Raw genomic sequence first — 54,993 nt, 5'->3', positions numbered from 1 at the left:
CGGCGCGCAGATAGTGCATCGTCGCCGTGTACACGCCCGCCTGCGGCATGGTCGGCATCCGCCCGCGCGCGGCGAAGAAGCGCTGGGACCAGGCGCGCGCCTCCTCGTTCATGTCCCAGTAGAAGCTCTCGGTGAGCTGAAGGCCCTGGGCGGTCGGGAGGCCGATGGCGTGAATGTCGGTCAGGAAGGCCATGATCGCGGTCGGCGTCATGCGACGGAACAGGCCGAACTCGGCAGCCTGCTTGATGCTGTTCGACAGGTCACCGCCTGCATTGGCGAAGGCCAGGACCCGCGCCCGGCTGGCCTGCGCCTGGAGCAGGTAGGAGGAGAAGTCGGCCGTGTTCAGCGGATGGCGCACCGCACCCGCCACCCGGCCATTCCCCGCCTGCACCACCTGGCCCACGTCACGCTCGAAAGTGTGGCCCAGCGCATAGTCCACGGTGAGGAAGAACCAGGAATCGCCGCCGCGCCTCATCACCGCCGTCGCGGTGGAGCGCGCGAGCGCGTAGCTGTCGAAGGTCCACTGGATGCCGTAGGGCGAGCAGGCACGCCCGGTGAGATCCGACACGGCAGCCGAGGAGAAGATCACGAGACGCTGCTTCTCGCGCGCCACGCCCTGCACCGCCAGCGCCACGCCGCTATTGGGGATGTCCATGATGACGTCCACGCGGTCATTGTCGTACCAGCGCCGAGCCAGGGCCGAGCCGACATCGGCGCGGTTCTGGTGGTCGCCGGCGACCACCTCGATCGGGCGCCCCAGCACCGTGCCGCCGAAATCGGCCACCGCCATGCGTGCAGCCTCGACCGAACCCGGCCCGGCCAGGTCGGCGAACAGGCCGGACTGGTCGTTCATCACGCCAATGCGGACGGCATTGTCGGAGACCTGCGCCTGCGCCGTGCCTGCCAGGCCCAGTGCGCCGCCCAGCAGGGCGGCCAGGATGGAACGCTTCATCGGAACTTCCTCTCTCGAATACTCGCGGTCTTTCGCCGCGTGCTGGCTTCCCACTCGGGACAGGCTCCATAGCCCGCCTCGGAAAATCTGGCCGCAGAGCGGCCAACGTCACCGGATCGGGACGTCCGGCAACCGAAGATGTCAGTGCCCCGCGATCCTGCTGTCAGGCGGGGTCGTAGGTGTGGCTTTCATAGAGAATGCAGCCGCCATCGCTCCGGAAAGGCCCGTGCCAGGCCCCGGGCGGGCGGGACGCGTAGGTCATCGGCGGGAATTTCGTCCCGCCCTTGCCATCGGCGTCATTGCCCACCCAAAGGTCGCCGCTCACCAGGAGGACCTCCTCCCAGTAATCGTGCACGAATGGCGCCGTGGTGAAGGCACCGGGGGCGAAGCGCAGGAGCCGGGTGCGGCAGCCACGCTTGTTGGCCTCGTCGAGCGTGCCGGCAAGGATCTTTTGCTGGATGCCGGCCGGATAGCCCGGCGGCACCTCCCATCCCGATTCCAGATCGAGCGTGTGGAACTCGAGGTGTGCCTTGTTGATGGCCATGCATGCTGTCCTATTCGGCCGCGATCGGCATGGTGGCGGGAACCGGCTCCGGCGTCTCCCCCAAGATGCGGTCCACGGCCGCGGAGGAGCGCGTCCAATCGAAAGTCCGGAAGGAGTGGCCACGCGTGACGAACTGCGCGCCGGCATAGAACTTCTCGTACTGCACGTGGCGCGATGCGAACTCGCTCCCCACCGCGTCCCAGGCCAGCTTGAAGAACTTCACCCGCTCCATCGGCCCGGCCACCGAGGAGCATTGCGTCGCCGCGATGTCGTGCGCGATCTGGGCGTCGCCATAGTCGGCCGCGGAGGAGGGCAGCATGATGAGGCCGCCGCCCGCCAGCTCGCGCAGCGTGTCCACGAAGCGCGGATAGAGCTGCTGCGTCAGCACCTGGGCGGAGTAGAGCAGGGTGCGGTCCGGAACGAAGAAGCCGTTGTGCATCCGCCCCTTCGCCTCCATGCCGCGCAGCAATCCCTCCACCATGCCCACCTCGGCGGCGAGCTGGCCCAGCGTGTCCCGCACCGGGGGCATCCCGATGGTGCCGTTGATCTCGGCAGTGCGACGGGCGATGCCGGCCAGAAAGCGCATCTTCACCAGCAGGCGGATCTGGCACTGGTAGTTCTGCAGGACGTGGGCCGGCGTCTCGTGCCACATGGCCTGCATGATGCGCAGGTCGCGCGTGGCGAAGACGCGCTCCCACGGCACCTTCACCTCATCGAAATAGGCGACGGCGTCGTTCTCGTCGAAGCGGGAGGCGAGCGGCGCATCGAACGGATGACCGGCGGCGGCCTCATAGGACTTGCGCGACAGCAGACGCAGGCCCCTCGTTGCAACAGGAATGGCGAAGCAGACGGCATGGCGCTCATCGCCCGGCGCCATGGGCTGGATGGTGGAAACGAAGATCTCGTTTGCCATGACCGAGGAGGTGGCGAGCATCTTCCCGCCGCGCACCGTGATCCCCTCATGGTCCTCATCCACGATGTGCAGGGCAAGGTCGGGGTTGCTCTGCTGGCTGGCCTGCTTCGAGCGGTCAGCCTGCGGGTTGATGATGACATAGGTGAGGAACAGGTCCTTCGCGCGGGCGAATGCCACGTAGTCGCGCAGCGCGCCCGCGCGCTTCAGGTCATGCGCCTCGAACGGGGCCGGATCCATTTCCATCCCGACCAGGCAGGAGGCGACGTGATCGGGCGAGCGGCCGATGAAGCCGACATGGCCCTCCGCCCATTCCTCCAGCGCCTCGCGACGCGTCACCAATTCGGCATAGCTCCGTGGTGCCTGCCAGGCACGGTTGGCGCGGCGGCCGCCGAGGCCAGGAACCTCATAGGTCAGGCGCTCCACGGCTTCGGGGGCGGATTGTGCGTCATACAGCGCGCAGCCCGAGGCGACGGCGCCGCGAAAGGCAGGATCCTCCGTCACGTCGGCAACGCGGCGGCCCTCGATGCGGATGTCGCGCCCGTCGCGCAGTGACGCGCGGTGCTCCGCGCCGGTCTTCACGTTCATCTCCGTGTCCTCCTTCATCCGGCCTTGCGGCGCGTGGCATGTTCCAGAATGCCCAGTGCATCTTCCGCGCAGCCGACCAGGCCACGCATCGTGCCGGCGAAGCGGCGGAAGCCCTCCGCATCCAGGCAGGCAAAGAGCGCGTCATTCGCCTGTGCCTGCACCGGCGCGAGCTGGCGCAGACGCGCCTCCGCCAAGGGCGTGACGCGGAGCAGCACGCGCCGCCGGTCCTGCGGGTCAGGATGACGCGTCACCAACCCGAGCTTCGACAGGCGGTTCGCCTCGATCGTCACGGCGGAGCCGGATAGATGCAGGTGCGTCGCCGCCTCGCTGACGCTCACGCCGTCCTGCTTCTGGAGGTGACGCACGGTGATCAACAGCGTGTACGAGGAAGCGGACAGGTCGATCAGCTCGCCAAATAGGCGCCGGACCTCCTCGATCCGCGCCGCGAAGGCGAGCGTGTCGTGAACCATGGCGCGGAATGCCGCGTCGGTCCCATCGGGCATCAGAGCTGGGCGCGATACAGTGGGGGCTGGCTCCATGCCTTGGATCATTGCTTGTCGATTTAGCTAAATCAACAAGAAAAATGGCGCCTCACAGGCCGGGCGTCATGATGGCCATGGCGCCGGACAGGCGGCGGATGGAGTGCATGCCCGGCATGGCCCGCGCTTCCGCCTCGTTGTGGATGGCGCCTGGATTTTCAGCCCAGCCTCAGGTCAGCATTGGCAGGCTGAGCGGCGCGATCTCGTCGCCATCGCGTCCACGATAGTCCCGGCCACATGCGTCGCGCAGCATTCGTGCCTGGGACTCCGCAAGGATGCCCGCAGCCTCGGTCACGTCGAGCCGCGTCGGGCAGCCATCGGCCCAGACCGTCTCCCCCGCCACCAGCACGCGCCGCACCGCGCGGTCCGCCGCATGGTAGATCAATGAGCGGAGTGGATCGCGCGGCGGCGCCATCAGCGGATGGTGAAGGTCCACCAGCACCACATCGGCCGCCGCCCCCGCTTGCAGCCGGCCCAGATCGTCCCGCCCCAGCGCCTCCGCGCCACCAATGGTCGCGGCGTGGAAGACGCCCTCCGTCGTCGCCGCCGCGAGGTCGCGCGCCGCGTTGCGCGCCAGGATGAGGGCGGTCCGCATCTCCTCGATCAGGTTGTGCGGGGCGACATCCGTGCCGAAGCCGATCCGTATCCCGCGCGCCCGGTAGGAACCGAATGTCCGCAGATGCTCCCCGTAGCGCGCGAAGGGGGAGGGGCAGTGCGCGACGCTCGCGCCATGCTCTGCCATCAGCCCGACGTCGCGCGAAGTGTGCCAGCGGACGGAGGGATGCTCGTCCACGAAGATCGCATGGCCGAGGATGGTTCGCGGCGTCAGCAGCCCGATATTGGCGGCCCATTGGATAGGGGTGACGCCATGGCGGCGGATCATCTCCTGCACCTCCACGATCGCCTGGGCGATGTGGGTGGTGAAGGGCCGCCCGGTTTCGGCGGCATAGGCGACGCCCTCGCGCAGCATCTCCTCCTCCACCGTGTCGATCTGGGCAGGGAAGACGATGCCGCTCAGCCGGCCCGAAGGATGGGCCTCAGCCTCCCGCATGACCTGCTTTGCCGCTTCGAATTGGCGGGACGCATCCTCGCGGTTCCACATCCAGGTGACGGTCTGCGGCGCGGACATACCCCAGCGCGCCGCCGCATAGCCCGGCCCGGCCCAGCTTCGCAGTCCGCTTTCGGCCATGACCGTGAGCCAGCGGGGGAAGGGGGCTGAGAGGTCCACGACCGAGGTCACCCCCGAGGACATCAGCTCCGCGTAGGCGAGGCGCATCGCCGCTTCCCGCCCTGCCTCATCAAGGCGGAAGGCCTGGGAGCGCTCGAAAAGGCCGCTCATCCCCTGTTCCGGGACGCCGTGGTCCTCGCGTACGCCACGGTAGCCCGGCTCGGTGGTCGGGTGGGTGTGGATGTTCACCAGACCGGGCAGGACAAGCAGGCCGCGCCCATCCACCACCTCCGCTCCCGGCTCGGGCGCGGAGGAAGGATCATGCGGGCTGATGCGCTCAATCCGTCCGTCGCGCAGCAGGATGTCGAGATCTCGGCCGAAGACGTGGCGGCCGGCGGCGTCCCAGACGACAGCCCAAGCCGAGTTGCGGATCAGGAGAGGCGTGATCATGGCGCGCCTCCCGTCAGAGCTTCTCGAGGTTCCAGTAGAACAGGGCTGGGCCCGGCAGCAGGCCGCGCATATTCGATCGGTGCGCGACGACGCTGCGGTACTGGCCCAGCGGGATGTTGGTCGCATTGGCGATGTGCACGCGCTCCAGCTCCTTCAGGATTTCCTGGCGCCGCGCCGGGTCCGTCTCGTAGGTCCAGGAGTCGTTCAGCTGCGGCACGCGCGCGTCGCAGGGCCAGCCGAACCAGCCGCTCTCGCAATTGCCGACGAAGACGTTCAGCAGCGGGTTCTGGACACCGGTGATGGTCGCGTTGGTGACGAAGACGTTCCATCCCCCCTGGTTAGGCGGATTGCGAGAGGAACGGCGCTGGACCAGTCCGCTCCAATCCATCGCGATCAAGTCCACATTCGCGCCGATGCGCTGCAGCGCTTCCGCCGCCAGGAGTGCACCGGGATGGAGCACGGCATTGTCCGCCGGGTCCATCACCACGATCGGCCTTCCGTCGTAGCCTGCGGCCCGGAAGGCGTCGCGCCCTTGCTGGTCGGTCAAACGCGGCCAGCCCAGGGTGTCGAATTGCGGCGTCTCGGAGGGGGCGCAGCCGAAGGGGGCGCCGCATTCGCGCCAGGGCTGGTCCTGCCCGACGGTGGCCACCATGAAGTCCGGCTGCCGGATCACCCCCATCAGTGCCCGCCGCGCCTCGAGATTGTCGAAGGGCGGCTGAAGGTGGTTCATGGCCAGGAACAGCACGTAGCCTAGCGGATCGTTCGATACGACGGTGACGTTGCGCATCCGCGTCAGGCGGGGCACGAGATCAGGCGCTGGGCTCTCCAGCAGGTCGATCTCGCCGGCCGCGAGGCCGTTCGCAGCGGTCGCGGCATCGGGGGTGTAGAGGCTCTCGATGCGGTCCACCTTGACCACCTTGCCGCCCGCCGCCTGGCTGGGCGGCTCCGCGCGCGGCACGTATTCCGCGAAGCGCTCATAGACCACGCGCGCCCCGGGCACCCATTGATCCCGCCGGAAGCGGAAGGGACCGGAGCCAACCGGGTCAGTGATGGCGGTGTTCGGGTCCGTGCGCGCCAGGCGCTCCGGCATCATGAAGGGCACGTTGCTGTCGATCTTGCCCAGGGCCTCCAGCACGAAGCCCACGGGACGCGTGAGGCGCAGCCGGATGGTCCGTGCGTCCGGCGCTTCGAGGCTCTCGGTCACGCGCATCAGGGCGCGGCCCATGCCGTCCCGCACGCCCCAGCGGCGGATGGATGCGACGCAGTCCGCGGCCGTGACCGGTGTGCCGTCGTGCCAGAGCAGGCCGTCGCGCAGGCGGAAGGTCCACTCCTTGCCGTCCCCGCTATTCCCATACTCCCCGACCATCTGCGGCTGGGGCCGGTTCTGGGCGTCCATCGCGAAAAGCGTGTCCCAGACGAGGTAGCCGTGATTCCGCGTGAGATAGGTGGTGGTCCAGATCGGGTCGAGCGCGCGCAGGTCGCCGATCGGAACGGAGCGGATGACGCGACGCGGATCCTGGGCCATGGCCCGCCGCGATTCCACGCTCAGCAGGGCTGGCGCGGCAATCAAACCCAGGTGACGGCGGCGGATGGGCATGCGGAGCTCCTCGGTCGTCAGATCCGCATCGTGGGGCCCGTCTCCGCCTGCCGCAACGAGAATTCGATCGCCTGCGCCATCGCCGACCCATGCCGTGCCCAATTGCGCGGCAATCACGGGGCGTGACGCCGCGTCACCTCTCGCCCAAACTCGGGCGGGTTAGCAGGGGAGGCCGGATTCGTGACCATCCTGATCGAAGGCGCGATCGTCGTGACAGGCGACGACGCGGGCACCATCCACCACGACGGGGCGCTGGCCATCGAGGGCAATCGGATCGCCGCGATCGGCCGGCGCGAAGCGGTTGCCGGCCGCTTTCCGGATGCCGAGCGGGTGGACGGCGCGGGCCGCGTTGTCCTGCCGGGCTTCGCGAACATCCACACGCATCTGGTGATGACGCTCGCTCGCGGCGTCTTCGAGGATCTGTCCCCGCCTCACGAACCACCGTTTCATGGCGGGCTATCGCCCATTCCGCTGCCGCCGATGACCCCGCAGGAGCAGGCGGTGATGTGCCAGCTCGGCGCGCTGGAGGCGATCCGGTCCGGCACCACGGCGCTGCTGGAAGACGGGGTGGATATCGCCAACTATGCGGACGAGATGGTGGGCACCGGGCTGCGGATGCTGCTGGCCGAGCGCTGCTGGGACCGCGCCGGCGCCTCGATCGGCGATCCCTCCGAGTTCCGCCGCGACGAAGCGGTTGGCCGTGCGGGGCTGGAGCGCATCGAGCGGCTGCACGCGCGATGGGATGGAGCCGGAGAAGGGCGCATCCACGTCGGCGTCGCCGCCTGGGCGCCCGACATGTGCTCCCCCGAGCTGCTGCGAGACGCGCGGGCGCTGCAGGACCGGCTCGGCACCATCGCCACCATCCATCTCAACCAGATCTGGGGCGAGGTCGCGGCGGTGCAGGCGCATCACAACATGCTGCCTTCCGAGTTCCTGGAGAGCATCGGCTTCCTGAGCGAGCGTCTGGTTGCGGCGCATTGCCGCTGCATGGAGCCGCTGGAGGAGAAGATCCTCGGAAAGCACCGGGTGAACGTCGCCTTCAATTCCGCGATCGCCGCGCGGCGGGGGCTGAGCCCGCGTGTCTGCGAGATGGAGATGGCGGGCTGCAACGTCGGCATGGGCACCGACAACATGGCCGAGGATATGGTGGAGGTGATGCGCACCGGCCTCTTCATGGAGCGGGTGCGGCGGCGCGATGGGCGCAACCCAACCCCGGAGGAGGCGCTGCGCTGGGCCACGCGCAACGGGTATCGCGCGATGGGCGTGCCGGATGGCGGCTGGCTGGCGGAGGGGAACCTCGCCGATCTCATCATGCTGCGGGTGGATCGCGCGCATCTCGCGCCCTTCCTCCGCCCCGTCTCGGTCTTCGTGCACCAGGGCCAGGCGCGGGACGTCGAGGATGTGATGGTGGATGGGCGCTGGGTCATGCGCGACGGGGTGGTACTGACGATGGATGAGGCGCGCATCATCCGCGAGGCAGAGGCGGTGGCGGACCGCGCCTGGTCGCGCCTCTTCGCCCGCAACCCGCAGATCGAGGTGCCCGCGGGCTTCCGGCCCCTTCCCGACGCACCCGCCGAGCCGCTTCCGGCGGAGAATCAGGCCCTCGCGCCACCCCGATCCTCATAAGGCCCTGCCGCCGGCGCGCAGTGCCATTCCGGCACCGCCTTCCTGATCCGCGCGGCCTAAGCGTGCGCTCAGTTCGGTCGCACCTAGGTGAAGCGCTGTCGAGGACTGCATTGGAGTGGCGAAGAGCACAGGAAGGCAGATATGTTCCTCGGACAGCTCGCGCTCATCGTCGCCGCAGTCTTCTCCGGCGCTGCCCTCTACATCAACCTCGTGGAGCAGCCCGCACGCATGCAGTTGGACGATGGGCCGCTGCTGACCGAGTGGAAGCTTGCCTATAAGCGCGGCACGGCCTTGCAGGCCCCGCTTGCCGTCATTGGCTTCGTGCTCGGCCTCGTGACGTGGTGGCGAACGGGCCACGCCGGATGGGCCATCGGAGGGCTGCTGATGCTGGCCAATTGGCCTGTCACCTTCCTCGCCATCATGCCCACCAACCGCAAGCTGATGGCAACCGAGCCAAGGAATGCTGGCCCGGAAACCCGCTCTATGGTCGGGCGCTGGGGCGCGCTCCATGCGGCTCGAACGTCGCTCGGCTTCGCCGCGGTGCTGGTCTTCCTTTGGGCCTCCATCTCGTAATCACTCAAGGCAACGGAACCAGCCCCACCACCTGCGGTCAGTCCACGATGAAGAGCTTGGCTCCGGTTTCGGTCGAGGAGCGGTGCGAGGCGTCGCCGTGGTCAGAGACCTGGTAGCTCATGCCAGGCGAGAGCCTGAAGCGCCGTCCATCTCGAAGCTCGGTGACCAGTTCGCCTTCCAGCACGTAGAGGACGTGACCTCGGTCGCACCAGTGATCCGCAAGGTAGCCCGGGGAGTACTCGACGTGTCTCACCCGCAGGTCGCCGACCGTAAATGTCCGCCATGTGGCGTGACCCGTTTCCCCGGGATGCTTCGTCTCCGGAACTTTCGACCAGTCCGTCACGGTGAACGGAAGCGCAGGGATGATCATGGGTTCGTGCTCGCAGGTTTGAGGGATGAGGTTTGGCTGCGTAGTCTTGAGGAGGATTTTCTCTTCGAGCAGGCCGATTGCTTCAAGCGCAGTTCCGGGAACCATCCTCGGGGAATAGACGGCGAACGATGATCTTCCAGCCACGGCTCTCCGTCACCTCGTGTTAGTCCATGCAAGGGGAGGGCGCCTGCCGGACGATGCATGCGGTGGTGGCGCCTTAACTGAAGGAAAACATTTTCAATCGCATGCAAAGGCAGCAAATTGACTCGCTGCCACGCCGCCATCCTGTGCCCCCGCGCGTTGTGGGAGCCTGTCGAGGCCCGCAGTGGCAAGACCACCGCGCCTGGAGGGGTGCGGACTATGTGACATGTCCGGGAGATGCGAACCAATGGCCAACAAGCAGCACAAGAATGGAGCTGGCCCCGCGCGCGGAGCCCCGCCTGCTCCCACCATCGCTGCGGCACCCGTCAGCCGGGCGGGCGCCTTCGGCATCTCCTGGCCTCTCCTTGCCATAGCGGCCGGCTTCCTGATCCTGCTCATTCTCGGCTGGTCGCTCGCCATGTCGCGTGGCGGCCGGCTGCAGAACGCCGAGGCCACCAACCAAGCCAGCGCCACCCGGCTGGCGGAGCTGGAGGGCACGCTAACACGGGAGCGCAGTGTTGCCGGAGATCTCGCTGCTCTGAACCAGCGCGCTGAGGCGGCCCGCGCCGCCATCGCCGCGGCCGAAACCCGCAACCGGGAAACCGAGGCCAGCGTCGCCCAGGCCCAGGCCCGCCTCTCCGAGCTCGGCCAGCAGGTGACAGCAAGCGAAGCGCGGCTTGCGGAACTGACCGCTGCCATCACCGCCAGCGAGGCGCGCCTCGCCGAGCTGCGCCAAGGCATCGAGGCCGCCAGTTCCGAACTCGCCACCGCCCGCACCGACACGACGACGGCCGTGGCAGCGCTGGCTGAGCGCCGTGCCGAACTGGAGCGGCTCACTGCTCAGCAGGAGGCAGCGGGGAATGCTTTGCGTCAGGCGGAGGCACAGGCCGCCGACTTTGCGGCCCGCTCCGAGGCGGCCCAGGCGCGCGTCGCCGCGCTGGTGGCCGAGGCCGGGCAGGCCCAGGAGGCGCTGACGGAACGGCAGGCCGCCATCGCCGGGGCCGAAGGTCAGATCCAGACGCTCCGCAGGTCGATTTCCGACGCGGAGGCGAACCTGGCGGCCCGCCAGGCAGCCCAGGCCGGGGCGGAGGCGCGGCTGGCCGAGATCACCCGTGCGAGCGAGGGATCGACCGAACAAATCCGCGCCGCCGAGGCCCGCATTGCCGAACTGGCGAACGCAACGACAGCGGCCGAGGCCCGCCTCGCGGAGTTGCGCCGCACCTCCGAGGCCGCAGGTGCTGCCCTCACGGAACGGCAAGCCGCCGCGGCAGCCCTTGAGGCGCGGCTAGGTGAGTTGAACACGCAGCTTGCCACCGCCGAGCAAAGCGTGACAGAGGCGATGCGCCGCGCCAGCGGCCTGGAAGAGCGCGCCGCCTCCCTGCGCGCGCAGGCCAGCGAGGCGGAAGCCGCATTGGCCGGCCGTCAGCAGGCACTGGCCGAGGCGGAGCAGCGCCTCGCCTCGCTTCGCGACGCCGCTGCCCAGATCGAAACCGAGCTGACGGCCCGGCGATCGGAGGCAGAGGCTGCCGCGGCACGGGTTGCAGAAGCGGGCCGGGGTGTCGAGGAAGCCACGACCCGCCTCCGCTCCCTGGAAGGCCGCGCCACTGCCCTGGAGGCGGAGGTGGCTTCGGCCACCGCGGGGCTGGAGCGCCTGCGCAACGAAACCGACCAACTCGAACGTCTGGCTGCCGAGCGGCGTCAGGAGGTGAGCGCCCTCGAAGAAGCTGCGGCCCGCCTGCGCGCGGCCCCGGAAGGCGAGCAAAGCCCCGCCACGCCGCCGAGGTGACGGGAGTTTAGTGGGCGGTGGGGGACCGCTGGGGCAATGCCAGCGGGGTTAGCCAGTTGGCACGACAGCGAAGCTCTTCTCCGCCTCTGCTGGCCGAGCGGCACATGATGTCACGGACAAGCCACGGAGATCATCCGGGGCTGCGTCAGAGCCCAGTCAGGCTGTCCTGCCCATGAGCCGAAGGGCCTCTGCCTCAGAGAGGCGCGACCGTCGCTACGGCCGCCGGGGCCTTGATCTGTCCAAGGATGTGGCTGGCCACCTTGCTCATCTGGGCCGGCTTTTCGAACCACTGCACGTCGCGGAAGGCCGCGGGGGCGCTTGCACGCTTCTTTGCCGACAGGAACACGAAGGGAAGACCTTTCTCCTGCAGGATCGCAGCCACAGGGAACACGACTTCGCCCCGGAGCTCCACATCGAGCACCGCTCCGGCGATGTCCCCATCACGTGCGAGAAGATCCAGGGCTGCGTCGAGGGTGCCCACCGGGCCGACAACCTTCGCGCCGAGCCCCTCCAGCGATCGCGCCAGATCCCAGGCGATGACGTACTCGTCTTCGACCACCAAAACCCTGGGCCCCTGGAAAGCCTCGACTGACGCCATTCTCGCCTCCCCGGCGCCCTCGCGCCGGAAAAATGCATCGATCTGTGGCGATCTAAAGCCGAGGATTTGGTGAGGGAGTAGCTGGGGAAAGTCCCGATACGATGGCTGGAAGCTTTGCCCTGGCGGCCGAGCAGGCTGCTTCTTCTCTATTCCTGAAAGAGTCAGAAGGCTTGGCGGCGGCGCTATGCGGCTTCGAGAAGGCTCGCCTCGCGGAAAGCGCTTTCGAGGATGGCGGCCGGGAGGTTGAGCTCGCTCCCATCGAGCGGCCAGAACTCAGGCGAGGTGAGGTGGCGCAGGAGTGCCCAAAGAGGCGGAAAGGCGGCACCGCGCCGCACTGTCAGGACAAGCTTGGGATCGGCGTCCAGGAAGCGAATGAGGCGCCCATCCACCGTCACCTCGATGGTGTTCTCGCAGGCCACGATCACCAGACTGGGCGCGTAGGAGAAACCGTCCTGCAAGAGTTGACCTTCCGAATGGGGTGGCAGGGAGCGGCCTCCACCATGAGGGCCATAGACCAAGCCAGCGTTCCGAACTTAACCATAGCTGAACAAAAATGGTTTGATCTACAACAAATAAGTTCAGCTTTCCTCTTATTCATCTTCCTGTTGTCGCATGGTCTGAAACCGTTGCCGGAAAACGGCTTGCAAGTGAGACAAGTTCCGTCAGCGGGACGTAGCTTCGCCCGTTAGGCTGCTTCGATCAGGCGTGCGCCGCAGAAGACGCCTTCCAAGACAGAAGCCGGAAGGGTGAGTTCGCTCTCATGGAGCGGCCAGACCCCGGAATAGGTCAGGTAGCGGAGGTAGTTGCGAAGAGGCGAGAAGGCAGCGCCGCGTCGCACGGTCTCCATGAGGAGGGGGCTCGCATCTTGGAAGCGGACAACGCGGCCGTCCATCGTCACCTCGATGGAGTTCTCGCATGCGATGATCACCAGGTTAGGCGCGTAGGAGGAGCGGTACGGCACGGGTTGGGGCTTCCGAAGGGGATGCGGGATGGGAAGCCCTCACTTTGAGGGACGTGGACCGATCCAGCTTCTCTGGGCTTAACCCTGTCGGAAGAACGAAGGAATATCCGCAACATACCGAAGCTGCGCCGCGGATTTCCTGAGTCGCACGTGACTGCGTTCGTCGCGGAAAATCGAGATGGTGACCCGCACTCCGCGTCGTGGGCCCTCTAAGCTGCAATGCGCTTTGCCTTCGGCCCGACAGGGGTCCGCCGCGGGCATCAGAGGTTCACTCCCTTGAGATCGACCGCGCCGCGCTGGCACCTATACGGGGGAGGCTGCTGGCCCGCCGGGACGCCGGGATACCAGACCCGGTGTTCTCCAGGCGGGGGCAAATAGCCACGCGGAACGGGCGCCTGTCCGTCATGCTGCCGGTGGCCGTGATCCCAATCACGCTCCCATCTCTCATAGCGCTTCCGGTCACGGCGGCTCACCCGCTCGCGGCTGTCGCGCCAATCCCGATGGTCCCGGCGGTCACGCCGCCCGTAGCCGCTTCCATCCTTCCAGGGATCCGCTGCACCAATGCCAGGGGCCAGGAGCGAGAAAACGAGACAGCCTGCGAGGAGAGTCACTATCTCACTTCGCCGTCTACGGCGGTGGTTGGAGCGAAGCCGCGCAACGGAGGAGAGCATCCCATGTCTGACGGCGGGGTAGCGCCCCATGACTACCCCGCTCGCCCAAGCGCTGAACTTCAGAACGTGCCGCGATAGGCCCCGCCATCGAGCAGGATGTTCTGCCCCGTCATGTAGCCGGACAAGCTGCTGCAAATGAACGCGCAGGCGGCGCCGAACTCCTCCGGGGCTCCGACGCGGTGCATCGGGCTCTCCTTCATGCGGAGCTGCCACATCTCCTCGAAGGGGCGGCCTTCCTTCTTCGCCCGCGCCTCGACGACCTTTCGGATGCGATCGGTGTCGAAGGGCCCAGGAAGCAGGTTGTTGATGGTTACGCCTGTCGGCGCCAGTTCGCGCGCCAAGCCTGCGACGAAACCGGTCAGCCCGGCGCGAGCACCATTCGAAAGCCCAAGCACGGAGATGGGATCCTTCACTGCGCTCGAGGTGATGTTCACAATCCTGCCGAAGCCTCGCTGCACCATTCCCGGCACGGTGCGCCGGATCAGCTCGATCGGCGTGAGCATGTTCGCGTCGAGCGCCGCGATCCAGTCCTCCCGACGCCAGTCCTGGTAGTGGCCCGGCGGGGGACCGCCGGCGTTGTTGATGAGGATGTCGGGGTTGGGACAGGCCGCGAGAACAGCGTCATGCCCCGCCGCGGTCGTGACATCGGCGGCAACCACCGCGACCGGCTGGCCGGTGAGGGTGGAGATTTCCTCCGCTGTCGCCTTCAGCGTAGCCTCGCCTCGCGCGGCGATCGTCACCTGGACGCCCTCGCGCGCCAGCGCCAGCGCGCAGGCTTTCCCCAGGCCCTTGCTCGCCGCGCAAACAAGCGCCGTCCGGCCGCTGATACCGAGATCCATCTGCGAGAGTCCTTCCTTCTGTCGCGCGACGCCAGCGTCGCGCCGGCTTTCGGCAATTTGCCAGTATCAATTTGTGTTTGCTAGCATCAATCAAGCCGCGTGACGGCGCCAGGGAGAGGAACTGCCGCATGCTCGTCGACATCCACGCTCATATCCTGCCGCCGGGCTGGGAGGATTTCGCGGCGCGCTTCGGCTGCGACCGCTGGCCGTGGCTCGATCGGCTGGATGCGTGCTCGGCCAATGTGATGATGGGGCAGCGGTTCTTCCGCAAGGTGACGGACCAATGCTGGGACCTCGAGCGGCGCGTGGCCGACATGGATGCGCGTGGCGTCGCGCATCAGGTTGTCTCCCCGCCGCCTTTCATGTTCGCCTATTGGGCGCCGCCCGAGCAGGGAAAAGCCTTTGCGCGCATGCAGAACGAGCACATCGCAAGCTTCTGCGCCCGCGCGCCCCGCCGCCTGTCGGGCATGGCGGTGGTTCCGTTGCAGGATCCGTCCCTCGCGATCGAGGAGCTTCACCATGCGCGCAATGCCCTGGGGCTGCGTGCGGTGGAGATCGGGACCTGCCCCGGCGGGCGGGATCTCGACGATCCGGCGCTGTTCGATTTCTTCACGGCCTGCGTCGAGCTGGACATGGCAGTGTTCGTGCATCCGGGCTCGCCGGTCCTCGGCGATGCGAGGCTCGACCGCTATTACTTCCGCAACCTCGTCGGCAATCCGTATGAGAGCGCGCTGGCGGCAGCGAATGTCGTGTTCGGAGGTGTGCTGCAACGCCTGCCCAAGTTGCGCATCTGCTTCTCCCATGGCTGCGGGGGGCTTTGCGCCATTCTCGGTCGGCTGCGCCATGGGTGGCGCGTCCGTCCGGAAGCGAAGGCCGTCCTGGCCTGCGACCCGATCGAGGATTTCCGCCGCATCTTCGCGGACACGTTGGCGCATGACGCGGTGGTGGTTCGTGCCCTTGTCGAGCAGCTTGGCCCCCAGGGCCTGATGGTCGGCACCGACTATCCCTTCGGCATGGGCGACGCCGACCCAGGCGGCTCACTGGCCGCGATGGGGCTGGAGCCGGAGGATGCAGCCTCTGTCGCGTGGCGCAATGCGCTGCGTTTCCTGAACCAGCCGGACCCCGCGTCGCTATCGATCGCGGCAGGCGGGTAGGGGACTACAGAGCCAGGCGGTAGCCCTCGGGCGGAAAGCGGAACAGCCTCTGTGTTCGCACCACGCGCGCACTAGGACCAGGCGTCAGGCCCCAATGATCGACCCGGCCCTTCGGCCAGGTCCACCGCTCCGGCATGCCGACGGGATAGCCGTCGTCGACCTGCATCATCTCGGCAGTGTATTCGAGCGGAAGCTCCTCCGGTCCGACGAAATACGCGAAGGCGTTGTTGCCTGGACCGTGCCGCCCCGGCCCCCATTCGCTCGGGTAGCCATGATCTCGCATCCGCCCGATCCCGAGCATGAGCGCCTCGAGGTCGGGAAGCTCGAAGGCGATGTGGTTCAGCGTGGCCTCCTCGTTGAAGCCGAGGACGAGGCTGTGATGATCTGCGTTGCATCGAATGAAGCGGAACTTGCTGGTCTGGTCGGAGAGGCGGAAGCCCAGCACGTCCCGCATGAAGGCGAAGCTCGTCTCGTTATCCGCGGAGTTTAGGTTGACGTGGGAGAGCTTGACCGGTGCGAGCGGAGAAGCCCCGCCAGGGCGGTCGCCATCCGCCGCCTCGGCGACAATCGAGAAATTCCGCCCCTCGGGATCCTGGAAGGAAAACCCGTAGCCGCCACCCGGCCGGGCAAGGCGGGCTGGCGGACCGGAGACGGGGCGCCCGGCCTCCATGATCCTGCGATGGAGGGCATCGACCGCAGCCGCATCACTGGCGCCCAGCTCCACGCGAAGAACCCCTGGCCGCGGCGACTCGCGCAGCGTCAGCACATGATGGATCGGCCCGGTGCCGGCGAGCCGCACCACGCCGTCATCCTCCGCAACCTCGGTCAGCAGCCACACCTCGGAATAGAACCGGCGCGCCTGGGCCAGATCCGTGACGCCGACATCGACGCTGCGCAGCAGGGTAACTCTCGCCTCGGTCATGAATGCGCTCCTCCCCTCGGCCTTCGGTGCGCCAGGCCAGGCGCAAAATCCCGCCGGAACCATCCGCCCTAAAGATTGATGGTTCCAAATTTTGTGTGCTGCTGTCAGCATGGCACGTCCGGAGCTGGGCCGTCAGCCTGGGCCGGACGCGCAACACGGAGGAAACACCATGACGCTGATGCACCTGCCGCGGCGCGGGGTGTTGACGGCAGCGCTCGCGGGGATTGTCGCGTCCCCGGCCCTTGCGCAATCCTGGCCGGACCGGCCGATCCGGCTGGTCGCGCCTTTCCCGCCCGGTGGGCTTGCCGACGTGCTGGCGCGGACGGTCAGCGAGGAGATGGCCCGGAGCCTGGGCCAGCCGGTGATCGTCGAGAACCGGACCGGCGCTGGCGGCAATGTGGGCGCGGAGTTCGTCACCCGTGCGGCACCCGATGGACACACGCTGATGATGTCCTCGACCGGCATCCTCTCCGCCAACCAGTTCCTCTACCCCTCGCTGCCCTTCGACCCGGAGAGTGGATTTGCGCCGGTGTCGCTGGTCGCCGACATGACGAAGGTGCTGGTGGTGCATCCGCGCACGCCGGCACGCACGCTTGCGGAGTTCCGTGCGCTGGCCGCCGCCGAACCCGGGCGCTTCAACTTCGGTTCGGCCGGGAACGGCACGACTGGCCATCTGGGCCTCGCTCTGTTCACCAGCATGGCCAATTTGCGGGTGACGCACGTGCCCTATCGCGGCGCGGCGCCCTCGGTGCAGGCGCTGCTGGCGGGTGAGGTGGATGGGCTCGTGGACAACATCCCGAATGTCGTGACGCATATCCGCTCGGGTGCGTTCCGGCCGCTCGTCGTTGCCTCGAAGGAGCCGCATGTGCTGCTGCCGGATGTGCCAAGCTCCCCCGAGGCTGGCCTGCCGGGATATGAGATGTCGCCCTGGTTCGGCGTGGTCGGGCCTGCAGGCATGCCGCCACCAGTGGTCGAGCGGCTGCACCGGGAGATCGTCGCCGCAATTCGTCAGCCCGGCCCCCAGGCGATGGGCGAGCGTCTCGGCCTGCGCTTCGTGGCGAACACCCCGTCTGAATTCGACCAGGTCATCCGCGCGGAACGGGCGCGTTGGGGCCGCATCATTCGCGAGGCGGGTATTACGCTGGGCTGATGCTAGGTTGGCCACGGGGCGCGGTTGACGCTGCACGGGTGCCTGAAGGATAGGCCGCCCGTGGGACGACGCCGCACTTCGGCGAGAAGCGGAGGCGAAGGTGGATATCGGGGCGCGACTGCGCCGGATCCGGCAGGTGCGGGGCCTCGTCATCGAGGATCTCGTCGAGCTGACCGGTCTCTCCCGGCCATATATCAGCCAAGTGGAAACCGGAAAGGCGACGCCATCGCTGCAGACGCTCGGCAAGCTGGCAGCCGCGCTCGAGATCCCGCTCGCTCACCTGTTCCAGGAGGTAGCACGTCCTGCAATGGTGCTCAGGGAGCGTGACCGCCCGGTCGTCACCTTCAGCGAGGGGCAGGAGGGGAGGCGGCTGTCATTCCTCTCGGCGCCGGGGCGGCAGGTCGAGATGGTCATCCTGGAGATCCCGATCGGCTACGATGCGGGCGGCCGCAACCACCTGCATGATGGCGACGAATGCCATCTGGTTCTGCAGGGCCGGATCCGGGCCATCCAGGGCGGCCGAGGCTTCGAGGTGAGCGCTGGCGACAGCTACCACTGGGATGGCAGCATCCCCCACCGGGTCGAGAATGCCGGCGACGAGCCGGCGCGTATCCTGATCGCGCGTTCGCCGCCCGGTTTCCTGCAGATGAAGGTCTTCGAGGATGCCATGGACAAGGGCCACGGCACCTCTGCTTCGGAGCCGAGTGCTCACGCGAAGGCAGGCCGTCGCAGACGCGTCGCCAAGCAGAATGGCTAGCAGAGGCCCGGCCATGACGGCCCGTCCAGCAGCCTTGTCGCGCCGGCGCTGGCTGGGCGCGCGATCCTCGCGGACGTCGCGGCACGGGATGCGGGGCTCTGGGCACCGCGGTTCAAGACGGTGAAGCGATAGTCGCTGTATGTCTGAGCGGCTTCCAGCCCCCTCGAACCGCCAAACCAACCACGCGGGGCTGAGGCGGCGTTGGCTGCGCCGCGTGCTGCTTTTCGCGGCGACGTTGGAGGCGATCGGGGCGGTCACGCTGATGTGGTGGGGCCTGATGGAGGATCGCTCGTGGCAAATCGTGCGACCGCTCGGCTATATCGCGGCCGCGCTCCTCATGGTGTGCATCCTGCCGGCCTTCGTCATTGCCTGGTCCGGTCGCTGGCCGATGCTGGCCGCGCTGCTTCTCGCCCTCCCTGCGGGCCTCGCGCTGTGGGGGCGCTTTGGCTGAACAGTCCTGCCTCGGGGACCAGACCTCAGCGGGTCCGGTGCTGCGTCCAGCCGAGATAAAGCCCAGATGTGACGATGATGGTGGCACCGATCCAGGTGGCCGCATCTGGCAGGTGGCTGAAGAACAGCCAACCGATGATGACCGAGCCGATCAGCTGGAAGTATTGAAAGGGTGAAATGACATTGGCCGGTGCGTGCACCATGGCTCGTGCCACGAAGTAGTGTCCGATGGCGCCGAATGCGCCGCATCCGAGAAACATCAGCAGATCGGACAGGTTCGCAGGCGTCCGCCACACGAAGGGCAGGGCGAGCATCAGCCCGAACGCGCCGACGAGTGGGCACCAAAGCGCCGAGGTGGCCGGTGGGTCGTGAGGCGCCACAAGCCGGGTGAGGATCTGGTACACGCCGTAGGCGATCGCTGAGACCAGCACCCAGAGCGCCGGCCACTGGAACATGCTGCTGCCCGGGCGCAAGAGCACCAACACGCCGACGAAGCCCATCGCCACGGCGCTGATGCTGGCCACCGTCGTGCGCTCTCGCAGCACCGGCCACGCCAGCAGGGCCACGATCAGCGGAGCAGTCAGCTGGATCGCGGCCTGTTCGGCGAGCGGTATGAAGGTCAGGGCATAGAAGGTGGCGAGGTTCGACGTGGTCAGCATCGCAGCCCTCACCAGCTGCAGCCCTGGCCGTCGACTGCGCAGAACGCCCAGCCCCGAATGCGGTAGGAACAGCGCCGAGAGGAAAAGCAGGTGGACGAAGGCCCGCGCCCAGGACACCTGGAGCGAGGAGTAGTCCTGGCCCAGGAACTTGGCAAAGCCGCTCATCATCGGGAACAGAAGGCCAGCCGTGCACATGCAGAGGATGCCGTGCAGGGTTCGGCGCGAGGCTCCCGCCGCAGCCGACGAGGTCAAGACGGATAGCTCGTCATCTGCGAAACAGAGTGCCGCAGCGGCGCGCTTCCGGCAACGTGCAGGGCCCAGGGTGAGCGGGTCAGACGATTTCCAGGAAGGGGGCAGAGGCTTCGCCGGCAAACACCGTGGCGATCGCGCGCAGGGCGATCCGAAGCTGCTCCCGGCTTGGGGCCGCCCCAAGCGACACCCTCACCGCATCCGGCGGCGTGCCCTCTCCCACGGCAAAGGCGTCGCTCGGCACGATCGCCAATCCTTGTTCCCGGATCCTCGACGCAAAATCCAGGCGCCTCCAAGGCGGCAGGAGGCGCAGCCAAAGATGCAGGCCCTCCGGCTGCGCGAGGAAGGAGCCGGCCGGCAGGATCTCCCGCGCAATCTCCTGACGCGCCATGCACTCCCGCCGCACGGCTGAGAGCAACGATCTGGCGGTGCCGTCGCGGACCCACTTCGTCGCGAGGGCCGTCAGCAAGGGGGACGCGGTCAGCACGTTCGCTCGGAGCGCGGCGGCCAGCTTCGCCGCGCAGCCTTGGTCAGGGGCGACCACATAGGCCACGCGCAGGGCCGGCGAGATCACCTTCGACAGCGTGGAGACGTGGAAAGTGATTTCAGGTGCAAGGGCTGCGAGCGCGGGCAGGGGCCGGACTGGAAGCACCCCGTAGGCGTCATCCTCCAGGATGCGCAGCCTATGGCGCCGCGCGACATCGACGAGGGCTTGCCGCCGCTCCAGCGGCAAGGTGATCGAGGTCGGGTTCTGCAGGGTCGGGATGCAGTAGAGCGCCCTGGGGCGGTCATCGCCCCGGCAGGCCTCCTCGACAGCGTCCGGCAGCATCCCATCCGCGTCGCAGGCCACGGGACAGAGCCGGATGCCAAGCTGGGCTGCTGCACCGCGGAAGCCCGGATAGGTGAGCGCATCCGTCAGCACGAGATCGCCGGCCCGGGCCACCAGGCCGAGCGTTGCGAGAAGCGCTGGCTGTGCCCCCGGCGAAACAAGAACGAGTCCCGGGTCAACTTCCCCCAGTGTCGGGCTCACCCAGGCTGCGCCGGCAGCACGCTCCTCCGCCGAGCCGGCGCCAGGACGGTAGGTGAGGAGGCTCGCCGCGTCAGGTCCGGACAGCAGATCGGCAAGGCCCGTCTGGATCAGCTGCCGCAAGGGAGGATCGGAAGGCTCCGGCGGCAGGTTCATGCTGAGATCGATAAGGCCGCGCCCCTCCGCGCGTCCCACGGATGCAGCTTCCGGCGACGTCTTTCGGACGAAGGTGCCGCGCCCCACAGTCGCTTCGAGAAGGCCACGCTGGCGAGCCTCCCGATAGGCGCGCGTGACCGTCGTGAGATCGACACCCAGGGCCTCCGCCATGGCGCGGTGAGTGGGGAGGCGGGCGCCGCCGGGCAATTCGCCAGACTTGATGGCCTCATCGATGGCGTCGGCGATCGCGAGGTAGATCGGACCGCCTCGACCAGCGAGGCGGGGAGCCCAGGGTCGCGCAGCTTGCATGGATTCTGGCGGTTTCTGCATGGATTATCCGTTGCTTGTCCGCATACAAAACCAATATATACCCACAAGCGCAACGGAATTGTATGCGTGGGCCGGGATATTGTATGGCGAGGGCGTCGGACAAGCCAGCGTCACATCGGAGACCTGTTTGATGACCGAAAAGTCAAAGATCGGTGTGGGCGTCCGCCGGGGCCTTGGCCTGCGTTGCCCTCATTGTGGCGAAGGCCGCCTCTTTGGCCGCTACCTCAAGGTGAGCGACCAATGCGAGGTCTGCGGCGCCGACAACACCATCTACCCCTGTGATGACGCTCCGCCCTACCTGACCCTTTTTATGGTTGGCCACTTCATCATCCCGTTCATGTTCTGGATGGACAAGGCGTGGGAACCGGCACTCTGGGTGATGTTTGCGGTCTGGTTGCCGCTGATCACGGTCATTACTCTGGTCACGCTGCCCTACATGAAGGGCCTCGTCGTCGGTTTCGCCTGGGCGACCGGCGTCACCCGGGACAGCGCAAGGCAGTAACGGAGGCACCAAGCGCCGTGGCTGCTGGAGCCATGGCCGAAGCCTGCATCGCCTGGGCCGCCGAGAACCTCCACCTGCCCCTCTCGGCCGAAGCCCTGGCCGACCGCGCGGCAATGCCGCCCCGCAGCTTCCATCGGCACTTCCTCGCCGCCACGGGCACCACCCAGGGAAGGCGATCGAGCTCTTGCGGCTCGACCGCGTGCGGGTCCTGATGGAAACGACGCTCGCTTCCACAGCGGAGATCGCGCGCCGCGCCGGCTTCGGGTCGGAGGAGCGGATACGCCGGGCCTTCATCCGGAGCTTCGCCGTGCCACCGCTCGAATGGCGCGCCCGCTTCGGGTCACCGGCACCCACCTGAACGTCGATGCCAACCGGCATTGGCAGTTTTTGTGCCTCCTTTGTCATTCCTGCCGGAGGCGCGGCACGTCAGTCTTCTCCCATCGGAGGACGACATGACATCCCATCAGCCCATCGCAGGATTGCTGCTCTTTCCCGCTATGACGCAGCTCGACCTCACCGGTCCGTTCGAGGTGCTCGCGCGCCTGCCCGGCTGGAGGACCGAGATCGTCGCCAAGACACTTGAGCCCGTCCGGACGGATAAGGGTCTCGTCATCGCGCCGGCCACCGACTTCGCCTCCGCGCCCCAATACGATCTCATCGCCGTGCCGGGCGGCCCGGGAACTGACGAGGCGATCCTCGATCCCGAGACGGTGGAGTTCGTCCGTCGCCAGGCGATGGGCGCGCGCCACGTGTTCGGCATCTGCACGGGATCGCTTCTGCTCGGGGCGGCCGGGCTGCTCCGCGGCCGCCGGGCGGGCGGGCATTGGCAGGCGCGCGACCTCCTCGCCCAGTTCGGCGCGGAGGTGCGCGACGAGCGGATGACGCAGGACGGCAATATCTACACCGCGGGCGGTGTGACGTCGGGCATCGACATGGCGCTGCGCGTGGTGGGCGACCTCGCGGGTGAGGAGGTGGCGCAGCAAATCCAGCTGCAAATCGAGTACGATCCGGAGCCGCCATTCCGGGCTGGAACCCCGAAGGTCGCCCCCCGCCATATCGTCGAGCGGGCGCTCGCCGTCACGGCGGAACGGCGGCGCATCCGCGAGACAGCAGTGGCCCAGGCGGCCGCCAATCTTCTCACGACGGGCTGATGCACAAGTGCCGCCGCGTGTGCGTCCGCGTGGCGGCACTCAACCGATCTTCGACCGCGGGCAGGCCATGTCAGACGGAGCGTGTCAGCCCGCCATCGACGCGGATATTCTGGCCCGTGATGTACCCGGCCCCCTCCGAGGCGAGGAACGCGACCGTCGCGGCGATCTCCTGCGCTGTCCCGTAACGCTGCATCGGCACGCTCTGCCGGCGTTCATCGGTCGCGGGGAGGCTGTCGATCCATCCGGGCAGGATGTTGTTCATGCGCAGTTTGTCGGCCGCATAGGTGTCCGCGAAGATCTTGGTGAAGGCGGCGAGCCCAGCCCGGAACACGGCGGAAGTCGGAAACATCGCGCTTGGCTCGAAGGCCCAGGCCGTCGAGATGTTGATGATGGCACCTGACTTCTGCGCCTGCATGATCGGCGCCACCAGCCGCGTGGGGCGGATGACGTTCATCAGATAGACGTCGAGCCCCGTGTGCCATTGCTCGTCGCTGATATCGAGAATGGGTGCCCGCGGGCCATGCCCGGCGCTGTTGACGAGAACGTCGATGCGTCCCCAGCGATCCATCGCCCCCTGGACCAGACGCTGCAGATCGTCATTCGACCGGTTGGAGCCGGTGATGCCGAGGCCGCCAAGCTCATCGGCCAGTGCCTCGCCCTTCCCGGAGGACGAGAGAATGGCAACCCTGAAGCCGTCCGCTGCCAGCCGGCGCGCGGCCTCCGCGCCCATGCCGCTGCCGCCCGCGGTGACGAGTGCGACCTTTTCCCCTGCCATGTCTTTCTCCCTACGGCGCCCTGAGAGCGGCGCGCGACGCCGCCGATACTGACATCACCCATGGTCTCGTGTCGCGAGTGGCCGGCGGGAGTTCGCCGGCCCGTTGGGTGAGGCATTCCCGCTTCGGACCGCTCGTCGCGGCTCGAGATGAATCGGCGTTCAAGCCAGGCTTCTTGAACGCCAGGATGACAGCGATGCAGACCGGTCAGGCGACTTCCAGATTCCAGAAGACGAGGATCTGGTCGGCCACGACGCCACGCACATTCGACCGATGCGCCGTGATCGCCTTGTAGCCGCCGAGCGGGATCGAGAAGGCTTCCTCGTTCGACAGGCGCTGGAGCTGGGCCGCGATCTCCTGCTGCTTCGCAGGATCGGTCTCGAAGGCAAAGGCGTCGCGGAGGCGGTCCATTTGCGGGCTATCCGCCCAGCCGACATAGCCGCGAGCGCCCCGGCCATCGAGATTCAGGTTCGTGACCGGGCTCATCAGGTCGAGATTCGACCACAGCCCCCAGGCGATGCTCCAGCCGCCTTGCTCCACCGGCACATTCCGGTTGCGGCGGGCCAGCAGGCTGTTCCAGTCCATCGAATCGACCTGCACGTTCATGCCCATCGACTTCAGGAGCTGTTCGGTCACCGGGGCCATCGCGCTGCCCGAGGGCAGGTCGGCCGGGTGCATGATGATCACCGTCTCATTGGCATAGCCGCTTTCCCGCAACAGGGCGCGGCCGCGCTCGAGATTGGCGCCGGGGCCCGGAACATCGGCGGCATAGGGCGACTCGCAACTCAGGATTGAGTTGCACCTTTGCGTCAGCGTGTCGTCGCCGACCTGCGCCCTCAGGTAGTCGTCCTGGTTGACGGCGGCCATGACCGCCTGACGCACCTTTCTGTTGTTAAAGGGCGGCTGTGCGCTGTTGAAGCGCATGATCATGAAGTTGCCGACGCCCCTCGGCTTCAGCGTCACGCCCCGCGAGCGACGAAGCAGGGGCATCAGGTCGGGCGGGGCATTCTCCATGACCTGGATCTCGCCCGAGATGAGGGCATTCGCCGCGGTCTGCGTATCGGCGATCTCCATCCACTCGACGCGGTCCACCTTCGCGACCTTGCCGCCAGCCAGACCCGAGGCGGGCTCGCTCCGCGGCACGTAGCCGGCGAACCGCTCATAGACCACCTGGGCGCCGGAGCGGTGCTCGGACGCGACGAACCGGAAGGGACCTGATCCGGTGGTATCGGTGATCCGCTGGTCGGCCGGGATGTCCACCACGCGCTTGGGGAGAATGAAAGGAACCGGACCACCCGGCTTGCCCAGGGTTTCCAGCACCAGCCCATAGGGACGCTTGAGGTGGAGGCGGAAGCGCTGCGCACCCACCTCTTCCCACCGGTCGGTCACGCCGGCGAGGCGCGTTCCCAGCGCATCGCGCGGCGACCAGCGTGCGAGGGAGGCAATGACGTCGGCCGAGGTGACCGGAGCGCCGTCATGGAACTTCAGCTCCGGACGCAGCCGGAAGTCATAGATCAGGCGATCGGGGGATACGGACCATTCCTGCACCATCTGCGGCTGGGGGCGGTTCTGGGCATCCATCGCAAAGAGCGTGTCGTAGATCAGATAGCCATGGTTTCGCGTGATGTATGCGGTCGTGACGAAGGGATCGAGCACGCCAAGCGTCGCATGCATCACCGCCTTCAGCGTCCGCCCGCCCTGCGCCGTGGCCGGGGAGACGACCGAGGCAGCAGCCAGCCCGACGCTTCCCTGCAGGATGCCGCGTCGTGTGCTTGCAATGGTCATGGCTCGTTCCTTCCGCTTGGCTTGATCAATGACGGATGGCGGGATCGACCGGCTTTCGGCCGAAGGCGCCAAGCACCTCCTCGCACCAGGCCGCGATGCGGAGCAGCGCCTCCTCCCCACGCGGGCGACCGAGGATCTGCAGGCCCACGGGCATTCCATCCGCGGTGAAGCCGCAGGGGATGGAAATGACCGGGCAGCCAGTGAGCGACAGGGTGAAGGTGATCGCGATCCAGTCGATGTAGGACTCGAACTGGTGATCACCGAGGCGTTCCACGCGGCGCCATTCGGCCGGGAAGGGCGTCATCACCGCCGTGGGGCAGATCAGGGCGTCGTGGTCGGCCAGGAAATCCATCAGGCGCTGGAACATCGCCACGCGCGCATTCTCCGCGCGGGCGAAGTCGGCGATGGGCAGGCCGGTCGCGCGCTCCGTGCTCGAATGGATCTCGGGAATCACGCGATCACCGTGCTGCGCGATTAGTGGTGCGAAGGCCGCCAGATGATTCACGCCACGGATGGCGTGGAAGACGTCTCGTCCCTGCGACAGGTCGGGCGCCTCATCCTCGATCCGGGCCCCTGCGTCGGCGAGGCGCGCGATCGCCGCTTCCACGACCGCAGCCACATCGGGGGCGACGGGTGTCACTCCAAGGTCCATCGAGAATCCGACCCGGCCGGGGCGGCGAGGAGTGGCGGCAGCGGTGGCGAAACTGCCGGGCGGCGCGCTGGGAAGGCTCAGCGGATCCGTCCACACCTCGCCCGCCATCGCGTCGAGCATCAGCCCGCAATCGGCGACGGTGCGGGTGATTGGACCGACGACGGGCAGCATGTTGAAGCTCATGCCGCGCCGTGCCCGCGGCACGCGACCGGGCGAGGGGCGCAGCCCGACCACCGAGCAGAAAGCGGCCGGCAGCCGGATGGAAGAGCCCAGGTCAGACCCGAGCGCCATCCATGCTTCGCCGGTGGCGACAGTGGCCGCTGCACCACCGGACGATCCACCGACCGTCAGCCGCGTGTCGAAGGGGTTCCGCGTGGGGCCGAACAGCGCATTGATCGTGCTGGCGTTGAAGCCAAACTCCGGCGAGTTGGATTTCCCCAGCGTGATCGCGCCGTTCCCCTCCAGCAATTCGACGGATGGGCTGGAGCGTTGCGAGACATTGTCCTCGAACAGGACGGAGCCGCCGAAGGTGTGCCGCACGCCGGCAACCTCATCGAGGTCCTTGATGGTGACCGGCAATCCCGCCAGCCAGTTCGCGTCGTAAGGACGCGCGCCGCCGGCTTCGACGGCGCGGGCCTGATCGCGCGCGCGGTCGAGGCACAGGATAGGTAGCGCGTTCACGGCCGGCTCGATTTCCGCGATGCGCGCAGAGGCCGCTTCCACAAGTTCGCTGGGCGAAACGGCGCGACGGCGCAGGAGGGCCACGGCCTCCGTCGCGGTCAGGTCAATCAGGCTGCGGTCATTCGGCATGGAAGCATGTCCCCTAGAAGCGGCCTCGGCGCGGGTCGGGCCAGAAGGACGTGCCCTTGCGGGCGAGACCTCCGCCAACTCCCATCGGGACGCCATCGGCGCGCCAGCACGACGCCCCGGTCATGCGCGCGCCTTCGAACAGGATGGCGCCCATGCCGCCTGCCACGTGATCGACTAGCGTCACCGGATGCCCCATGGCCGCGAGCGCGCTCTGGATTGCCTCCGGTACGCCGCGCTCGATCTCGGCATCCGGGCCATGGGTGAAGACCCGGGGAGCCTCGACGGCCTCCTGCACGCTCATGCCGTGGTCCACCAGGTTCATGACGAACTGGAAGACGGCAGAGGGGATCCGATGCGCCCCGGGCAGGCCGACGGCGAAGTATGGCTGCCCATGGCGGAACCCGATCATCGCAGAGATGCCGCTGGTGATCCGCTTGCCGGGCTGAAGCGACAGCGCGTGGCCGGGATGCGGATCGAACAGGTACATGTAGTTGTTGGGGATGATCCCGGTCCCGGGGATCATGATGCGGGCGCCGAACAGGCTGTTGATCGTCTGGGTGGAGGTGACGATGTTGCCTTGCCGGTCCGCGATGGTGACGTGGGTGGTGTTGGCGGACTCATTCGTCAGCACGCGTGATCCGAACTCCTGGCTGCGCGTGCGGTCGATCTCGGGACGGCGCTGCTCGCCGTAATCCTTCGAGATGAGGCGGGCGACCGGGACGTCGACAAAGGCCGGGTCGGCCGTCGCGGCGCGGCGGTCAGCAGCTGCGATCTTCAATGCCTCGAGAACGAGGTGCAGGGTCTCCCTCGTCGCGAAGCCTGACGAGCCCAGGTCGAAACCCTCCATCAGGTTCAGCATCTGGATCACATGGACGCCGCCCGAGCAGGGCGGTGGAGGTCCGATGACCTCAACCCCTCGGTAGGTGCCGCGGACGGGCTCGCGCGTTTCAGTCCGATAGGTGGCGAGGTCCGACAGGGCCATCCTGGAGCCCAGGGTGTTCAGATGCTCGACGATCCGCGCGCCGAGCGCGCCGCCATAGACATGGTCGGGCCCCTTGTCCGCGATGGCCCTGAGCGTCTCTGCGTAGTCGGGCATCGTCAGCCAGGCCCCCTCGGGACGGGGCGTGCCGCCGGGCAGGAACATGGCGGCCATGCCCGGGTCCAGCGCCAGGTCCGGTGCGATTTCGTCGATGCAGGAGGCGAGGTAGGCGGTGACGCGAAAGCCCTGCGATGCGTGCCGGATCGCAGGTTCAAGGACCGCCCGCAGGGGCATGGTGCCGTAGCGGTCGAGCGCTTCGCACCAGCCCTTCAGCGTGCCGGGCACGGCGACGGCTTTCGCGCCCACCCGGTTCGCGCGGCCCTCAGTCTCCATGTAGTCCGGCCATGTGTCGGCGATCGGCCGGTACATGTCGGGGCTTGCCGCTGCCGGTGCCGTGGACAGGCTGTCGAGGACGACCTCCCGGCCATCGGCCAAGCGGATGAGGGCGACGCCACCCCCAAAGATGCCGACCATCATCGGCTCGACCACGGTCAGCGTGAACAGGGCGGCGACGGTGGCGTCGATCGCGTTCCCCCCGGCGGCGAAGATCTCCACCGCGGCCGCGGATGCCAGGGGGTGATTGGTGACGGCCATGCCGCCTTCGGCGATGACCGGCGCCTTTTCGGTTGTAAACGAGGCTCCCGCGCGTTCGCGCCAATGGGTCATACTGGTTCAGCTCCTGCTCATGCACCAGTCCCGACGGGAGCCGGGCGCGCCAGTGAGCGGAACTATCGGCTGAACTGGTGGGGCCGTCCACCGCCGCACCTTCGTGGTCGCGAGGAGCCGAGGCATCGAATCAGGGAACGGAAAACCGCTTATGGCTGTTGTGCCAAGCGACACAAGCGGGTGTCATTGCTGGTGCGGCCCGGCACTGCCTTCTTGTCGCCAAGCCGCGCTATTGGTGAGGAATGGCGGAAGCTGGGTGCACGCGGCCGCCTGTCCTTCAAGCAACTGCTCAAGTTTTGCCTGCCCAGCACGCAATGATGTGCGTGCTGGCCATCAGAGTCCACGATTTCTCGGGTCATGCCCGCTTGGACAACGCGCCGCCATCTCGTTCTATCCGGTCGAGCCGTGTCGGCCGGGGAAATGCCGCGCGAGTTGGCGCGTCACGAAACCTGCTGCACGCATCTCGCCGATGGCCAGGAAATTTATGGATCTCCACATGTCGCATGCTTCGCTTTCTCGCCGGGCGGTTCTCGCTTGCCCCGCCGTCGCCATGTCCGCGCGCGCTCAAGCACAGACCTGGCCGACACGGCAGCTGCGCTTCGTCGTGCCGTTCACCGCTGGCGGCTCGCTGGACATCGTCGCGCGCCTGCTCTCGCCACGGCTGCAGGAGCTGATCGGTCAGGGCGCCATCACCGAGAACCGGCCGGGGGGCGGCACGATCATCGGCACCGACGCCGTGGCGAAGGCGCCGGCGGATGGCTACACCATCCTGCTCATCGCCAACAGCTTCACGATCAATGCCACGCTGATCCGGAATCCGCCGTTCGACGCGCGGCGCGAGTTCACTGGCGTCAACTTCCTTTGCTTCAACCCGCATGTGCTTGTGGCATCGCCGCGGCTGAATGCCGGCACGGTGGCCGAGGTGGTCGCTGCCGCGCGGGCCCGCGGTGGCCTCTCCTACGCCTCGTCCGGAACCGGCACGTCGCTGCACCTCGGGGGGTTGAGCTTTCAGGCGAGCACCGGCGCGCCGCTCACCCACATCCCGTATCGCGGGTCGGCCCAGGCCATCACCGATGTGATCAGTGGCCAAGTGGATCTGATGTTTGCCAACCTTCCCGACGCCGTCGGCGCCGTTCGTGAGGGCCGGGTACGGGCGATTGCCGTGGCGGATTCCAGCCGCCATGCCTTGCTGCCCGAGGTGCCGACCTTCGATGAAGTGGGCGTGCAGGGCGTCGTATCGAATTCCTGGTTCGGCATGGTGGCCCGGGCCGACGTGCCGGCACCGATCCTCGACCGCCTGCACAGCGCCGTCGCGCAGGCCTTGGCGGAGCCTGCGAGCATTGCGCGCTTGGCGCAGGTCGGACTGACCACGCGGCCGATGGCGCGCCCACAATTCAACGAGTTCCTCGCTGCGGAATTCGAACGCAACGGGCGGCTGATCGTCGAGAATGGCGTGACCGTTGATTGAAGCTTCGGGCGGTCATAGGCCGGTTGGCCACAGCCGCGCTTCCACGCGGTGGACGCGCCAGCGAGCGAATAGCTTCGGCCGGGTGAGAGCGGCAGAGCGTGGAGATCGCCTGGCCCGAATGAGCTAGCCTCCGCCGCTGATCCGCCTCAAACATTCCTTCCCCGCCAGGAGTAGAGACCCATGGTCGAGTTTCGGTGTGACCACATTCACCTGCGTTCCCCAGATCCAGAGCGCACGGCCCGCTTCTATGTCGATGTCCTCGGCGCCCGCGACGCCGGCAGCGTGCAGGCTCGTGGTGCTCTCCGGCGCATGGTGGAACTCGGCGGGCTGAACATCTTCATCGAGGCGGTGCCGGACACCACGCCCTCGCCTCCGCCGGCCCCTTTCATGGGGCTGGAGCATGTCGGCTTCGCCGTCAGTGATCTGGACGCGGCGCAGGCCAAGCTTGCGGCGCACGGCGTGAGCCTGCTCGGGGCCGGCATCGAACAGGTCCGCCCTGGCGTCCGCATCGCCTTCATCGAAGGTCCCGAGCGCGTGCGCATCGAGATGATCGAGCGCAAGCCGACCCTATAATCCCAAACGGCGTACTCGCCGCGCAGAACTTAAAGAGACTCTGAAGCGACAGGGGTTCGAGGAGGTCCTCCCCCCAACGAGTTGGAGCCCCGGAATGAGGACTGGGGCGCCGCGAGGGCCTCCGCGCCACCTGCCTTTCTGGCAGCCAGAAGCCCGGGGACCATCACGACAAGCCCCGCCAGTCGCGGGGTTTGTCACGATAATTTACAGCCTCATGGTGCCATTCGCGCCATCGCCGCAGAGCGAACCTGCTCCAGCACCGGCCGCAGGAACTGGGCGAAATGCTCGTAATTCTCGCTCATGGGGAAATGGCCGAGCCGGGACATGATCGTCACATCGCTGCCGGGGATGTGCCGCGCCGTTTCCCGCGTGGCCTCCGGTGAGCAGGAGTAGTCGTACTCCCCGGTCAGCAGCCAGACGGGACACTGCGCCGTGTCGATGGCGGCGAGACGCGCGCGCAGGTCGCCTTCGGCCTTGTAGAAGTGCAGGTCGCCGCGGAATACCCCGGGGCCGCCCTGCATGTAGTGCCACAGCGTCTCCCAGCGCTCCATTTCAGGCGATTGCGGCGCCATGAGTCCGGACACGATGCCGGCGCAGACCTCGCCGCCATGCACGTCCGGCCGGTGGGTCCATTCGGTGTCGTAGTAGGGATCGACGTGAGAGGAGGATTGCAGGCCGATGACTCCGCCCAGACGCGAACCATGTGCCGCCGCCAGTTCCAGCACCACGCGTCCGCCGATGGAGCAGCCCATCACCACCGGCCGGTCCAGGCCGAGCGCGTCGGAAACGCCGAGGATCGCCTCGACATAGGAGGCGGTGGTGAGCCTGTACTCCTCGCGCCACCAGCCATCGGGCGGGGAGGACTTGCCATGCCAAGGCAGGTCGAAGGTGATGCAGCGGAAATGCTGCGTGACCTGCGGGTCGTTCAACAGCCCACGCCATTGCCGTGTGTCGGAGCCAGCGGTGTGCAGGCACAGCAGCGGAATGCCTTGGCCTGCTTCCTCGATATAAATTCGGTGCGGCCTGCCACCGAGGGAAACGGCCATGTAGCCGCCGCGGATCGGCTCCATCATGCCGCGGCGCTCATCGTCTGGCTGCGCAGCGTGGCGAAGGCGGCCTTGAACCACAGCAGATGGCTCATGAAGGGATGCAGATTGCCTTCCAGCCGCAGCTCCCTCCCGCGCAACAGGGCCATCAGGTCATGACGTCCGGGTGGCGGCTCGGGCGAGAGGAAGGCGCGCCACGCCTCTGGCTCGATGCGAATGGCAAGGGTCCAGGATGGCATGAGGAAGGGACCGCGGCGCACGGATTCCACCGCGCCGTCGCGCAGCCGCAGCAGCCATTCCTCGGCCCCGATGGCGAGCAGCACGTCGGCATCCAGGAAGCGGCCCCAGCGGCGCAGCATCGGGTCGCCATTCACGAGGCCCGGAAGCTCCTCCGGGGTCATGCTGGCACCATGGCGCAACCCGCGCCCGCCATGGGTCGGAAGGCCCGTTCAGCGGGGATGGTGCGGACGGTGTCGTAGTAGTCCCAGGGACCTTTGCTTTCCTCCGGTGTCTTGACGCGGAAAAGATACATGTCGTGCACCTTGCGGCCATCGGCGCGCACCGTTCCCTGCCCGAAGAGCGGATCATCGGTGCCGTTCGCCTTCATCCAGGCGATTGCGGCGCGGCCGCTGGCATTCCCGCCCAGCGCCTCGCGCGCCTTGAGGTAGTGGAGCACGGCGGAATAGCCGCCGGCGTGGATCATGCCCGGCTTGTGCCCGGCCATCTGGGGCGCGTAGCGGGCGGAGAAGGCGCGTGTGTCCTCGTTCATGTCCCAATAGAAGGCCTCGGTGAGCGTCAGCCCCTGCGCTGCCTGCAATCCCAGGGCGTGCACGTCCGCGATCTGGAACAGCAGCGCAGCGAGGCGCGTGCCGCGGCGGGTGATGCCGAACTCGGCCGCCTGCTTCAGGCAGTTGACCGTGTCGATGCCGGCATTCGCCAAGCCGATCACCTTCGCCCGGCTGGCCTGCGCCTGCACGAGGAAGGAGGAGAAGTCGGTCGTGCCGGGGAAGGGGGGGCGCGCCGTGCCGAGAACGCGGCCTCCGGCCTCCCGCACGAAGCCCGCCGTGTCGGCTTCAAGCGCGTGGCCGAAGGCGTAATCAGCCGTGATGAAGAACCAGGTATCCGCCCCGTCCGCCACCAGGGCGCGCCCGGTGCCAGCGGCGAGGGACCAGGTGTCGTAGGTCCAGTGCACGTGGTTCGGGCCGCAATTCGCCCCTGTCAGGGCTGCGGAGGCGGGGCCGGTGAAGAGCGCGACCTTGTCCTTCTCGGCTACCAGCCCCGCCAAGCCAAGCGCGACCGAGGAGACCGGCACGTCCAGGATGGCGTCCACGCCCTGCCGATCGAGCCAGTCGCGCGCCACAGCGAGGCCAACATCCGGGCGATTCTGGAAGTCTGCCTGGATGACCTCCACCCGCAACCCTGGACGGGACCGCATGAAATCCTCGGCCGCCAACTTCGCGCCGACCACCGAGCCCTGCCCGGTATTGGCAGAGTAGGGGCCGTTCATGTCGCTGAGAACGCCGATCTTCACGCTGCGCGCCGGCTGCGCCCGGATAGCCGGCGCAGCAAGCGACGTGGCTGCAACGGCGCTGCCGATCAGCAGGGAGCGCCTGCCGCTCTGTGTTCTCATGCTCCGTCTCCTCCCAATTCGATGCTTGGTCCGAAGCTTGCAGCACAGGTCGGATGAGTTGAAGGGCTCCGGACCCTCCTTTTCCGCCCCCTGGCCGAGGCCGTGTCCCTCCGCGCCCTCGAAAGGCAGATCTGACCGAGGCCCGTGCCGAAAGATCAATACTATGCGGCCAGCCGCCCATCCGGCAGGCGGCATTTCACAGCTTCGCAGCCCAGCAACTGGTGCGGGAGGGTAGGGGTGCTGGCGCGCCGGTCCCCTTGCGGTCCGCCCTTGTGTTGGGGGCATAGTATCGGCGCGAGGAAGCGGAGAGGCCGAAGATGCATGTGAGCAGCGAGCAGCAGAAGCTGGTGGAGATGGCGCGCCGCGTGCTGCCCGCCGGCTCCTTCGGCAACGTGGCTGCCGAGGTCATCATTCGTGAAGGCCGCGGTGGCCGCGTCCGCGACGTCAGCGGCAACGAGTTCGTCGACTTCCTCATCGGATCCGGCCCAATGCTCGTGGGTCACGCCCATCCCGAGGTGAATGCGGCGGTCGCCGAGCAGCTCGGGCGTGGATCGACCTTCTTCGCCAACAACGAATACGGCATCATGCTTGCCAACGAGATCGTCGAGGCGTTGCCCTGCGCCGACCAGGTGCGATTTGCCTGCACCGGGACCGAGGCTGACGCCATCGCCATGCGCGCGGCCCGCGCCTTCACCGGGAAGAGCAAGATCCTCAAGTTCGAGGGCGGCTACCATGGCATGAGCGACTACGCCCTCATGAGTCTCGCCCCCGAACGGTCGAGCAACTCGGAGCGCCCGATCCCAGACTCGGCCGGCATTCCGGACTCGATCCAGGGGGAGATGCTCGTCGCCCCGTACAATGACCTTGAAGCCACCAAGCAGATCATCCATCGCCACAAGGCGGAACTCGCCGGCGTCATCGTCGAGCCGATGCAGCGCCTGCTGCCACCGGTTCCGGGCTTCCTGCAGGGGTTGCGCGACATCACCGCGGAACTCGGCATCCTGCTGATCTTCGACGAGGTGGTGACGGGCTTCCGCCTCGCTTATGGCGGCGGTCAGACCTATTACGGCGTCACGCCTGACCTCTGCACGCTGGGCAAGGTGATCGGCGGTGGCTATCCGCTCTCGGCGATTGCCGGACGCGCCGAGATCATGGCGCATTTCGACAAGGAGAGGGCCGGCGCAGGCTTCATGCCGATGATCGGCACGCTGAGCGGCAATCCGGTCGCCTCGATCGCGGGCCTCGCGACGCTCAAGATCCTGAAGCGCCCCGGCGCCTACGAAAAGCTCCACGCCACCGGCAATGCCATCCGCGAGGGCCTTGCCAATGCGCTGCAGAGGAACGGCATCCCGGCGGTCATCAAGGGCGAGCCGCCGATGTTCGACGCGATCTTCACCAGCCGCGCGAGCGTCAACAACTACCGGGAGTCCATCGACATCCATCGGCCCACCATGCGTCGCTTCAACGACCTAGTGCGCGAGCGTGGCGTCCTGAAGGGCGACAGCAAGATCTATGTCTCTCTCGCCCATGACGAGAAGGATGTGAGCGACGCGGTCTCGGCCTTCGAGGAAGCCGCGGCGATCGCCGCCAGCGAACGCGTCGCCGCCTGAGCGGGCGGGAGGGCGGCGGCCCTGTGAGCCGAGGTGAGGCGGTGTCCGCCGTCATGCCGCTCGGAATTATAAGGCAAGTGAAGGCTTAAGTTTCAGGGCATTCCCTTGCGAAGGAGGTCACACGGTGGCGAACGAGGATTCCCTGGCCCAGGCGGAACGGCACGTTCGCGAGGGCGAGGAGCGCGTGACGCGCCAGCGCGCCATCGTCGAGGAGCTGGAGCGGGACAATCACCCTGAAGCCGCCGCGCTGGGCAGGGCGACGCTTGAGACCTTCCTCGCGACCTTGGAGCAGATGCGCGAGCACCTGCGCCTGGAGCGCAAGCGGTACGGTCTTGAGCCCTGAAACGACGAAGCCCCGCCGAGGGCTGGCGGGGCTTCTCGAAGCCGCAGAAAGATAGTGAGTGGTTGGCGGCTCCGGCCTGGGGCGTCCCCGAGGACTTGCATCCCCGGCACCGCTCTTCTGAGTGGAGGAGCGGGGACAAGAGCCATAACGCCTGTGGGACGATAGGTTTTCGTCGGCCATCGGCTCGGGTCCGGGGCGACCCCGGCGGACGGTAGAACGTGCCGAAAACAGCATGCTTGAGCCCTGTCGGTATTCTTTACAGTCTAGCTTGGCTGCAAGCGGATCAGAAAAAAAATCTTGCAATAACAATGGCTTATCGCTTTGGCATAATGCTTGCTTTTTCATGCAATCGACGGGCCGGACTGCTCGTTGCAAAACCTTGAAGGGCTCGTCGCCGAACTCTGCAGGGTCTGGACGCACCAACGATACACCGGTCCCAGGAGGACTAATTGATGAAGAAGCTGGCACTACTTGCGACGACCGCCGCGTTTGTGGGTCTGAGCGCTATGGCCCAGGCGGCGCCGACGACGATCATCACCTTTGCGCAGGACGCGACGGCGAACACCATCACCGCCACCGCCAACGGCGGCAACACCGCGACGACGCTGGCCGGGACGAACGTTCTGGTGACGGTCTCTGGCTACGCGGACAGCACGCCGACTCCCTTTGATGCCTACCTGACCCTGAATGCGACCAGCACGGGCGCCGCGTCGCTCGTCGCGGGGACCGACGTGTTTCAGCCCTTCGCCGGCAGCTTTACCATCACCTCGGGCTTGGGCGGCGCCGGCATCAACTACCTGTCGGGCACCTTCGCCGACATCGCCCTGGCCGGTTCTCGCGTCGCTGGACCCAACGGGGGCTTCCAGGCCAGCCTGGTCGCGAGTGATCCGCCGGGCTCCGTGAGCTTCACCTCCGACCAGATCCCCGCCTCCAAGCTCGGCGACCCGTCCTCCATCGGCTTCACCTTCACGGCGCTGTCTCAGGCGCTCGGCATTTGCGGCTCGACGATCTGCAGCTTCACGGCGAGCGTCAGCGGCAATGCGAGCGCTTCGGCCGTGCCGGCGCCGGCGGGTCTGGCCTTCCTCGGCATTGGCCTGCTCGGCCTCGCCGCGGTTCGTCGCAAGGTCGCTGCCTAAGCACAAGCCGCTTTCTCGAGCGGTGTGAAACAGGGTGGCCCTGGCTCTCGCGAGCCAGGGCCGCTTCTGTATGGGGCCTGCGGCTGCAGGCAGGCGGCATGGCAGCGGCGTTGCAAGAGAGGGCGTCAATGTCGTCCCGGAGGCGGCCGGGTGCCCCTACGTCACGGAAAGCACCTGCGGACGGGCTGCAGATCCGGCGCTACCGGGTTGTCGTGGCCAGCACCGCCCCGATCCCCACGAAGGTGCCGCCTGCGGCGCGGTTGAACACCTTTCCATGGCGACCCAGCCACGGCGCGATCCGCCCGGCAAGGCCGGCCAACAGCAATTCGTAGATCACCTCCACCACGACGAATGTGCCACCGAGCAGAAGTAGCTGCGTGGCGAAGGGGACGCCCGGAACCATGAATTGCGGCATGAAGGCCGCGAAGAACAGCAGCGCCTTGGGGTTCGACACGGCAACGAACAACCCGTCCCCGAACAGCCGCAGCGCGCGTGCTGCATCGCGCTCTCCCTGCGGGTCGGGATCACGGGTCAGGACCGGTGCCGGTGCACGCCAGAGCCGCACGCCGAGATAGACGAGGTAGGCGGCGCCCGCCCACTTCGCCGCCGTGAACGCCACCTCGGAGGCTGCGAGAAGCGCGCCCATGCCGGCGAGCGAGGCGGCGATCAGGAGGAGAAAACCAAGCGCGCCACCCAGCACGGTCCAAGTGGCCGAGCGCAAACCGAAGCGGGCGCCATGAGTGAGCGCGAGCAGCCCGTTCGGCCCCGGCGTGAGCGAAAGCCCGATCGCAGCGACGAGGTAAACCAGCCAAAACTCGAAGCTCATCGCGTGCCTCTCCCGATCTCGCCGAATAGCGAAGACGCTGATTGTCGAGGCGATGGAGGCAAACGTCGAGATCGGCGGCTAACCACCGCGCAACGATGCGCTTCTCCGCAGTCGCTGCGCTGGCGCTAGAGTGGTTCGTCCGGAGGGCTAGCCGCGTGCGATGAAGCTGCGGGCAGCCCAGCCGCCCGTGCCGTCAGTCCAGCTTCGCGCCCGAACTGCGCACCACCTCGGCCCAGCGAGGCAGGTCGCCGCGAAGCTGCGCTCTCAGGACTTCTGGTGGGCCACCCACGGGCTCGGAGCCTTGGGCAGCCAGCCAGCTCCGCAGCTCGGGGGTGGCGAGAGCCGCATTCACCTCGGCGTTGAGCCGGGACAGGATCGCGCCGGGAGTGGCCGCAGGGGCCAGCAGGCCCTGCCAGGACACCACCACCAGATCCGCGAAACCGGCCTCCCTCGCCGTCGGCACGGCCGGCAGGGCAGGGGAACGCGCTTCCCCGGTGACGAGCAGCGCGCGGAAGCGGCCGTCGCGCACATGCTCGGTCACGGCGGGCAGGCTGACCCAGAGCGCGCTGACCACGCCCGCCAGCAAATCCGTCACGGCCGGGGCCGCGCCGCGATAGGGCACGTGCTCGAAATCACGCAGGCCAGCGGCGCCGCGGAACAACTCTCCTGTCAGGTGGCCGATGCTCCCATTGCCGGGGGATGCCCAGCTCAAGGGGGCGCTCCGCGCCGCGGCGAGCAGGGCTGGCAGGTCACGCGGACCATCGGCGCGGACCACCAGGGTCTGTGGCGCCGCGATCGTCTGGATCACCGGCGCGAAATCGCGCATCGGGTCATAGGGGACACGGCCATAGAGGGCCGGGTTGATCACCAGCGAGTCCCAGCCGACCAGGATCGTGTGGCCATCCGGCGCGGCGCGGGCGACGTGCTCGAAAGCCAGGTTGCCGCCCGCGCCGGGCCGGGGCTCCACCACCACGGGCTGACCCAGTGCAGGGGAGATCTTGGCTCCGATCAGCCGGGCCAGCGCGTCCAGGCTGCCACCCGAGGCGAGCGGCAGCACGAAACGTATCGGACGCGTGGGCGCCCACGCCTGGGCCTGGCCTGCGTGCGCGGCGAGGAGTGCAGGGAGGGCGAGCAGCAGGCGGCGCGAGGTCATGCGTCCCTCAGGCGCTGGAAATCGCGCGTGCCCACGCCCTGGATGAGGAGGAAGGAGCAATCGGCCCCGCCTGCATTGGACAGACGATGCGGCCGTCCGGCAGGGGTCCGGTGGCTGCCGCCGGGCGTGAGCCGCAGCTTCTCCTCGGGCTCGCGCAACTCTACATTCAGCGCGCCCTCGAGAAGCACGCAGAGATCGTCCGTGGCGCTATGCCGGTGCCAGGGAATCTCCTCCCCTGGCGCGAGTGTGAGGCGGCGGACGGTGATGTCGGTGCCGGTCATCACCGCCTCCACCGATTTCACTTGGTAAGGGACGGCCATGAGGTGAGTTCCCCGTCGTGATGCCGCTCAGCATGACAGGGGCCAGGCCGATGTCCCTGGGGAAAAATCGCGAGACCATTTGCAGGGCTGCGCGTCCCTTTCTCCGCGCGTTGTTCAAACCGCGCGGGCGACCCCGGCCCGTTGCGCGCGCCGGCGAGGCCCCTTGCAGAGATTCCCGCACCGTCTGTCCGGGCCTGCTGTTAGCCTCCCCACAAAGACAAGGAGGCGAAGATGAGACCGAGGATGGCAGGCCGTCATGGGCCTGGGCTGTGCGGCTGCGGCGATCAGCCTCTCGGCTGCTCACCGGCCGGGGCGACCTCGTCCGCGGTGGAGGGCGGGCTGATCCGTGCCGTCTTCCCGGACCGGGTGCTGCGACGGCGCCTTCTGCGCAGTGTCGGTGCCGGCACGCTCCTGGCCGCACTCGGCGACCTGCTGCCGCTTGGCGACCTCCATGCCCTCGCGCAGGAGCGGGCTGCGCCGGAGAAGCGCACCCTCAAGGCGGGATTCCTGCCCCTCACCTGCGCCGCGCCGCTGGTCATCGGTCATGAGCGCGGCATCTACGCGAAGCACGGCATCGCCCTCGACCTCGTCAAGGTTCCTGGCATCGCGCTGATCCGCGACCGCATGCTGGCCGGGGAACTCGACATCTCGCAGCAGGTCATGCCGGTCGCTCTGTCCACCACCGCGGGCGTCGGCGGCACAGTAATCCCGACCAAGGTGCTGACCGTGCTGAACCAGAACGGCAACGCGCTGGTTCTGGCCAACCGCCACCGGGAGAATCGCGATCCGCGTAACTGGCGGGGCTTCCGCTTCGCCGTTCCCTTCGAGCAGTCGCACCAGAACCTGCAACTGCGCGCCTATGTCGCCAATGCGGGGCTGGATCCGGATCGCGACATCGTCATCCGCGTCACGCCGCCAAGTGAATACGTCTCCCAGCTGCGCGTCGGCAGCGTGGATGGGTTCTTCGGAGGCGAGCCGGGACCACAGCGCGCTGTCTATGAAGGCGTGGGCTTCATCCATGCCCTATCCAAGGAGATCTGGGACGGGCATCCCTGCTGCTCCATCACCGCGACGAGCGCATGGATCCAGCAGCACCCCAACACGTTCCTCGCCGCGTTCCGTGGCGCGGTGGAGTCCGGCGTGCATTGTGCGGATCCTGCCTCGCGCTCGGGCATGGCGCCGATCCTGGCTCGGGCCGAATACGTGAATGCGCCGGAGGTGGTCCTGAACCAGGTCCTGACCGGCCGCTACGCCGACGGGCTGGGGCAGGTGAGGAGCACCACGGATCGCGTCACCTACAATCCCTTCCCCGATTATGCGATGGCGGTGTGGCTGACGGTGCAGATGCAGCGCTGGAACATGCTGCCCGGCAGCACCGATGCGAAGGCCCTGGCGCGTGAGGTCATGCTGGCGACAGACGCGCAACGCCTTCTGCGCGAGGCCGGCGCCTCGGCTCCCGAGCCCGGCTTCGGGCGGCTGACCGTGCTGGGCCGGCCCTTCGACAGCAACGATCCGCAAGGCGAACTCCGTGCCGCTCGACGCGGGTGAGCCGCAAGCGATGGTGCAGCCGAAGCCCAGGGTCCACCCGCTGGACCGGCCCGGCGTGGGTGCCATCCTCCTTGGCATCGTCATTTTGGCGGCGTGGCATTGGGCGACGACTGGTGGCTCCGTCACCGAGGCCGTCGATCCCGAATACGCCGCGCTGATGGGGGGCGCTGCTGCACAGGCCGGAGCCGGGCTGCCTTCGCCTGCCGCGGTGCTGGAGAAGGCAGGCGAACTCGCCGCCCGTGCCTTCGACGGCTCGACGCCCGGCAATCTGGGCATTGGGCTCCACCTCCTAGTGTCGCTGGGCCGCGTCGCGCTGGGCTGGGTGATGGCGCTCGCCGTGGGGCTGCCGCTGGGCTTCGCCATCGGCCTTTCGCCACGCCTCAGCCGCGCGCTGGATCCGTATTTCCAGATCCTGCGGCCGATCTCCCCTCTCGCCTGGATGCCGCTCGCCCTTTACGCGCTGAAGGACAGCGCGGCGGCGGCGATCTTCATCATCTTCATCTCGGCGCTCTGGCCCATCCTGCTGAACACCGCGGCGGGCGCTGCCGGACTGCGCGCCGAATGGCGCAACGTCGCACGCGTCTTCGGCCTGTCGCGGCTGGAAACGGTGTGGCGCGTGGTCCTGCCGGCGACCGTGCCGATGATCCTGGTCGGCGCCCGGCTTTCGATCGGCATCGCCTGGTTCGTCATCGTCGCGGCCGAGATGGTGGGGGCGCAGTCGGGCATCGGCTATTTCATCTGGAACGAATGGAACAACCTGCAGATCGCGGCGATGATCGTGGCCATCTTCTTGATCGGCGGCGTCGGATTGGCGCTGGATCAGGCACTGGCCGCGGCCGGGCGGCGATGGGGCTTCGCCGAATGAGCGCCGCCGTCGAGATCCGCGACCTGTCGGTTCGCTTCGGTCCCTACCTTGCGCTGGACCGCGTCTCCCTGTCGGTGCGCCCGGGAGAGGTGGTGGCGCTGATCGGGCATTCGGGATGCGGCAAGTCCACGCTGCTGAACGCGGTGGCCGGCCTCCAGGCCGCGTCGGGCGGAAGCGTCGCGTCGGGCGGCCGCCCTGTCACCGGCCCTGGGCCGGACCGGGCCATGGTGTTCCAGAGCCACGCCCTGCTTCCCTGGCTGAGCTGCCGAGAGAACGTGCTGCTGGCTCTGCGCCCCCGGTTCCGGGGCGAGGCACAGGCGCGGCTGCGGGAACGGGCGGACTCAGCCCTGGGCAGGGTTGGCCTCTCCGCCGCGGCAGAGCGTCGGCCGAATGAGATTTCCGGCGGCATGAAGCAGCGGGTCGGAATTGCGCGCGCCCTCGCGATCGAACCGCAGGTGCTGCTGCTGGACGAGCCCTTCGGTGCCTTGGACGCACTGACCCGTGGCGGGCTGCAGGAGGAGTTGTCCCGTATCGTGGAGGCGAGCGGCACCACGGTCCTGCTCGTCACGCATGATGTGGACGAGGCGCTGCTTCTCGCCGACCGCGTCGCGCTGATGAGCACGGGGCCCGGTGCGCGGATCGCACGCGTGGTGCCCGTGCCGCTGGCTCGGCCGCGTGACCGCCGGACCCTGGCCGAGCAGCCGGGCTACGCCTCGCTGAAGCACCAGATGCTGGACTTCCTCTATGGCGGCCACCACGCGGCGGCTTGAAGCCCTCCTTCAGCCTTCGCGCACCACAACCTCCACGGCATGGACGGCGTTGCGGGCGCCATCCAGCGGCTGGGTGGCGCCTGCCGCATCGGTGGCGCGGCACATCAGCCGGGTCGCGCCGCGGCGGAGGAAATGCCATTGGAGGGACCAGGCCTGCCATGCCCGGTCGCGCCTCTCATCCAGCCGGGCCACGCACCAGCCCTCGCCGCCATCCTCGCTGACCTCGACCCGGGTGACAGGCGCGTCGGACCAGGCCCAGCCGCGCAGCTGGGAAGTGGCTCCGAGGAGATCACCGGGCGCAGGCGTGGTGAAGACGGCCTCGGGCGCCAGCGACCAGACAGGCCGGGCGGTCCCATCCGGCAAGCGGTCATTGTAGTAGGTGGTGGTGAAGGGACCATCGGCGCGGCGTTCGGCCAGGATGAGGCGCCAAAGCCATTTGACGGAATTCGTCCCAAAGAAGCCAGGCACCACCAGCCGCAAGGGCCCGCCATGTTCATCTGGGATGGGCGCGCCGTTCAGGCGGGTTGCCAGCAGGACGTCTTCCGCCACACGCCAGAGAGGCAGGTCCTTTCGATAGAAGGGCACCGGAGTTCCCGCGAAGGTCCCGCCATCGGCGCCGTCCGACCAGAGGAAGGCGGCACCGGGCGTGACGCCGGCTGAAGCGAGCACCTCCGTCAGCCGGACCCCCTCCCAGATGACGCAGGCGGCACGACGCGTTGGCACGGTCGGCTCCAGCGGGCTGCCGGCACATTGGTGAACTGCTTCCACCCTCGCCTGCGGCATCGCCTTCAGCTCGTCGAGCGACAGGGTCAGCGGCCGATCCACCATGCCCTCGACGCGCAGGCTCCACCCGGAAACCTGCGGCCGTGCGATGCCCAGATGCGCCAGCATGAAGAGCTGGTCGGTGGGCGTCACGGCAGCCGTCATCTGGTGCGGCTGCAACGGAATGCGACGCGTCAGCCCGGGAGGATCCAGTGTGACGCGCGGCGCTGCTTCGGGCATCTCGGTCATGCCGAAAGGCTGCGCCAATCCGGGGCCGTGGAAGAAGGCGGCATCGGCGCGAGGGGCCGTGCAGCCACGCGCCTTCTCACTCCTCCGCGCCTTCCAGGAGGAAGCGGTGGTCGGCCGCCAGCGTCTCCTCCAGGAAGCGCACCGTCTCGCGCAGCCGCGGCACCCAGGCCAGATCCTCGTGCACCGCGAGATAGACCGGCCGCTCCGTCCGGACATGCGGCTTGAGCACGGGCACGAGGCGCGGATCGGTTTCGCCTGCGAAGGAGGGCAGCAGTACCAGCCCAGCCCCGTTTGCCGCTGCGGTCGCCTGCGCATACATGGAGGAGGACCGGAAACAGACCTGCGGCGCGGAGACCACGTCCAGCAGCCAGTGTACCTCGGGGATCTGCACGAGATCCTCGACGTAATCCACGAAGCGGTGATGCGCGAGGTCCTCGGGCGCCTTGGGCGTGCCGTGCTCCGCGAGGTAGGTCGGGGATGCGTAGAGGAACAGCGCAAAGCCGCCGATGCGCCGGATCTCCAGCTTCGGTCCGCGCATCGGCACGAAGGACAGGCTGATATCAGCCTCGCGCTTCGTGAGGTTGAACAGGGCCGGCGAGGTGACCAGCTCGACCATGATTCCGGGATGGCGTTGCGCGAGAAGGGGCAGGCGCCGCGCCAGATAATGCGCCGCGATGCCCTCCATGCTCGCCACACGCACCCGGCCCGAGACGCCGGCTCCTGGCCCTGCCTGGCGGTCGGCTATGGCGAGGGCCTGGGCCTCCATTGCCTCGGCGTGCGGCATCAGGGTCCGGCCGGCCTCGGTCAGCGCGAAGCCATCGGCGTTGCGGTCAAACAGCTTGAGGTCGAGCGCCTTCTCCAGCTCCGCCACGCGCCGGCTCACCGTCGTGTGGTCCACGCGGAGGCGGCGCGCCGCCGGGGCGAGCCGGCCTTGCCTCGCCAGCTCCAGGAAGAACGGCAGGGTGCTCCAGTCGAGCTGTCTCGGCATCACTCCTGCATCCATGAATGGGATGCCGGATGCTCGCAGGCTGCTGGCCGGGCAGGCAAGCGTCGTGTTCAGGCTGCCGGGTCGATGTCGGGATAGGTGCGGCCCAGGCCAGGGCTGTCCTCGAAGCGGATGGGCTCGCGCGGCGTGCGGTCCACGGACAGGCGGAAGATGTCGAAGCGGTTGTAGTAGCCGACCACGTCATGGAACTGCTTGGGCTCGACGCAGGCGGCGAGGTCCATCTCCACGAGCAGCAGCCCTTCCTCGCGCTGGCTCTGGCCGATCTGCCGGCCATCGGGCCCGATCGCCATGCTCACCGCCCGTGGCGTGCCTTTCACCACGCGGGCCGCCTCGGGCGAAAGGGAGGAGAGCGCCTCAGCCGCCACGCGGCCGAGCAGGGAGGAGGCGACGAGGGTGAAGCACTTGGCCTCGAAGGAATGCGCGCCGCAGCGGATGCGGATCGCCTCCTCGATGTCGTAGGCTGCGGCATCGCCGGGCACGCGTGTGGGCCAGATCGGCGGGAAGGTGGCGAGGTGGAGCTGCTCGCCCTCGGCCATCAGGCTGTAGCGGGCGAGGGGATTGGTGTTCTCGCCACAGATCAGAACGCCGACGCGTCCCATGGGTGAATCCACCACGCGCAGCCCCTCGGCGTCGCCCGGCGCCCAGACCAGCTTTTCGTAATAGGTCGGCACCAGCTTGCGGCGGTGGTTCAGCACCGTGCCGTCCGGCCCCAGCAGCATGTTGCTGTTCCACAGGCAGCCAAGCGAAGCATCGGTGGATTCGCTGAAGCCGAAGGAGACGTGAACGCCATGCCGCCGCGCAGCCTGGCGAAGCCGCATGACCTCTGGCCCGTCGGCGCGGATGGAGTTGGCGGCGAAGCGTGCAAAGAAATCATGGGTGAGGATGGGCGCAGCGAGCGCCGTCCATGCCGGAAAGCCGGGAATGAAGCTCTCCGGGAAGGCGATCAGCCCGGCGCCCTTCCGCGCAGCCTCGGCAATCGCGTCGCAGGCCTTATCCGCCGTTGCGGCGGCGTCCATCCATACCGGCGCCAAATGTGCAGCGGCAACCATGATCCTCGGCAGGGGCATGAGGGCGTTCCTCGGTTTCCCCGATCATGCCGTGACGATAGTGGGCAGTGGCACCCGCCATCGTTGCAAACGCCGTCGCGCGTTTGCGCAGGCCTCCGGCCCTGGCGGCGTGACGGCCCGTTGAACGGTGATCGGAGTTGCGGGCCCATCCTCTTGCGTCCAAACTCGAGGAGCTAGGGAAGTGATTCCTCGATCCTGATGGCGGCTACGCTTGCGTCCTGAGCTGCACGCCGCGCTCTGCTGCAAGCGGCCCCCATTTTCCAGAAGGGCCAAGAGCATGATCGACCCCGACCGTCACTTGCAGATCGGCTCGCTGCTGTTCGAAGGGCTCGACCAGATCGACCTGACGGGGCCCTTCGAAGTGCTGTCGCGCATTCCGAACTCCACTTACCGCATCTTCAGCAAGACGGCAGAGCCGGTTCGGGACGTCCGCGGTTTGCGGCTTTCGCCCGATGCGCGGCTGGCGGATGCGCCGCAGCTGGACATCCTCCATGTCCCCGGCGGCTTCGGCCAGGAAGCGCTGATGGAGGATGCGGAGGTCCTGGACTGGTTGCGCGCCCAGGCCGCAGATGCGCTTTGCATTTTCTCGGTCTGCACGGGGGCCTTGATCTGCGGCGCTGCTGGCCTGCTTCGCGGCCGGCGCGCCACCACGCACTGGGCCGCGTTCCATCTGCTGCCCTATTTCGGCGCAATCCCGGTCGATGAGCGGGTCGTGGAGGACGGCAATCTGGTCTGCGCCGCGGGCGTCACCGCTGGCATAGACGGCGCCCTCCGAGTGGCGGCGCGGGTGCGAGGCGACGCGGCCGCCCAGGGCATCCAGCTCTACATGCAATACGCGCCAGAGCCGCCTTTCGCCTCCGGCACGCCGGACACCGCCCCGAGGGAGGTCCTCGCTGCCGCGCGCACGGCGGTTTCTGCCATCACGGAGAAGCGGGAAGCGACGGCACGGCGAATCGCCGCAAGGCTTGGCGTGGAGACGGCGGCCGTCGGCGGATAGGGCCGCGGGCCCTGGAACCGCTGCAAGTGCCGTTGCACGTATGTCCGTGGCGGCTTCCGTCGGGGGCATTAAGGTTGCGTAACAGGGAAGCGCCGGCCGGCCGCGGATGGATCGGAGATGCATGCAAGACATCGTCATACTTGCCCTTAACGGGCTCGCCTGGGGCCTCATCATTGCGTTGATCGCGCTGGGTCTATCCGTGATTTTCGGGCTTCTGGACGTCATCAATGTCGCGCATGGCGACTTCTTCATGGTTGGTACCGTGCTGGCCTGGGTCGCGGTGGATGTGACCGGCAGCTTCGCGATCGCGCTAGTCCTGGTGCCCCTCTTCGGATTGCTGCTCGGCGCCGTCACGGAACGCATCGCCATCCGCCCGGTGCTGTCCACCATCGTCCTCACGGTGGTGTCCACGCACGGTCTTGGTCTCATGCTGCAGGAGGGTGTTCGCGCCACCTTCGGCGCGACCCCCCGCCGCCTCCTGGCGCCCGTAGGGGGCACGGTCACGCTGCCGGGCGGTGTTCTGTATGACACCTACCGCCTGGTGGCCGCCGGGGCGGCTGCCCTGGCGCTCCTGGCCTTCTTCGCCTTCCAGCAACGGACGCGCTTCGGCACATGGATGCGCGCCGTGCGCCATGACCGGGAAACCGCCATGACGCTCGGCATCCCCGTACAACGCGTCCAGCTCATGACCTTCAGCATCGGGGCCGGCCTGGCGCTGCTGGGCGGGGTCATCGCCGCCCCCATCACGACCGTGGATTTCCGCGCGGGTATCGAGATTTTGCCGACCTGCTTCATGGCGGTCATCATCGGCGGCCTTGGCAATTTGCCCGGCACGGCGGCGGCTGCCGTCCTGCTCGCGGTGACGGAGGGCGTGGTCAGTGCGGTGCTCGACCCCTCGGCGGCGCGGATCGTCAGCCTATGCCTGATGTCCGCTGTGCTGTTCCTTCGCCCGCACGGGCTTTTCGCGGGGGCACGGGCATGAGCGCCCTGTCCGTCAATCGCGCGCTGACGCTTCTCCTGCTGATCGCGCTCGTCGCTGCTCCTCCGCTGCTCGGCTGGATGGAGGTGGATTTCTGGCTGGTCGTACTGACTGAGATCCTGATCTGGGGACTCCTCGCGTCCTCCGCCAACCTGCTCTTCGGGCAGGTGGGCCTGCTCTCCTTTGGGCAGGCGCTGTATTTCGGCTTCGGCATGTATGGCGTGGCGATCGGCATCGACCGCTTCGGCCTCGGCCTGTGGCCGGCGATGGGGCTGGGCATCGCGGCCTCGCTGGGCATGGCGGCCGTGGCCGGGCTCGTCGCGGTGCGGCTCACCTGGCACTACTTCGCGATCATCACGGTGGTATTCTCGCTGATCTTCTACTTCCTGGCGCTGCGGCTGAAGCCGATCACCGGCGGCGATGACGGGCTGTCCTTCGCTGCGCCGCCGATCCTCGACTGGGGGAGTCTTCGCCTGACCTTGGGGGATGACGCGACGCAGTACTGGTTCGTACTGCTGATCGTCGTGCTGGCCTTCGCGTTGCAAGCCCGGCTTCGCGCCAGCGCCCTGGGGCGCGCCTTCGCAGCTGTGCGGGAAGGCGAACGCAAGGCCTCGCTGCTCGGGATCGACGTGCTGCGCGTGCGCTGGATCGCCTTCGTCATCGCGGGCGGCCTGGCGGGGCTGGCCGGTGCGCTCTTCGCGCTGTTCGGCCGCTACGCCTCCGCCACCCACATGTACTACACGGTTTCCGGCGAGGCCGTGGTCTGGACCGTGTTGGGCGGCGCCGGAACGCTTCTTGGGCCAGCGATCGGCGCCGCGCTCCTGATCCTTGTGCGCGAGGAGCTTTCGACCGTCTGGGAGCATTACCCGCTGATCGTCGGCGCGCTGACCATCGCGGTTGTCGTCTTCGCGCCCAAGGGAATCGCCGGGGGCTGGAACCTCATGCTGGCACGGGTCCTGGGCCGATGAGCGTGCTGGAGCTTGAAGGCGTCTCCCGGCAATTCGGCGGGTTGCGGGCGGTGGATGGCGTGACGCTCTCCATCGGCAGCGGCATCACGGCGCTGATCGGCCCGAATGGGGCCGGCAAGACCACGCTTTTCAACCTGATGTCAGGCCTGCTCCCGGTCAGCAGCGGCCGCATCCGGTTTCGTGGCCAGGACATCACCAAGCTGCCGGCGCATCGTCGCGCGAAGCTCGGCATGGCGCGCACCTTGCAGATCAAGCAGGTCTTTGCCGGCCTGACCGTGCTCGAGAACACATGGATCGCGGCGCGCCAGCGTCACCGCCCGCTCGATCCCTTTCGGCCGGCCGCCAATGACCGGGCCACCCGTGCCGCGGCCGAGGCCGCGCTCGAAACCATGGGGCTGGAGGCCATGGCCGGTCGCCAGGCCGGCAGCCTGGCCTATGGCGACATCGCATTGCTCGAGATCGCGATGGCCCTTGCGACGCAGCCCGCCCTGCTCCTGCTGGACGAGCCTGTCTGCGGCATGTCGCCGTCCGAGACCGAGCGCACCGTGGCCCGCATCCGCACTCTGAGCGCCACCACCGATGTCGTGATCGTGGAACACGACATGGATGTCGTCTTCGGCCTGGCCGACCGGGTCGTGGTGCTGGCCGAGGGCCGCGTGCTGGCGGACGGACCACCAGCCGTCATCGCCCGGGAACCAGCGGTCCGCGAGGCCTATCTCGGCGAGGATGAGGAGGCGGCATGAGCACTCCTCTGCTTGAGGTCCGGGGCATCTCCGCGAGTATCGGACGCGTCCCGGTGCTGTTGGATGTCTCGCTGGCCGTGCCTGGGCGCAGCGTGGTCGGGCTGCTGGGCAGGAACGGCGTCGGAAAGACGACTTCGCTGCGCTGCGTGATGGGCACGATCGCCGCCACCGGTGGCAGCATCTCCTTCGCCGGCGCCGACATCACGCGGCTGGACGCCCATCGTCGGCCAGGGCTCGGCATCGGATATGTCCCACAGGGGCGTGGCATTTTTCCCCTGCTGACCGTGCGGGAGAATTTGCGCCTCGGCGTGCGCGGAGTGCCGGATGCCACCATCGAGGAGGCACTGCTGAACCGCTTCCCGCGTTTGCGGGAGCGGCTGTCGCAGAAAGCCGGCACCATGTCGGGGGGCGAGCAGCAGATGCTCGCCATCGCCCGCGCGCTCATGACCAAGCCGCGCCTGCTGATCCTGGATGAGCCGACGGAGGGGATCATGCCCCGGCTCGTCAGCGAGATCCGCCGCTTCATCGCGGAGATCGCAGCCAGTGGCATCGCGGTGCTGCTGGTCGAGCAGAATCTGAAGGCCGCCCTGGCCATCGCCGATCACGTGGTCGTGATGGAGCGCGGCCGCTCCGCCTTCTCCGGGCCGCCAGCGAGCCTACGTGCCGACCCGGATCTCGTTCACCGCCTGCTTGGCGTCGGTATACCGTGATGATCCTCAAGGAGAACGATCGATGACCCATCGTCGCAGTTTCCTCCAGACCGCATTCGCGGGTGGCCTCGCATCGGTGGCCATCACCCGCGACCTTTATGCCCAGGCCTCGGGGCCCATCGTCATCGGCCACCAGATCGAGCTGACGGGCGGCTTCTCCTCCTGGGGCTATTGGCACGACAAGGCAGCCAAGGCTGCGGCGAAGCTGATCAACGAGGGCGGCGGCATTGCCGGGCGCCGCCTCGACCTGGTCACCGAGGATACGGAGAGCAACCCGGCCGCCGGGGCACGCAAGCTGCGCAGCCTGGTGCAGCGCAATCGCGCCTCCTTCATCCAGGGCTCCGTCCACTCGGGCGTCATGCTGGCCTCCATTCCCCTGGCTGCGGAATTGAAGACCATCTACTTCTCGACCGGCGAGGCGACGGAGGCGACGGGCTCCCGCGGCTCCCGCTGGGCCTTTCGCACTGGGTCGGACACCTACTCCCTCGCAGGCGCTGCCGCTCCCTGGGCGTTCAACAACCTCGGCAAGACCTGGACCATGATCTTCCCCGACTATGCGTGGGGACACAGCCATTACCAGGAACACAAGGCGGTGATCGAGCGCCTCGGGGGGAAGGTCTACGACCCCATCGCGGTGCCGCTGGATGCGCGCGACCTCCTTCCCTACCTCACGCGCATCCCGCAGGACACCGAGGTGCTGTTCAGCGTCTTCTTCGGGGCGCAGTCCATTGCCTTCTACACCCAGGCGAAATCCATGGGCCTCGCACGCACCATGAGGATGTACAGCGTGTCTGGCACGATCGAGGCGATCGCTCCCGAGGATATCGACGGCGCCGCCGAAGGCGTCGTGGTGGTCGAGAACTTCCCGCGCGTGCTCTCCGCCAAGGATGACGAGTTCCACCGGGAGCACTTGCGCCTGATGGAAGTGGATGATGTGCACGCGCGGGAGGCGAGTAGCCGCCGTGTCTATGCCAAGAGCCATGCCTGGCAGGCCTGGGAGAATTTGTTCCTGCTCAAGCGCGCCATCGAGAGCTCCGGCTGGCGCACCAAGAGGGACGATCCCGGCGTGGTCGAGGCCCTGGAAGGCATGGAGATGCCGAACAGCTTGGCTCACCCACAGGGGGCCAAGACGCTCCGCAAGCAGGACCATAGCGGCATGGTCGATACCTATATCAGCCGGGTCACCAACAACGTCCTGGCCCCGGTGCATAAGGTGACGAAGGAGAGCTTGGCCGAGAACTTGCCGCCGCGCTTCGACTTCAGCACCCAGGCGCTCTGACCCTCCCTGGGGCCGTGTGACTCATGACGGTTGCGGCGGCCGACGCCGCTCCGTCTGGCTCGGTCACGTCCGGTGCGATGAGGCGCTAGTCGATCCGGATGTTCCCTGCGCGGATGACCTGCCCCCAGGCCTGGATTTCGCGCTCCAGGAAGGCGGTGAACTGCGCCGGCGTCAGGTCCAGGGGAATGCCGCCCTGGGCTGCGATCCGCTCTTGCTCGGCCGGGGTGGCGATGAGGCGGCGGATCTCGGTGTTCAGTCGCTCCACGATCGGGGCTGGCGTTCCAGCGGGGGCGATCACGGCGGACCAGGTGCTGGCCTCGAAGCCGGGCGCGCCTTGTTCGGCGATCGTCGGAAGATCGGGGAAGCTTGGCATGCGCCGCGCCGCGCTGACGCCCAGCGCGCGCAGCGACCCCTGGCGAACGAGGGGCGAGGCGGATGTGCCGCTGTCGAACAGCACGTGGCAATTGCCGGCCATCGCGTCTGTCAGCGCCGGTGCGCTGCCGCGATGCGGAATGTGCTCCATCTCCAGCTCGAAGCGCTGCCGGAAGATCTCCGCCACCAGATGCGAGGGAGAGGCGACGCCGATCGAGCAGTAGTTGACGCGGCCACGGTTCTGACGCGCCCAGGTGACGAATTCGGACGCGCTGCGTGCGGGGAAGGTGGGCTGGACCACCATGAACAACGGCGTCGCCGAGGGAAGGGCGACATGCACGAAGGAACGCACCGGGTCATAGGGCGGGTTGGGCATCATCTGCGGCAGGATGGTCATCGGCCCGCTCGCCGTCATGGCCAGGGTGTAGCCATCCGGAGCGGCGCGTGCCACGGCCTCCGTCCCGATCACGCCCGAGCCGCCGCTGCGATTCTCGACCGCGACGGGCTGCCCCAGAACCGTCTGCAGCCGGGTCGCCACGATCCGCGCCAGCGTGTCCGTGCCGCCACCGGGCGGGAAGGGCACGATCATGCGAATGGGGCGCTGGGGCCAGGCTTCCTGGGCCCCGGCGCCGGGCGCCATGGCGATGCCTGTGGCCAGCACCAGTGCCGCCAGGATAGGCTTCCACGGTTGCGTCATCGAATTCTCCCCAGAGGCGCGGATCGCTTGACTCGTGCAGCGGACACGGAAGCCGACGCCAATGGGAGCAAAGCATCAAGCACAGCCATGTGCTACCCTTTGTGAACCACAGGGTGCTGGCAGCGGGATCGGATTGACCTAAGCTTCGCCTCCCCTGACCTTGCCGCGACAGAGAGGCGCGCTAGCCGAGGGCGATGAATGGGCGAGAGTTATGACGCGGCGATCCTTGGCGGCGGTCTGGTTGGCACCGCCATCGGGCTCGGCTTGGCCGGGCAGGGGCTCAGGACCGCCATCCTGGACGAAGGGGATGTCGCGCACCGCGCCAGCCGCGGGAATTTCGCCCTGGTCTGGGTGCAGAGCAAAGGCATGGGCATGCCGCGCTACTCGTCCTGGACGCGCGAGTCCGTACGGCTCTGGCCCGGCTTTGCCGCGTCCCTGCGCGAGGAAGCGGGGATCGACGTGTCGCTCCATCAGCCCGGCGGCTTCACCCTGGCCCTGAGTGAAGGCGAGCTGGAGCGTCGCGCCGCGAACATGGCGCGGCTGGTCATGCAGCCCGGCTTCGAGCACTTGGACTACGAGGTCTGGGACCGTGCACAGCTTCGCCAGGTCTTTCCGGAGATCGGGCCCGAAGTGGCAGGCGCGATCTACTGCCCGCTGGATGGGCACGTGAACTCGCTGCGGCTGTTCCGGGCGCAGCACATCGTCTTCGCCCGCCGCGGCGGCGCCTACCTCCCGAACTTCCCGGCCCAGGACATCACGCAGCTGCCGGGAGGCGGTTTCCGCATCCTCTCGGGTGACCGCAGCATCGAAGCGGAGCGGGTGATCCTGGCGGCGGGCATCGGCAATGCACGGCTGGCGCCGATGGTCGGTCTGGGAGCGCCGGTGCGTCCGCTACGTGGCCAGGCGCTGGTCACCGAGAAGATCGCGCCCTTCCTGAGCCACCCGATTGTCACGCTGCGCCAGACGGATGAAGGCGGCGTGATGATCGGCGACAGCCAGGAAGAAGCCGGTTTCGATGAATCCACGGGCCTCGGCATCCTGGGCGCCATGGCGGACCGCGCCGCAAGGATGTTCCCCAAGCTGGGACAGGCCAACATCGTCCGCACCTGGTCTGCGCTGCGCGTCATGACCAAGGACGGGTTCCCGATCTACCAGCAATCGGACGCGGCGCCGGGCGCCTTCCTGGCGACCTGCCACAGCGGAGTCACCCTGGCTGCCGTCCATGCCCTGACCGTCGCGCCGATGATCGCCGCTGGCGGACTCACCGACGCCCTCGATGCCTTCCACCCCAGGAGATTCCATGTTCCAGCGGCTTCCTGAGGCCTGTGATTCGGCAAGCCGGACGAGCATCCATTTCACCCTGGATGGCCTCCCCGCCGAAGGTTTCGCAGGCGACACCGTGGCTGCGGCACTGCTGGCACTGGGCCGTGACACCTGCCGCCAGACCGCGGTTTCCGGTTCGCCACGTGGCCCATACTGCATGATGGGCGTGTGCTTCGACTGCCTGGTGGTGATCGACGGCGTCGGCAACCGGCAGGGCTGCCTGGTTCCGCTGCGCGAGGGGATGGTCGTGGAAACCCAGGCCGGCAAGCGGGAGATCGGGCGATGACCCGCCTCGAACAGGTCAGCGACCTCCAGCCGAGCTACGACGTGGTCGTGGTCGGCGCCGGTCCTGCCGGCATGGCCGCTGCTACCGAAGCCGCGGCGCATGGCCTGGAGGTGCTGCTGGTCGATGAGGCCGTCTCGCCGGGTGGACAGATCTTTCGCGCGATCACCCAAACGCCGCTGCGGAATCGCGAGGTGCTAGGCGAGGATTACTGGAGGGGTCGTGCGGCGGCGGACAGCCTGCTTGCGAGTGGTGTGCACTACCTGCCCGGCGCCACGGTCTGGCACCTGGATGCAGGGCTCCAGTTCGGGCTTTCAGTGGGAGGACGTGCCGCTGCGGTGACGGCGCGGCGCGCCGTGTTGGCGACAGGCGCCCTCGAGCGGCCCTTCCCGGTCAAGGGCTGGACGCTGCCTGGCGTGATGAGCGCCGGTGCCGCGCAGACGTTGCTCAAGGCCTCGGGCATGGTGCCGCAGGGGCGCGTTGTGCTCGCCGGAACCGGACCGCTGCTTTGGCTGCTTGCGAGCCAGCTTGTCGCTGCCGGCCATCCACCGACCGCGATCCTGGACACCACGCCCACGGGAAATTGGCGGCATGCCGTCCGTGCGTTTCCTGGCTTCCTGCGCTCCCCTTATCTCGCGAAGGGCTTGCGCCTGCTGATGCGGGTGCGCCGGGCCGTGCGGGTCGTCCCCGGCGTCACCGAGCTTGCCATCGAACCCGGCGCTTCATGTGCCGCCGAGCTCGTGTTTCATCGAGGCATGCGCCCCGCGGAGCGAATGGCAGCGGATCATGTGCTGCTGCATCAGGGCGTGACGCCCAACGTCAACCTGGCAAATGCCGCCGGCTGCGCCCTCGAATGGAGTGAGCTGCAAGCCTGCTTCCGGCCCCGATCCGACGCGTGGGGCCGGTCGAGCATCGAAGGCATCGCGATCACCGGTGACGGGTCCCGGATTGCCGGCGCTGAAATCGCGGCGCTCCGCGGCCAGTTGGCGGGCCTCGATGCCGCCTGCGAACTCGGCCGCATGGATGCCGAGGCGCGTGACAAGCTGGCGGCGCCAATCCGCGCCAGGATTGCGACCTATGACCGGGGCCGCGAGTTCCTCGACCGGCTTTACCGGCCCAGCGACCATTTCCGCCTTCCGCATGATGAAGCGCTGGCCTGCCGCTGCGAGGAGGTCACCGGCCGCCAGCTGCGCGAAGTGGCTGCGCTTGGCGTGCCGGGTCCGAACCAGATGAAGTCCATGCTCCGCTGCGGCATGGGCCCATGCCAGGGACGGCTCTGCGGGCTGACCGTGGTCGAGGCGGTCGCCGCCGCGCGCGGCGTCTCGCCGGCCGATGTCGGATACTACCGGCTGCGCTCGCCGGTGAAGCCGATCACCGTGGCGGAGATTGCCTCGATGCCGCGCAAGGCATCCGATGAGAAGGCCGTGCTCAGGGTGTAGGAGTGAGGGTGCTTTCGTGTGGCTGTGACGCTTCCTGCAGCCTCCTGCCACTATGCTGTGCAGCGCGAATTACGTCATAGCGTGGTGACGATGGTCGGCCGGTAGGGCTGAGGATGGATAATACCCGGCACTCCCTCTCCATAGGCGCTCTCTATCGCGTTCATCGCCTCTATTGTCTGGGCCGATCATGCTGGATCGGTAGCATGGCCTCACTCCCGCAGCACGGGACCCACCGAGAGCCAAAGGACCCAGACCATGACCACCATCTCCTCCCCCGCCCCCGCCT

Annotated in this window: 55 protein-coding genes (1 of these 55 only partly in view); 27 read left to right on the top strand and 28 right to left on the bottom strand. The window is 67.8% G+C overall.

The features are described from left to right. From JTJ31_RS21130 to JTJ31_RS21105, 6 genes are all read right to left on the bottom strand, one after another. Positions 1-952 carry the 5' portion of an ABC transporter substrate-binding protein gene (locus JTJ31_RS21130; protein ID WP_207540727.1) on the bottom strand. It extends 263 nt beyond the left edge of the window, so the window shows 952 of its 1,215 coding nt (coding positions 1-952); the start codon lies at positions 950-952; its stop codon lies beyond the left edge, outside the window. Between the two features lie 163 nt (positions 953-1,115). Next, on the bottom strand, positions 1,116-1,496 hold the full coding sequence (locus tag JTJ31_RS21125; protein WP_207540726.1) for a cupin domain-containing protein: 381 nt from the start codon (positions 1,494-1,496) through the stop codon (positions 1,116-1,118). Between the two features lie 10 nt (positions 1,497-1,506). Further along, positions 1,507-2,994 (bottom strand): 4-hydroxyphenylacetate 3-hydroxylase family protein, encoded by a 1,488-nt coding sequence (locus JTJ31_RS21120; protein WP_207540725.1) that lies wholly within the window; start codon positions 2,992-2,994, stop codon positions 1,507-1,509. A 14-nt stretch (positions 2,995-3,008) separates the two neighbouring features. Next, positions 3,009-3,533, bottom strand: a complete 525-nt coding sequence (locus JTJ31_RS21115; protein ID WP_207540724.1) for a MarR family winged helix-turn-helix transcriptional regulator — start codon at positions 3,531-3,533, stop codon at positions 3,009-3,011. Between the two features lie 169 nt (positions 3,534-3,702). Then, positions 3,703-5,151, bottom strand: coding sequence for an amidohydrolase family protein (locus JTJ31_RS21110; protein ID WP_207540723.1), 1,449 nt, complete (start codon positions 5,149-5,151; stop codon positions 3,703-3,705). Positions 5,152-5,164: 13 nt separating this feature from the next. Next, entirely contained in the window at positions 5,165-6,748 is a 1,584-nt protein-coding gene (locus tag JTJ31_RS21105; protein ID WP_207540722.1) for an ABC transporter substrate-binding protein, read from the bottom strand. Positions 6,749-6,928: 180 nt separating this feature from the next. Here JTJ31_RS21105 and JTJ31_RS21100 point away from each other — a divergent pair, with 180 nt between their 5' ends. Then, positions 6,929-8,374 (top strand): amidohydrolase family protein, encoded by a 1,446-nt coding sequence (locus JTJ31_RS21100; RefSeq protein WP_207540721.1) that lies wholly within the window; start codon positions 6,929-6,931, stop codon positions 8,372-8,374. Positions 8,375-8,515: 141 nt separating this feature from the next. Next, positions 8,516-8,947 carry a DUF1772 domain-containing protein gene (locus tag JTJ31_RS21095; protein WP_207540720.1) on the top strand — a complete coding sequence of 144 codons (432 nt, stop codon included), beginning with the start codon at positions 8,516-8,518 and terminating at the stop codon, positions 8,945-8,947. 37 nt (positions 8,948-8,984) lie between these two features. Here JTJ31_RS21095 and JTJ31_RS21090 read toward each other — a convergent pair whose 3' ends face one another. Then, positions 8,985-9,461 (bottom strand): DHCW motif cupin fold protein, encoded by a 477-nt coding sequence (locus tag JTJ31_RS21090; RefSeq protein WP_457852417.1) that lies wholly within the window; start codon positions 9,459-9,461, stop codon positions 8,985-8,987. Between the two features lie 244 nt (positions 9,462-9,705). Between JTJ31_RS21090 and JTJ31_RS21085 the strand changes: the two genes are divergently transcribed. Next, a complete protein-coding gene (locus JTJ31_RS21085; RefSeq protein ID WP_207540719.1) occupies positions 9,706-11,244 on the top strand; it encodes a coiled-coil domain-containing protein in 1,539 nt (512 codons plus the stop codon). Positions 11,245-11,437: 193 nt separating this feature from the next. Here the strand turns inward: JTJ31_RS21085 and JTJ31_RS21080 are convergent, their stop codons facing one another. The 4 genes from JTJ31_RS21080 to JTJ31_RS21065 form a co-directional block, all read right to left on the bottom strand. Beyond that, complete coding sequence (locus JTJ31_RS21080) at positions 11,438-11,842, bottom strand: response regulator (protein WP_207540718.1); 405 nt, start codon at positions 11,840-11,842, stop codon at positions 11,438-11,440. Positions 11,843-12,024: 182 nt separating this feature from the next. Beyond that, complete coding sequence (locus JTJ31_RS21075) at positions 12,025-12,300, bottom strand: hypothetical protein (RefSeq protein ID WP_207540717.1); 276 nt, start codon at positions 12,298-12,300, stop codon at positions 12,025-12,027. A gap of 227 nt (positions 12,301-12,527) precedes the next feature. After that, positions 12,528-12,803 carry a hypothetical protein gene (locus tag JTJ31_RS21070; RefSeq protein ID WP_207540716.1) on the bottom strand — a complete coding sequence of 92 codons (276 nt, stop codon included), beginning with the start codon at positions 12,801-12,803 and terminating at the stop codon, positions 12,528-12,530. 730 nt (positions 12,804-13,533) lie between these two features. Next, the gene (locus JTJ31_RS21065; RefSeq protein WP_207540715.1) at positions 13,534-14,313 is read right to left on the bottom strand and encodes an SDR family oxidoreductase; all 780 of its coding nucleotides are present in this window, start codon (positions 14,311-14,313) and stop codon (positions 13,534-13,536) included. Positions 14,314-14,441: 128 nt separating this feature from the next. On the opposite strand from JTJ31_RS21065, the gene JTJ31_RS21060 reads away from it, so the two are divergent. Next, the gene (locus JTJ31_RS21060) at positions 14,442-15,467 is read left to right on the top strand and encodes an amidohydrolase family protein (RefSeq protein WP_207540714.1); all 1,026 of its coding nucleotides are present in this window, start codon (positions 14,442-14,444) and stop codon (positions 15,465-15,467) included. Between the two features lie 4 nt (positions 15,468-15,471). Here the strand turns inward: JTJ31_RS21060 and JTJ31_RS21055 are convergent, their stop codons facing one another. Further along, complete coding sequence (locus JTJ31_RS21055; RefSeq protein WP_207540713.1) at positions 15,472-16,389, bottom strand: VOC family protein; 918 nt, start codon at positions 16,387-16,389, stop codon at positions 15,472-15,474. Between the two features lie 169 nt (positions 16,390-16,558). On the opposite strand from JTJ31_RS21055, the gene JTJ31_RS21050 reads away from it, so the two are divergent. From JTJ31_RS21050 to JTJ31_RS21040, 3 genes are all read left to right on the top strand, one after another. Beyond that, positions 16,559-17,539 carry a Bug family tripartite tricarboxylate transporter substrate binding protein gene (locus JTJ31_RS21050; RefSeq protein ID WP_207540712.1) on the top strand — a complete coding sequence of 327 codons (981 nt, stop codon included), beginning with the start codon at positions 16,559-16,561 and terminating at the stop codon, positions 17,537-17,539. Positions 17,540-17,639: 100 nt separating this feature from the next. Next, positions 17,640-18,296 (top strand): cupin domain-containing protein, encoded by a 657-nt coding sequence (locus JTJ31_RS21045; protein ID WP_207540711.1) that lies wholly within the window; start codon positions 17,640-17,642, stop codon positions 18,294-18,296. Between the two features lie 139 nt (positions 18,297-18,435). After that, positions 18,436-18,747 carry a hypothetical protein gene (locus tag JTJ31_RS21040; protein ID WP_207540710.1) on the top strand — a complete coding sequence of 104 codons (312 nt, stop codon included), beginning with the start codon at positions 18,436-18,438 and terminating at the stop codon, positions 18,745-18,747. Positions 18,748-18,772: 25 nt separating this feature from the next. Here the strand turns inward: JTJ31_RS21040 and JTJ31_RS21035 are convergent, their stop codons facing one another. Both JTJ31_RS21035 and JTJ31_RS21030 read right to left on the bottom strand, forming a co-directional pair. Further along, the gene (locus tag JTJ31_RS21035) at positions 18,773-19,600 is read right to left on the bottom strand and encodes a DMT family transporter (protein WP_207540709.1); all 828 of its coding nucleotides are present in this window, start codon (positions 19,598-19,600) and stop codon (positions 18,773-18,775) included. Positions 19,601-19,736: 136 nt separating this feature from the next. Next, positions 19,737-21,167, bottom strand: a complete 1,431-nt coding sequence (locus JTJ31_RS21030; protein ID WP_236020501.1) for an aminotransferase-like domain-containing protein — start codon at positions 21,165-21,167, stop codon at positions 19,737-19,739. A 130-nt stretch (positions 21,168-21,297) separates the two neighbouring features. Here JTJ31_RS21030 and JTJ31_RS21025 point away from each other — a divergent pair, with 130 nt between their 5' ends. From JTJ31_RS21025 to JTJ31_RS21015, 3 genes are all read left to right on the top strand, one after another. Then, positions 21,298-21,669 carry a DUF983 domain-containing protein gene (locus JTJ31_RS21025; protein WP_207540708.1) on the top strand — a complete coding sequence of 124 codons (372 nt, stop codon included), beginning with the start codon at positions 21,298-21,300 and terminating at the stop codon, positions 21,667-21,669. 43 nt (positions 21,670-21,712) lie between these two features. Continuing rightward, a complete protein-coding gene (locus tag JTJ31_RS25095) occupies positions 21,713-22,027 on the top strand; it encodes a helix-turn-helix domain-containing protein (protein WP_207540735.1) in 315 nt (104 codons plus the stop codon). 94 nt (positions 22,028-22,121) lie between these two features. Next, on the top strand, positions 22,122-22,820 hold the full coding sequence (locus JTJ31_RS21015; RefSeq protein ID WP_207540707.1) for a DJ-1/PfpI family protein: 699 nt from the start codon (positions 22,122-22,124) through the stop codon (positions 22,818-22,820). Positions 22,821-22,890: 70 nt separating this feature from the next. Here JTJ31_RS21015 and JTJ31_RS21010 read toward each other — a convergent pair whose 3' ends face one another. The 4 genes from JTJ31_RS21010 to ggt form a co-directional block, all read right to left on the bottom strand. Beyond that, positions 22,891-23,595, bottom strand: coding sequence for an SDR family oxidoreductase (locus JTJ31_RS21010; protein WP_207540706.1), 705 nt, complete (start codon positions 23,593-23,595; stop codon positions 22,891-22,893). 205 nt (positions 23,596-23,800) lie between these two features. Further along, the gene (locus tag JTJ31_RS21005; RefSeq protein ID WP_207540739.1) at positions 23,801-25,378 is read right to left on the bottom strand and encodes an ABC transporter substrate-binding protein; all 1,578 of its coding nucleotides are present in this window, start codon (positions 25,376-25,378) and stop codon (positions 23,801-23,803) included. A gap of 25 nt (positions 25,379-25,403) precedes the next feature. Next, entirely contained in the window at positions 25,404-26,840 is a 1,437-nt protein-coding gene (locus tag JTJ31_RS21000) for an amidase (RefSeq protein ID WP_207540705.1), read from the bottom strand. 13 nt (positions 26,841-26,853) lie between these two features. Then, on the bottom strand, positions 26,854-28,545 hold the full coding sequence (ggt, locus tag JTJ31_RS20995; RefSeq protein ID WP_207540704.1) for a gamma-glutamyltransferase: 1,692 nt from the start codon (positions 28,543-28,545) through the stop codon (positions 26,854-26,856). A 256-nt stretch (positions 28,546-28,801) separates the two neighbouring features. Between ggt and JTJ31_RS20990 the strand changes: the two genes are divergently transcribed. Together JTJ31_RS20990 and JTJ31_RS20985 are read left to right on the top strand one after the other, a co-directional pair. Then, positions 28,802-30,013 carry a Bug family tripartite tricarboxylate transporter substrate binding protein gene (locus JTJ31_RS20990; protein WP_207540703.1) on the top strand — a complete coding sequence of 404 codons (1,212 nt, stop codon included), beginning with the start codon at positions 28,802-28,804 and terminating at the stop codon, positions 30,011-30,013. A 180-nt stretch (positions 30,014-30,193) separates the two neighbouring features. After that, positions 30,194-30,586: a VOC family protein gene (locus JTJ31_RS20985; protein WP_207540702.1), complete on the top strand. Its 393-nt coding sequence runs from the start codon at positions 30,194-30,196 to the stop codon at positions 30,584-30,586. A gap of 212 nt (positions 30,587-30,798) precedes the next feature. Here JTJ31_RS20985 and JTJ31_RS20980 read toward each other — a convergent pair whose 3' ends face one another. From JTJ31_RS20980 to JTJ31_RS20970, 3 genes are read right to left on the bottom strand one after another with little or no spacing between them, the layout of a single operon-like run. Next, positions 30,799-31,659, bottom strand: coding sequence for an alpha/beta fold hydrolase (locus JTJ31_RS20980; protein WP_207540701.1), 861 nt, complete (start codon positions 31,657-31,659; stop codon positions 30,799-30,801). Beyond that, entirely contained in the window at positions 31,656-32,033 is a 378-nt protein-coding gene (locus JTJ31_RS20975) for a hypothetical protein (protein WP_207540700.1), read from the bottom strand. Before JTJ31_RS20975 ends, JTJ31_RS20980 begins: the two co-directional genes overlap by 4 nt. Next, on the bottom strand, positions 32,030-33,262 hold the full coding sequence (locus JTJ31_RS20970) for an ABC transporter substrate-binding protein (RefSeq protein ID WP_207540699.1): 1,233 nt from the start codon (positions 33,260-33,262) through the stop codon (positions 32,030-32,032). The genes JTJ31_RS20975 and JTJ31_RS20970 overlap by 4 nt, the downstream gene beginning before the upstream one ends. A 317-nt stretch (positions 33,263-33,579) precedes the next feature. Here JTJ31_RS20970 and JTJ31_RS20965 point away from each other — a divergent pair, with 317 nt between their 5' ends. The 3 genes from JTJ31_RS20965 (at position 33,580) to JTJ31_RS20955 (ending at position 36,351) form a co-directional block, all read left to right on the top strand. Continuing rightward, complete coding sequence (locus JTJ31_RS20965) at positions 33,580-34,872, top strand: aspartate aminotransferase family protein (RefSeq protein ID WP_207540698.1); 1,293 nt, start codon at positions 33,580-33,582, stop codon at positions 34,870-34,872. A 124-nt stretch (positions 34,873-34,996) separates the two neighbouring features. Next, positions 34,997-35,215 (top strand): hypothetical protein, encoded by a 219-nt coding sequence (locus JTJ31_RS20960; protein ID WP_207540697.1) that lies wholly within the window; start codon positions 34,997-34,999, stop codon positions 35,213-35,215. 452 nt (positions 35,216-35,667) lie between these two features. Continuing rightward, entirely contained in the window at positions 35,668-36,351 is a 684-nt protein-coding gene (locus JTJ31_RS20955; protein ID WP_207540696.1) for a hypothetical protein, read from the top strand. Between the two features lie 199 nt (positions 36,352-36,550). On the opposite strand, the gene JTJ31_RS20950 is transcribed toward JTJ31_RS20955, so the two are convergent. From JTJ31_RS20950 to JTJ31_RS20940, 3 genes are all read right to left on the bottom strand, one after another. Then, positions 36,551-37,177: a LysE family translocator gene (locus JTJ31_RS20950; protein ID WP_207540695.1), complete on the bottom strand. Its 627-nt coding sequence runs from the start codon at positions 37,175-37,177 to the stop codon at positions 36,551-36,553. Between the two features lie 193 nt (positions 37,178-37,370). Next, a complete protein-coding gene (locus tag JTJ31_RS20945) occupies positions 37,371-38,330 on the bottom strand; it encodes a Bug family tripartite tricarboxylate transporter substrate binding protein (RefSeq protein WP_207540694.1) in 960 nt (319 codons plus the stop codon). Beyond that, positions 38,327-38,650: a cupin domain-containing protein gene (locus JTJ31_RS20940; RefSeq protein ID WP_207540693.1), complete on the bottom strand. Its 324-nt coding sequence runs from the start codon at positions 38,648-38,650 to the stop codon at positions 38,327-38,329. The genes JTJ31_RS20945 and JTJ31_RS20940 overlap by 4 nt, the downstream gene beginning before the upstream one ends. Before the next feature lie 243 nt (positions 38,651-38,893). On the opposite strand from JTJ31_RS20940, the gene JTJ31_RS20935 reads away from it, so the two are divergent. From JTJ31_RS20935 to JTJ31_RS20925, 3 genes are read left to right on the top strand one after another with little or no spacing between them, the layout of a single operon-like run. Further along, complete coding sequence (locus tag JTJ31_RS20935) at positions 38,894-40,198, top strand: CmpA/NrtA family ABC transporter substrate-binding protein (RefSeq protein WP_207540692.1); 1,305 nt, start codon at positions 38,894-38,896, stop codon at positions 40,196-40,198. Next, positions 40,179-41,063, top strand: coding sequence for an ABC transporter permease (locus JTJ31_RS20930; protein WP_328805789.1), 885 nt, complete (start codon positions 40,179-40,181; stop codon positions 41,061-41,063). Before JTJ31_RS20935 ends, JTJ31_RS20930 begins: the two co-directional genes overlap by 20 nt. Then, on the top strand, positions 41,060-41,833 hold the full coding sequence (locus tag JTJ31_RS20925; RefSeq protein WP_207540691.1) for an ABC transporter ATP-binding protein: 774 nt from the start codon (positions 41,060-41,062) through the stop codon (positions 41,831-41,833). The genes JTJ31_RS20930 and JTJ31_RS20925 overlap by 4 nt, the downstream gene beginning before the upstream one ends. Before the next feature lie 9 nt (positions 41,834-41,842). Here JTJ31_RS20925 and JTJ31_RS20920 read toward each other — a convergent pair whose 3' ends face one another. The 3 genes from JTJ31_RS20920 to JTJ31_RS20910 form a co-directional block, all read right to left on the bottom strand. Further along, positions 41,843-42,844 carry a molybdopterin-dependent oxidoreductase gene (locus JTJ31_RS20920; protein ID WP_207540690.1) on the bottom strand — a complete coding sequence of 334 codons (1,002 nt, stop codon included), beginning with the start codon at positions 42,842-42,844 and terminating at the stop codon, positions 41,843-41,845. Positions 42,845-42,920: 76 nt separating this feature from the next. After that, positions 42,921-43,832 carry a LysR family transcriptional regulator gene (locus JTJ31_RS20915; RefSeq protein ID WP_207540689.1) on the bottom strand — a complete coding sequence of 304 codons (912 nt, stop codon included), beginning with the start codon at positions 43,830-43,832 and terminating at the stop codon, positions 42,921-42,923. A gap of 68 nt (positions 43,833-43,900) precedes the next feature. Beyond that, positions 43,901-44,899, bottom strand: coding sequence for a carbon-nitrogen hydrolase family protein (locus JTJ31_RS20910; RefSeq protein WP_268957114.1), 999 nt, complete (start codon positions 44,897-44,899; stop codon positions 43,901-43,903). Positions 44,900-45,194: 295 nt separating this feature from the next. Here JTJ31_RS20910 and JTJ31_RS20905 point away from each other — a divergent pair, with 295 nt between their 5' ends. The 6 genes from JTJ31_RS20905 to JTJ31_RS20880 all read left to right on the top strand — a co-directional run bounded on the left by JTJ31_RS20905 (position 45,195) and on the right by JTJ31_RS20880 (position 50,593). Next, complete coding sequence (locus tag JTJ31_RS20905; RefSeq protein WP_207540687.1) at positions 45,195-45,914, top strand: DJ-1/PfpI family protein; 720 nt, start codon at positions 45,195-45,197, stop codon at positions 45,912-45,914. Between the two features lie 121 nt (positions 45,915-46,035). Next, positions 46,036-46,896, top strand: a complete 861-nt coding sequence (locus JTJ31_RS20900; RefSeq protein WP_207540686.1) for a branched-chain amino acid ABC transporter permease — start codon at positions 46,036-46,038, stop codon at positions 46,894-46,896. Continuing rightward, on the top strand, positions 46,893-47,861 hold the full coding sequence (locus JTJ31_RS20895; RefSeq protein ID WP_207540685.1) for a branched-chain amino acid ABC transporter permease: 969 nt from the start codon (positions 46,893-46,895) through the stop codon (positions 47,859-47,861). Before JTJ31_RS20900 ends, JTJ31_RS20895 begins: the two co-directional genes overlap by 4 nt. After that, on the top strand, positions 47,858-48,604 hold the full coding sequence (locus tag JTJ31_RS20890) for an ABC transporter ATP-binding protein (RefSeq protein ID WP_207540684.1): 747 nt from the start codon (positions 47,858-47,860) through the stop codon (positions 48,602-48,604). Before JTJ31_RS20895 ends, JTJ31_RS20890 begins: the two co-directional genes overlap by 4 nt. Further along, on the top strand, positions 48,601-49,314 hold the full coding sequence (locus JTJ31_RS20885) for an ABC transporter ATP-binding protein (protein WP_207540683.1): 714 nt from the start codon (positions 48,601-48,603) through the stop codon (positions 49,312-49,314). Before JTJ31_RS20890 ends, JTJ31_RS20885 begins: the two co-directional genes overlap by 4 nt. Before the next feature lie 22 nt (positions 49,315-49,336). Then, on the top strand, positions 49,337-50,593 hold the full coding sequence (locus JTJ31_RS20880) for an ABC transporter substrate-binding protein (protein ID WP_207540682.1): 1,257 nt from the start codon (positions 49,337-49,339) through the stop codon (positions 50,591-50,593). A gap of 85 nt (positions 50,594-50,678) precedes the next feature. Here the strand turns inward: JTJ31_RS20880 and JTJ31_RS20875 are convergent, their stop codons facing one another. Then, positions 50,679-51,662 carry a Bug family tripartite tricarboxylate transporter substrate binding protein gene (locus JTJ31_RS20875; protein ID WP_207540681.1) on the bottom strand — a complete coding sequence of 328 codons (984 nt, stop codon included), beginning with the start codon at positions 51,660-51,662 and terminating at the stop codon, positions 50,679-50,681. 198 nt (positions 51,663-51,860) lie between these two features. Between JTJ31_RS20875 and JTJ31_RS20870 the strand changes: the two genes are divergently transcribed. From JTJ31_RS20870 to JTJ31_RS25090, 3 genes are read left to right on the top strand one after another with little or no spacing between them, the layout of a single operon-like run. Further along, positions 51,861-52,982 carry an NAD(P)/FAD-dependent oxidoreductase gene (locus JTJ31_RS20870; protein WP_207540680.1) on the top strand — a complete coding sequence of 374 codons (1,122 nt, stop codon included), beginning with the start codon at positions 51,861-51,863 and terminating at the stop codon, positions 52,980-52,982. Beyond that, positions 52,963-53,271, top strand: coding sequence for a (2Fe-2S)-binding protein (locus JTJ31_RS20865; RefSeq protein ID WP_207540679.1), 309 nt, complete (start codon positions 52,963-52,965; stop codon positions 53,269-53,271). The genes JTJ31_RS20870 and JTJ31_RS20865 overlap by 20 nt, the downstream gene beginning before the upstream one ends. Beyond that, a complete protein-coding gene (locus tag JTJ31_RS25090; RefSeq protein ID WP_207540678.1) occupies positions 53,268-54,707 on the top strand; it encodes an FAD-dependent oxidoreductase in 1,440 nt (479 codons plus the stop codon). The genes JTJ31_RS20865 and JTJ31_RS25090 overlap by 4 nt, the downstream gene beginning before the upstream one ends. Positions 54,708-54,993: the final 286 nt, after the last annotated feature.

Origin of the sequence: Sabulicella rubraurantiaca (assembly GCF_017355885.1) — a bacterium.
Classification (GTDB): domain Bacteria; phylum Pseudomonadota; class Alphaproteobacteria; order Acetobacterales; family Acetobacteraceae; genus Roseococcus; species Roseococcus rubraurantiacus.
The sequence above is the reverse complement of the archived record's forward strand: the minus strand, read 5'-3'. Positions and strand labels throughout refer to the sequence as shown.

Bases quoted from the DNA above. Each gene is read 5' to 3' on its own strand.
- JTJ31_RS21125 (WP_207540726.1), bottom strand. From the start codon at position 1,496: ATGGCCATCAACAAGGCACACCTCGAGTTCCACACGCTCGATCTGGAA.
- JTJ31_RS21120 (WP_207540725.1), bottom strand. From the start codon at position 2,994: ATGAACGTGAAGACCGGCGCGGAGCACCGCGCGTCACTGCGCGACGGG.
- JTJ31_RS21115 (WP_207540724.1), bottom strand. From the start codon at position 3,533: ATGGAGCCAGCCCCCACTGTATCGCGCCCAGCTCTGATGCCCGATGGG.
- JTJ31_RS21110 (WP_207540723.1), bottom strand. From the start codon at position 5,151: ATGATCACGCCTCTCCTGATCCGCAACTCGGCTTGGGCTGTCGTCTGG.
- JTJ31_RS21105 (WP_207540722.1), bottom strand. From the start codon at position 6,748: ATGCCCATCCGCCGCCGTCACCTGGGTTTGATTGCCGCGCCAGCCCTG.
- JTJ31_RS21095 (WP_207540720.1), top strand. From the start codon at position 8,516: ATGTTCCTCGGACAGCTCGCGCTCATCGTCGCCGCAGTCTTCTCCGGC.
- JTJ31_RS21085 (WP_207540719.1), top strand. From the start codon at position 9,706: ATGGCCAACAAGCAGCACAAGAATGGAGCTGGCCCCGCGCGCGGAGCC.
- JTJ31_RS21080 (WP_207540718.1), bottom strand. From the start codon at position 11,842: ATGGCGTCAGTCGAGGCTTTCCAGGGGCCCAGGGTTTTGGTGGTCGAA.
- JTJ31_RS21065 (WP_207540715.1), bottom strand. From the start codon at position 14,313: ATGGATCTCGGTATCAGCGGCCGGACGGCGCTTGTTTGCGCGGCGAGC.
- JTJ31_RS21060 (WP_207540714.1), top strand. From the start codon at position 14,442: ATGCTCGTCGACATCCACGCTCATATCCTGCCGCCGGGCTGGGAGGAT.
- JTJ31_RS21055 (WP_207540713.1), bottom strand. From the start codon at position 16,389: ATGACCGAGGCGAGAGTTACCCTGCTGCGCAGCGTCGATGTCGGCGTC.
- JTJ31_RS21050 (WP_207540712.1), top strand. From the start codon at position 16,559: ATGACGCTGATGCACCTGCCGCGGCGCGGGGTGTTGACGGCAGCGCTC.
- JTJ31_RS21040 (WP_207540710.1), top strand. From the start codon at position 18,436: ATGTCTGAGCGGCTTCCAGCCCCCTCGAACCGCCAAACCAACCACGCG.
- JTJ31_RS21035 (WP_207540709.1), bottom strand. From the start codon at position 19,600: ATGTGCACGGCTGGCCTTCTGTTCCCGATGATGAGCGGCTTTGCCAAG.
- JTJ31_RS21030 (WP_236020501.1), bottom strand. From the start codon at position 21,167: ATGCAGAAACCGCCAGAATCCATGCAAGCTGCGCGACCCTGGGCTCCC.
- JTJ31_RS21025 (WP_207540708.1), top strand. From the start codon at position 21,298: ATGACCGAAAAGTCAAAGATCGGTGTGGGCGTCCGCCGGGGCCTTGGC.
- JTJ31_RS21015 (WP_207540707.1), top strand. From the start codon at position 22,122: ATGACATCCCATCAGCCCATCGCAGGATTGCTGCTCTTTCCCGCTATG.
- JTJ31_RS21010 (WP_207540706.1), bottom strand. From the start codon at position 23,595: ATGGCAGGGGAAAAGGTCGCACTCGTCACCGCGGGCGGCAGCGGCATG.
- JTJ31_RS21005 (WP_207540739.1), bottom strand. From the start codon at position 25,378: ATGACCATTGCAAGCACACGACGCGGCATCCTGCAGGGAAGCGTCGGG.
- JTJ31_RS21000 (WP_207540705.1), bottom strand. From the start codon at position 26,840: ATGCCGAATGACCGCAGCCTGATTGACCTGACCGCGACGGAGGCCGTG.
- ggt (WP_207540704.1), bottom strand. From the start codon at position 28,545: ATGACCCATTGGCGCGAACGCGCGGGAGCCTCGTTTACAACCGAAAAG.
- JTJ31_RS20985 (WP_207540702.1), top strand. From the start codon at position 30,194: ATGGTCGAGTTTCGGTGTGACCACATTCACCTGCGTTCCCCAGATCCA.
- JTJ31_RS20980 (WP_207540701.1), bottom strand. From the start codon at position 31,659: ATGATGGAGCCGATCCGCGGCGGCTACATGGCCGTTTCCCTCGGTGGC.
- JTJ31_RS20975 (WP_207540700.1), bottom strand. From the start codon at position 32,033: ATGACCCCGGAGGAGCTTCCGGGCCTCGTGAATGGCGACCCGATGCTG.
- JTJ31_RS20970 (WP_207540699.1), bottom strand. From the start codon at position 33,262: ATGAGAACACAGAGCGGCAGGCGCTCCCTGCTGATCGGCAGCGCCGTT.
- JTJ31_RS20965 (WP_207540698.1), top strand. From the start codon at position 33,580: ATGCATGTGAGCAGCGAGCAGCAGAAGCTGGTGGAGATGGCGCGCCGC.
- JTJ31_RS20955 (WP_207540696.1), top strand. From the start codon at position 35,668: ATGAAGAAGCTGGCACTACTTGCGACGACCGCCGCGTTTGTGGGTCTG.
- JTJ31_RS20950 (WP_207540695.1), bottom strand. From the start codon at position 37,177: ATGAGCTTCGAGTTTTGGCTGGTTTACCTCGTCGCTGCGATCGGGCTT.
- JTJ31_RS20945 (WP_207540694.1), bottom strand. From the start codon at position 38,330: ATGACCTCGCGCCGCCTGCTGCTCGCCCTCCCTGCACTCCTCGCCGCG.
- JTJ31_RS20940 (WP_207540693.1), bottom strand. From the start codon at position 38,650: ATGGCCGTCCCTTACCAAGTGAAATCGGTGGAGGCGGTGATGACCGGC.
- JTJ31_RS20935 (WP_207540692.1), top strand. From the start codon at position 38,894: ATGGCAGGCCGTCATGGGCCTGGGCTGTGCGGCTGCGGCGATCAGCCT.
- JTJ31_RS20925 (WP_207540691.1), top strand. From the start codon at position 41,060: ATGAGCGCCGCCGTCGAGATCCGCGACCTGTCGGTTCGCTTCGGTCCC.
- JTJ31_RS20920 (WP_207540690.1), bottom strand. From the start codon at position 42,844: ATGACCGAGATGCCCGAAGCAGCGCCGCGCGTCACACTGGATCCTCCC.
- JTJ31_RS20915 (WP_207540689.1), bottom strand. From the start codon at position 43,832: ATGCCGAGACAGCTCGACTGGAGCACCCTGCCGTTCTTCCTGGAGCTG.
- JTJ31_RS20910 (WP_268957114.1), bottom strand. From the start codon at position 44,899: ATGGTTGCCGCTGCACATTTGGCGCCGGTATGGATGGACGCCGCCGCA.
- JTJ31_RS20905 (WP_207540687.1), top strand. From the start codon at position 45,195: ATGATCGACCCCGACCGTCACTTGCAGATCGGCTCGCTGCTGTTCGAA.
- JTJ31_RS20900 (WP_207540686.1), top strand. From the start codon at position 46,036: ATGCAAGACATCGTCATACTTGCCCTTAACGGGCTCGCCTGGGGCCTC.
- JTJ31_RS20895 (WP_207540685.1), top strand. From the start codon at position 46,893: ATGAGCGCCCTGTCCGTCAATCGCGCGCTGACGCTTCTCCTGCTGATC.
- JTJ31_RS20890 (WP_207540684.1), top strand. From the start codon at position 47,858: ATGAGCGTGCTGGAGCTTGAAGGCGTCTCCCGGCAATTCGGCGGGTTG.
- JTJ31_RS20885 (WP_207540683.1), top strand. From the start codon at position 48,601: ATGAGCACTCCTCTGCTTGAGGTCCGGGGCATCTCCGCGAGTATCGGA.
- JTJ31_RS20880 (WP_207540682.1), top strand. From the start codon at position 49,337: ATGACCCATCGTCGCAGTTTCCTCCAGACCGCATTCGCGGGTGGCCTC.
- JTJ31_RS20875 (WP_207540681.1), bottom strand. From the start codon at position 51,662: ATGACGCAACCGTGGAAGCCTATCCTGGCGGCACTGGTGCTGGCCACA.
- JTJ31_RS20870 (WP_207540680.1), top strand. From the start codon at position 51,861: ATGGGCGAGAGTTATGACGCGGCGATCCTTGGCGGCGGTCTGGTTGGC.
- JTJ31_RS20865 (WP_207540679.1), top strand. From the start codon at position 52,963: ATGTTCCAGCGGCTTCCTGAGGCCTGTGATTCGGCAAGCCGGACGAGC.
- JTJ31_RS25090 (WP_207540678.1), top strand. From the start codon at position 53,268: ATGACCCGCCTCGAACAGGTCAGCGACCTCCAGCCGAGCTACGACGTG.